Origin of the sequence: Neisseria sp. DTU_2020_1000833_1_SI_GRL_NUU_006, assembly GCA_032388755.1 — a bacterium.
In the GTDB taxonomy this organism is placed as follows: domain Bacteria; phylum Pseudomonadota; class Gammaproteobacteria; order Burkholderiales; family Neisseriaceae; genus Neisseria; species Neisseria sicca_C.
In genome coordinates, this window is record CP135593.1 from 344,570 (window position 1) to 401,326 (window position 56,757).

53 protein-coding genes, 1 tRNA gene and 1 pseudogene (2 of these 55 only partly in view) are annotated in these 56,757 nt (G+C 51.9%); 32 read left to right on the forward strand and 23 right to left on the reverse strand.

Translation table 11 applies throughout. The annotated features are described in order from the left end of the window. The 9 genes from RSJ68_01600 to RSJ68_01640 all read left to right on the forward strand — a co-directional run. Positions 1–291, forward strand: partial view of a topoisomerase DNA-binding C4 zinc finger domain-containing protein gene (locus RSJ68_01600; GenBank protein WNU97484.1) — the 3' portion only. 246 nt of this gene lie to the left of the window's left edge; only the last 291 of its 537 coding nucleotides appear in the window; its start codon lies beyond the left edge, outside the window; its stop codon occupies positions 289–291. A gap of 216 nt (positions 292–507) precedes the next feature. Further along, positions 508–780 (forward strand): ACT domain-containing protein, encoded by a 273-nt coding sequence (locus tag RSJ68_01605; protein ID WNU97485.1) that lies wholly within the window; start codon positions 508–510, stop codon positions 778–780. 14 nt (positions 781–794) lie between these two features. Then, positions 795–2,150, forward strand: a complete 1,356-nt coding sequence (locus RSJ68_01610; GenBank protein ID WNU97486.1) for a PFL family protein — start codon at positions 795–797, stop codon at positions 2,148–2,150. A gap of 151 nt (positions 2,151–2,301) precedes the next feature. Continuing rightward, entirely contained in the window at positions 2,302–2,721 is a 420-nt protein-coding gene (locus RSJ68_01615; GenBank protein ID WNU97487.1) for an OsmC family protein, read from the forward strand. 361 nt (positions 2,722–3,082) lie between these two features. Further along, positions 3,083–3,799 carry a GntR family transcriptional regulator gene (locus tag RSJ68_01620; protein ID WNU97488.1) on the forward strand — a complete coding sequence of 239 codons (717 nt, stop codon included), beginning with the start codon at positions 3,083–3,085 and terminating at the stop codon, positions 3,797–3,799. Between the two features lie 147 nt (positions 3,800–3,946). Continuing rightward, complete coding sequence (gene trmA, locus RSJ68_01625) at positions 3,947–5,029, forward strand: tRNA (uridine(54)-C5)-methyltransferase TrmA (protein ID WNU97489.1); 1,083 nt, start codon at positions 3,947–3,949, stop codon at positions 5,027–5,029. A gap of 117 nt (positions 5,030–5,146) precedes the next feature. Beyond that, positions 5,147–5,917, forward strand: a complete 771-nt coding sequence (locus tag RSJ68_01630) for a sulfite exporter TauE/SafE family protein (GenBank protein ID WNU97490.1) — start codon at positions 5,147–5,149, stop codon at positions 5,915–5,917. 104 nt (positions 5,918–6,021) lie between these two features. Further along, positions 6,022–7,122, forward strand: a complete 1,101-nt coding sequence (gene aroC, locus RSJ68_01635; protein WNU97491.1) for a chorismate synthase — start codon at positions 6,022–6,024, stop codon at positions 7,120–7,122. A gap of 229 nt (positions 7,123–7,351) precedes the next feature. Continuing rightward, entirely contained in the window at positions 7,352–7,816 is a 465-nt protein-coding gene (locus RSJ68_01640) for a ProQ/FINO family protein (protein ID WNU97492.1), read from the forward strand. A gap of 610 nt (positions 7,817–8,426) precedes the next feature. Here the strand turns inward: RSJ68_01640 and RSJ68_01645 are convergent. The 4 genes from RSJ68_01645 to RSJ68_01660 form a co-directional block, all read right to left on the reverse strand. Further along, a complete protein-coding gene (locus tag RSJ68_01645) occupies positions 8,427–11,090 on the reverse strand; it encodes a calcium-binding protein (protein ID WNU97493.1) in 2,664 nt (887 codons plus the stop codon). 623 nt (positions 11,091–11,713) lie between these two features. Beyond that, positions 11,714–12,208 (reverse strand): nitrous oxide reductase accessory protein NosL, encoded by a 495-nt coding sequence (locus RSJ68_01650; protein WNU97494.1) that lies wholly within the window; start codon positions 12,206–12,208, stop codon positions 11,714–11,716. Continuing rightward, the gene (locus RSJ68_01655; GenBank protein WNU97495.1) at positions 12,205–13,035 is read right to left on the reverse strand and encodes an ABC transporter permease; all 831 of its coding nucleotides are present in this window, start codon (positions 13,033–13,035) and stop codon (positions 12,205–12,207) included. The genes RSJ68_01650 and RSJ68_01655 overlap by 4 nt, the downstream gene beginning before the upstream one ends. Next, entirely contained in the window at positions 13,032–13,928 is an 897-nt protein-coding gene (locus RSJ68_01660) for an ABC transporter ATP-binding protein (GenBank protein WNU97496.1), read from the reverse strand. The genes RSJ68_01655 and RSJ68_01660 overlap by 4 nt, the downstream gene beginning before the upstream one ends. Positions 13,929–13,994: 66 nt before the next feature. On the opposite strand from RSJ68_01660, the gene RSJ68_01665 reads away from it, so the two are divergent. Then, positions 13,995–14,207, forward strand: coding sequence for a hypothetical protein (locus tag RSJ68_01665; protein WNU97497.1), 213 nt, complete (start codon positions 13,995–13,997; stop codon positions 14,205–14,207). Here RSJ68_01665 and RSJ68_01670 read toward each other — a convergent pair. From RSJ68_01670 to trpA, 5 genes are all read right to left on the reverse strand, one after another. Further along, complete coding sequence (locus RSJ68_01670; protein WNU97498.1) at positions 14,204–15,559, reverse strand: nitrous oxide reductase family maturation protein NosD; 1,356 nt, start codon at positions 15,557–15,559, stop codon at positions 14,204–14,206. The genes RSJ68_01665 and RSJ68_01670 overlap by 4 nt on opposite strands. Before the next feature lie 209 nt (positions 15,560–15,768). After that, the gene (nosZ, locus tag RSJ68_01675) at positions 15,769–17,739 is read right to left on the reverse strand and encodes a TAT-dependent nitrous-oxide reductase (protein ID WNU97499.1); all 1,971 of its coding nucleotides are present in this window, start codon (positions 17,737–17,739) and stop codon (positions 15,769–15,771) included. Positions 17,740–17,892: 153 nt separating this feature from the next. After that, positions 17,893–20,184 (reverse strand): 4Fe-4S binding protein, encoded by a 2,292-nt coding sequence (locus tag RSJ68_01680; GenBank protein WNU98328.1) that lies wholly within the window; start codon positions 20,182–20,184, stop codon positions 17,893–17,895. Positions 20,185–20,563: 379 nt separating this feature from the next. Beyond that, a complete protein-coding gene (accD, locus tag RSJ68_01685) occupies positions 20,564–21,439 on the reverse strand; it encodes an acetyl-CoA carboxylase, carboxyltransferase subunit beta (protein WNU97500.1) in 876 nt (291 codons plus the stop codon). Positions 21,440–21,498: 59 nt separating this feature from the next. After that, a complete protein-coding gene (gene trpA, locus RSJ68_01690; protein WNU97501.1) occupies positions 21,499–22,284 on the reverse strand; it encodes a tryptophan synthase subunit alpha in 786 nt (261 codons plus the stop codon). A 345-nt stretch (positions 22,285–22,629) separates the two neighbouring features. Here trpA and RSJ68_01695 point away from each other — a divergent pair, with 345 nt between their 5' ends. From RSJ68_01695 to rpoH, 3 genes are all read left to right on the forward strand, one after another. Beyond that, positions 22,630–23,496, forward strand: coding sequence for a DUF808 domain-containing protein (locus RSJ68_01695; protein WNU97502.1), 867 nt, complete (start codon positions 22,630–22,632; stop codon positions 23,494–23,496). Between the two features lie 81 nt (positions 23,497–23,577). After that, positions 23,578–25,119 carry an apolipoprotein N-acyltransferase gene (lnt, locus tag RSJ68_01700; protein WNU97503.1) on the forward strand — a complete coding sequence of 514 codons (1,542 nt, stop codon included), beginning with the start codon at positions 23,578–23,580 and terminating at the stop codon, positions 25,117–25,119. 273 nt (positions 25,120–25,392) lie between these two features. Further along, positions 25,393–26,256 carry an RNA polymerase sigma factor RpoH gene (rpoH, locus tag RSJ68_01705; protein WNU97504.1) on the forward strand — a complete coding sequence of 288 codons (864 nt, stop codon included), beginning with the start codon at positions 25,393–25,395 and terminating at the stop codon, positions 26,254–26,256. Positions 26,257–26,381: 125 nt separating this feature from the next. Here rpoH and RSJ68_01710 read toward each other — a convergent pair whose 3' ends face one another. Next, entirely contained in the window at positions 26,382–26,828 is a 447-nt protein-coding gene (locus RSJ68_01710) for a GatB/YqeY domain-containing protein (protein ID WNU97505.1), read from the reverse strand. 215 nt (positions 26,829–27,043) lie between these two features. Then, a complete protein-coding gene (gene rpsU / locus RSJ68_01715; GenBank protein WNU97506.1) occupies positions 27,044–27,256 on the reverse strand; it encodes a 30S ribosomal protein S21 in 213 nt (70 codons plus the stop codon). A 361-nt stretch (positions 27,257–27,617) separates the two neighbouring features. On the opposite strand from rpsU, the gene grxD reads away from it, so the two are divergent. From grxD to RSJ68_01730, 3 genes are all read left to right on the forward strand, one after another. Beyond that, positions 27,618–27,929, forward strand: coding sequence for a Grx4 family monothiol glutaredoxin (gene grxD, locus RSJ68_01720; protein WNU97507.1), 312 nt, complete (start codon positions 27,618–27,620; stop codon positions 27,927–27,929). A 126-nt stretch (positions 27,930–28,055) separates the two neighbouring features. Next, entirely contained in the window at positions 28,056–28,682 is a 627-nt protein-coding gene (gene upp, locus RSJ68_01725; protein WNU97508.1) for a uracil phosphoribosyltransferase, read from the forward strand. Between the two features lie 254 nt (positions 28,683–28,936). Next, positions 28,937–29,254 carry a DUF2322 family protein gene (locus RSJ68_01730; GenBank protein WNU97509.1) on the forward strand — a complete coding sequence of 106 codons (318 nt, stop codon included), beginning with the start codon at positions 28,937–28,939 and terminating at the stop codon, positions 29,252–29,254. A gap of 70 nt (positions 29,255–29,324) precedes the next feature. On the opposite strand, the gene RSJ68_01735 is transcribed toward RSJ68_01730, so the two are convergent. From RSJ68_01735 to RSJ68_01745, 3 genes are read right to left on the reverse strand one after another with little or no spacing between them, the layout of a single operon-like run. After that, on the reverse strand, positions 29,325–30,647 hold the full coding sequence (locus RSJ68_01735) for an MFS transporter (GenBank protein WNU97510.1): 1,323 nt from the start codon (positions 30,645–30,647) through the stop codon (positions 29,325–29,327). Beyond that, entirely contained in the window at positions 30,644–30,841 is a 198-nt protein-coding gene (gene ccoS, locus RSJ68_01740) for a cbb3-type cytochrome oxidase assembly protein CcoS (GenBank protein ID WNU97511.1), read from the reverse strand. The genes RSJ68_01735 and ccoS overlap by 4 nt, the downstream gene beginning before the upstream one ends. After that, positions 30,841–31,146 (reverse strand): hypothetical protein, encoded by a 306-nt coding sequence (locus RSJ68_01745; protein WNU97512.1) that lies wholly within the window; start codon positions 31,144–31,146, stop codon positions 30,841–30,843. The genes ccoS and RSJ68_01745 overlap by 1 nt, the downstream gene beginning before the upstream one ends. A 514-nt stretch (positions 31,147–31,660) precedes the next feature. On the opposite strand from RSJ68_01745, the gene RSJ68_01750 reads away from it, so the two are divergent. The 9 genes and pseudogenes from RSJ68_01750 to RSJ68_01790 all read left to right on the forward strand — a co-directional run bounded on the left by RSJ68_01750 (position 31,661) and on the right by RSJ68_01790 (position 41,351). Next, positions 31,661–32,857, forward strand: coding sequence for an acetate kinase (locus RSJ68_01750; protein ID WNU97513.1), 1,197 nt, complete (start codon positions 31,661–31,663; stop codon positions 32,855–32,857). A 245-nt stretch (positions 32,858–33,102) separates the two neighbouring features. Then, positions 33,103–34,764 (forward strand): DNA repair protein RecN, encoded by a 1,662-nt coding sequence (gene recN / locus RSJ68_01755; protein WNU97514.1) that lies wholly within the window; start codon positions 33,103–33,105, stop codon positions 34,762–34,764. Positions 34,765–34,914: 150 nt separating this feature from the next. Beyond that, the gene (gshB, locus tag RSJ68_01760) at positions 34,915–35,871 is read left to right on the forward strand and encodes a glutathione synthase (GenBank protein ID WNU97515.1); all 957 of its coding nucleotides are present in this window, start codon (positions 34,915–34,917) and stop codon (positions 35,869–35,871) included. Between the two features lie 58 nt (positions 35,872–35,929). Further along, positions 35,930–36,124: pseudogene (locus tag RSJ68_01765) on the forward strand (hypothetical protein). Positions 36,125–36,151: 27 nt separating this feature from the next. Further along, a complete protein-coding gene (locus tag RSJ68_01770) occupies positions 36,152–36,544 on the forward strand; it encodes a diacylglycerol kinase (protein ID WNU97516.1) in 393 nt (130 codons plus the stop codon). Between the two features lie 193 nt (positions 36,545–36,737). Then, on the forward strand, positions 36,738–37,217 hold the full coding sequence (locus RSJ68_01775) for a copper chaperone PCu(A)C (GenBank protein WNU97517.1): 480 nt from the start codon (positions 36,738–36,740) through the stop codon (positions 37,215–37,217). 201 nt (positions 37,218–37,418) lie between these two features. Further along, the gene (mnmA, locus tag RSJ68_01780) at positions 37,419–38,522 is read left to right on the forward strand and encodes a tRNA 2-thiouridine(34) synthase MnmA (GenBank protein ID WNU97518.1); all 1,104 of its coding nucleotides are present in this window, start codon (positions 37,419–37,421) and stop codon (positions 38,520–38,522) included. A 105-nt stretch (positions 38,523–38,627) separates the two neighbouring features. Beyond that, the gene (locus tag RSJ68_01785) at positions 38,628–40,301 is read left to right on the forward strand and encodes an AMP-binding protein (GenBank protein WNU97519.1); all 1,674 of its coding nucleotides are present in this window, start codon (positions 38,628–38,630) and stop codon (positions 40,299–40,301) included. A gap of 69 nt (positions 40,302–40,370) precedes the next feature. Beyond that, positions 40,371–41,351 (forward strand): PhoH family protein, encoded by a 981-nt coding sequence (locus tag RSJ68_01790; protein WNU97520.1) that lies wholly within the window; start codon positions 40,371–40,373, stop codon positions 41,349–41,351. 94 nt (positions 41,352–41,445) lie between these two features. Here the strand turns inward: RSJ68_01790 and RSJ68_01795 are convergent, their stop codons facing one another. The 3 genes from RSJ68_01795 to gmk all read right to left on the reverse strand — a co-directional run bounded on the left by RSJ68_01795 (position 41,446) and on the right by gmk (position 44,594). After that, a complete protein-coding gene (locus tag RSJ68_01795) occupies positions 41,446–43,602 on the reverse strand; it encodes a bifunctional (p)ppGpp synthetase/guanosine-3',5'-bis(diphosphate) 3'-pyrophosphohydrolase (protein ID WNU97521.1) in 2,157 nt (718 codons plus the stop codon). Between the two features lie 108 nt (positions 43,603–43,710). Next, positions 43,711–43,917, reverse strand: a complete 207-nt coding sequence (gene rpoZ / locus RSJ68_01800; protein WNU97522.1) for a DNA-directed RNA polymerase subunit omega — start codon at positions 43,915–43,917, stop codon at positions 43,711–43,713. Between the two features lie 59 nt (positions 43,918–43,976). Further along, positions 43,977–44,594 carry a guanylate kinase gene (gmk, locus tag RSJ68_01805; protein ID WNU98329.1) on the reverse strand — a complete coding sequence of 206 codons (618 nt, stop codon included), beginning with the start codon at positions 44,592–44,594 and terminating at the stop codon, positions 43,977–43,979. Between the two features lie 152 nt (positions 44,595–44,746). Here gmk and RSJ68_01810 point away from each other — a divergent pair, with 152 nt between their 5' ends. After that, positions 44,747–45,307 (forward strand): adenine phosphoribosyltransferase, encoded by a 561-nt coding sequence (locus tag RSJ68_01810; protein ID WNU98330.1) that lies wholly within the window; start codon positions 44,747–44,749, stop codon positions 45,305–45,307. A gap of 170 nt (positions 45,308–45,477) precedes the next feature. Beyond that, positions 45,478–47,325 (forward strand): lytic transglycosylase domain-containing protein, encoded by a 1,848-nt coding sequence (locus RSJ68_01815; protein WNU97523.1) that lies wholly within the window; start codon positions 45,478–45,480, stop codon positions 47,323–47,325. Positions 47,326–47,582: 257 nt separating this feature from the next. Here the strand turns inward: RSJ68_01815 and RSJ68_01820 are convergent. After that, a tRNA-Ser gene (locus tag RSJ68_01820) sits at positions 47,583–47,675 on the reverse strand. 165 nt (positions 47,676–47,840) lie between these two features. Here RSJ68_01820 and RSJ68_01825 point away from each other — a divergent pair. After that, positions 47,841–48,401: a pseudouridine synthase gene (locus tag RSJ68_01825; protein ID WNU97524.1), complete on the forward strand. Its 561-nt coding sequence runs from the start codon at positions 47,841–47,843 to the stop codon at positions 48,399–48,401. A 94-nt stretch (positions 48,402–48,495) separates the two neighbouring features. Here the strand turns inward: RSJ68_01825 and RSJ68_01830 are convergent, their stop codons facing one another. From RSJ68_01830 to dapA, 3 genes are all read right to left on the reverse strand, one after another. Beyond that, complete coding sequence (locus RSJ68_01830) at positions 48,496–49,302, reverse strand: DUF4198 domain-containing protein (protein WNU97525.1); 807 nt, start codon at positions 49,300–49,302, stop codon at positions 48,496–48,498. Positions 49,303–49,596: 294 nt separating this feature from the next. Then, positions 49,597–50,724 (reverse strand): outer membrane protein assembly factor BamC, encoded by a 1,128-nt coding sequence (gene bamC / locus RSJ68_01835; GenBank protein WNU97526.1) that lies wholly within the window; start codon positions 50,722–50,724, stop codon positions 49,597–49,599. A gap of 72 nt (positions 50,725–50,796) precedes the next feature. After that, complete coding sequence (dapA, locus tag RSJ68_01840; GenBank protein WNU97527.1) at positions 50,797–51,678, reverse strand: 4-hydroxy-tetrahydrodipicolinate synthase; 882 nt, start codon at positions 51,676–51,678, stop codon at positions 50,797–50,799. 346 nt (positions 51,679–52,024) lie between these two features. Here dapA and RSJ68_01845 point away from each other — a divergent pair, with 346 nt between their 5' ends. From RSJ68_01845 to rlmB, 3 genes are all read left to right on the forward strand, one after another. After that, positions 52,025–52,735 carry an AzlC family ABC transporter permease gene (locus RSJ68_01845; GenBank protein ID WNU97528.1) on the forward strand — a complete coding sequence of 237 codons (711 nt, stop codon included), beginning with the start codon at positions 52,025–52,027 and terminating at the stop codon, positions 52,733–52,735. After that, positions 52,732–53,040, forward strand: a complete 309-nt coding sequence (locus tag RSJ68_01850; GenBank protein ID WNU97529.1) for an AzlD family protein — start codon at positions 52,732–52,734, stop codon at positions 53,038–53,040. The genes RSJ68_01845 and RSJ68_01850 overlap by 4 nt, the downstream gene beginning before the upstream one ends. A 128-nt stretch (positions 53,041–53,168) precedes the next feature. Then, positions 53,169–53,918 (forward strand): 23S rRNA (guanosine(2251)-2'-O)-methyltransferase RlmB, encoded by a 750-nt coding sequence (gene rlmB, locus RSJ68_01855; GenBank protein WNU97530.1) that lies wholly within the window; start codon positions 53,169–53,171, stop codon positions 53,916–53,918. A gap of 88 nt (positions 53,919–54,006) precedes the next feature. On the opposite strand, the gene RSJ68_01860 is transcribed toward rlmB, so the two are convergent. Further along, positions 54,007–54,960, reverse strand: a complete 954-nt coding sequence (locus tag RSJ68_01860) for an L-lactate dehydrogenase (protein WNU97531.1) — start codon at positions 54,958–54,960, stop codon at positions 54,007–54,009. A 339-nt stretch (positions 54,961–55,299) separates the two neighbouring features. Between RSJ68_01860 and RSJ68_01865 the strand changes: the two genes are divergently transcribed. After that, the gene (locus tag RSJ68_01865) at positions 55,300–56,094 is read left to right on the forward strand and encodes a factor H-binding protein (protein WNU97532.1); all 795 of its coding nucleotides are present in this window, start codon (positions 55,300–55,302) and stop codon (positions 56,092–56,094) included. A 217-nt stretch (positions 56,095–56,311) separates the two neighbouring features. On the opposite strand, the gene RSJ68_01870 is transcribed toward RSJ68_01865, so the two are convergent. After that, positions 56,312–56,757, reverse strand: partial view of a DUF1853 family protein gene (locus RSJ68_01870; protein WNU97533.1) — the 3' portion only. Its footprint extends 406 nt past the window's final position; the window shows 446 of its 852 coding nt (coding positions 407–852); its start codon lies off the right edge, out of view; the stop codon is at positions 56,312–56,314.

The following is a 56,757-nucleotide window of genomic DNA, read 5'->3' on the forward strand; positions in this document are numbered from 1 at the left end:
GAAAATATAAATACCAATTATAGTGATAAAAATGGTGTTGATGTTACTCTTACTAAGTACAATCAAGATAAAATTATAGAAACAAAATTACAAGACAAAAAAATAGCCAAAGGTAAAGCTAAAGATACTTCAAAGAAATGCCCAAAATGTAGGGCTAAATTAGTTTTACGCGTAGCTAAAAAAGGGAAAAATCCTGGTAATAAATTTTGGGGATGTTCTCGTTATCCTAGGTGTAGAGGAACCCGAAAATATGTGGAAGAAAGCACCTCAAATAGTGATAATCGGAATTAACTATGTCTTTAGACAATTACTCAAAAAGGCTGTTTGAAAACCATGTTGGCGAAACTTGCTATGTCCGTTTTCAGATGGCCTTTTTTCCTTAAATTTATTACTGTCGGCTGGATGCTTTCAATCAAAATTGTCAACAATCCAAGCGAACTTATTTTAAAGCAGTGCTATAATTTCCCAAATCAATTTTTCAGACGACCCCTACAAGGACCCTGACCTATGAATAATTCAGTCATTACCGTCATCGGCAAAGACCGTGTCGGTATCGTGTACGACGTTTCCCGCATTCTCGCAGAAAACCAAATCAACATCCTCAATATCAGCCAGCAGCTGATGGACGATTTCTTCACCATGATTATCTTGGTGGATACCTCGAAATGCCCCAAATCGAGGCAGGAAATGCTGGATTTGTTTGCGGAAGAGAGCAAAAAACTCGCGCTCGACATCCGCATGCAAAACGAAGAAATCTTCCAAGCTATGCACCGCATTTGAGTCGGAGGAATGTGATGAGTATCCAATCCGGCGAAATTTTAGAAACCGTCAAAATGGTTGCCGACCAGCATTTCGACGTCCGCACCATTACCATAGGCATTGATTTGCACGACTGTATCAGCACCGACATTGATGTATTGAACCAAAACATTTACAACAAAATCACCACCGTCGGTAAAGATTTGGTCGCTACGGCGAAACACCTGTCTGCCAAATACGGCGTGCCGATTGTGAATCAGCGTATTTCCGTCACGCCGATTGCCCAAATCGCGGCGGCGACCAAAGCCGATTCTTACGTCAGCGTGGCGCAGACTTTGGACAAGGCAGCCAAAGCCATCGGCGTGTCTTTTATCGGCGGCTTTTCCGCGCTGGTGCAAAAAGGCATGTCTCCTTCAGACGAGGTGTTAATCCGCTCCATTCCCGAAGCGATGAAGACCACTGACATCGTGTGCAGCTCCATCAATATCGGCAGCACGCGCGCGGGTATCAATATGGATGCGGTCAGACTGGCGGGCGAAACCATCAAGCGTACGGCTGAAATCACACCCGAAGGTTTCGGCTGCGCCAAAATCGTCGTGTTCTGCAACGCGGTGGAAGACAATCCGTTTATGGCGGGCGCGTTTCACGGTTCGGGCGAAGCGGACGCCGTTATCAACGTCGGCGTATCGGGGCCGGGCGTGGTCAAAGCCGCGCTGGAAAATTCGAATGCGGTCAGCCTGACCGAAGTCGCCGAAGTCGTGAAGAAAACCGCCTTCAAAATCACCCGCGTGGGCGAGCTCATCGGCCGTGAAGCCTCGAAAATTTTGGGCATTCCGTTCGGTATTCTCGATTTGTCGCTGGCGCCGACCCCTGCCGTTGGCGACTCGGTGGCGCGCATCCTTGAAGAAATGGGCTTGAGCGTCTGCGGTACGCACGGAACGACGGCTGCTTTGGCATTGCTGAACGATGCCGTGAAAAAAGGCGGCATGATGGCTTCCAGCGCGGTCGGGGGGTTGAGCGGCGCGTTCATCCCTGTTTCCGAAGACGAAGGCATGATTGCCGCCGCCGAAGCAGGCGTGCTGACGCTGGACAAACTCGAAGCGATGACCGCCGTCTGCTCGGTCGGTCTGGACATGATTGCCGTTCCCGGCGACACGCCCGCACACACGATTTCCGGCATCATCGCCGACGAAGCCGCCATCGGCATGATCAACAGCAAAACCACCGCCGTGCGCATCATTCCGGTAACGGGCAAAACCGTCGGCGACAGCGTCGAGTTCGGCGGTCTGCTGGGCTACGCACCTGTGATGCCGGTTAAAGAAGGTTCGTGCGAAGTGTTTGTTAACCGAGGCGGCAGGATTCCTGCGCCGGTGCAGTCGATGAAGAACTGATTGCTTGACCATGAAAAAGGTCGTCTGAAAACTCGCCATGCTTGTTTTCAGACGACCTTTTCCAACTCCGCGCCTGTATTTATCCGTAGAAATTGTTTACAATATGAAAATGCGCCTGTTTATCAGGCATTTTCGCGACAGAAAGGCAATCATGCAAGTTACATCAAAATGGATAGACGGAATGTGCTTTGTCGGCACGACCGAAAACGGACACAGCGTCGTCATGGAAGGCGCGGCGGCGGAAGGGCAGGCGAAACGCGGTCCCAGCCCGATGGAAATGCTGCTTTTGGGCGTGGCGGGCTGCTCCAGCATCGATGTCGTGATGATTGCCGAGAAACAGCGTCAAAAGGTAGTGGACTGCCAAGCGACGGTTACTGCGAAGCGCGCCGACGATACCCCGCGCGTGTTCACCGAAATCCACATCCATTTTAAAGTCATCGGACACAATCTGACCGAATCCGCCATCGAGCGCGCCGTGCAGATGTCCGCCGAGAAATATTGTTCCGCCTCGATTATGCTGGGCAAGGCGGCGAAAATCACCCACAGTTTTGAAACCGTCGAAGCAGAGTAATTTTTCAGACGACCTCCCGTATCTTTCAGGGGTCGTCTGAAAAGCGTTTAGAGGCGGAATACTGTTAAAGCGTGAATAAAGACCGCCCGACAAAAAAGCAGATATATTCACGCTACACCATGAATATATCTGCTTGCTTATTGTGGATTCTCTCTCTATCAGCCTTTATAACTTGGCCTTTCGACATATTGTGCAAGCTTAGTTAGGGATTGTCAACAATTTTTAATTATATCTTAATCAGGTTTCGTGACATATTGAAATGGAATCAAGTATAAAGCGATACGGGGCGGCTCAACGCCATCGCAAATTTCCAGTCATTTCAAACAATATGCCACGCCAGACCATGAGGAGAGCTGAAATAATGAATACCGATAACGAAACCCTCCATGCGCCCACCCCTTCTTCCATGATGCCGGCAGGCAGGCACGATTCGGAGCTGTTCCGCGTTTACGCCCTGATTTTGGACGGCATCACCGACCATGTTTTGCTGCCCGGCAAAAAATTGACCGAATCCGAGCTTTGCCGCCAGATGGTCTGCTCGCGCAATACCGTGCGCGGCGCGCTGTCCCTGTTGGCACACGACAAAATCGTCGATTTGCAACCTAATCGCGGCGCGTTCGTCCATGTTCCCGATTTGAAGGAAATGCAGGACGTGTTCAACGCGCGTATCGAAATGGAAAGCATGATTTTGAACCTTCTGTCCGATATGCCCGATTTGGAAACCCGCCTCCAGCCGCTTTACACCATGATCGAACGTGAAGAACAGGCATCCGACAGCGGCGACCGCGTGGGTTGGAACCGCCTGTCCAACGCCTTCCACGTCGAACTGGCGCGTCTGATCGACAACCACGTCTTGTTCGACATCATGAATACCCTGTGCGCCCGTTCTTCGCTCATCGTCGCCGTTTTCGATGCGCAGCGTCATGAAAAACGCGCCATCAACCCCCACACCCATTCCGAACACCGCGAAATCCTCGACCTGCTGGTCAACGGCAAACGCAACCGCGTCGTCAAAGTCATGCGCAAACACTTAAGCGCGTGCGTAGAGCGTTTGGAACGCAAATACGAAGGCGAGTAATCAAATGCCGATAAAAGGTCGTCTGAAAACAAGCGTAGTAAGTTTTCAGACGACCTTTGTCAGCATTTTCGGTGTTGTCAAGCAGCTTTACGCCAACCTGCCGACTAAACCGACATTCCGACATCTTTTCCATGAGACATTTCTCCAATGACCGCTTATACGCAACAGCTCGACCAAAAAATCCAATACTTGCAACAGCTTTTCCAAGGTTTGGATTTTCCTGAAATTCAAGTTTTCGAATCCCCCGAACAGCATTACCGGATGCGCGCCGAATTCCGTATTTGGCACGAAGGCGGCGAAATGTTTTACGCCATGTTCGAGCGCGGGCAGAAAGCAAGCGGCGCAAGCCTGATACGTTGCGATCAATTTCCCGCCGCCTCCGAATCCATCAACGCCTTGATGCCCAAGCTCATCGAAGCCGCCGCGCAAAATCCCGAACTCAAAAACCGCTGGTACGCCGTAGAATTTTTGTCTGCGCTGAGCGGCGAAATGCTCGTTACCATGATTTACCACAAAAAACTGGGCGAAGCGTGGCAGCGTGCCGCCGAAACCTTGGCGCGTGAATTGAGCATCCATATCATCGGTCGGAGTAGGGGGCAGAAAATCGTTTTGACTCAAGACTATATAATCGAAGAGCTGAACGTAAACGGCAAGACCTTCCGCTACCGCCAAGTCGAAGGCAGTTTCACGCAGCCCAACGCCCGCGTGTGCGAAAAAATGCTCGGCTGGGCATGCGATGTCGCGCAAAACCTCGGCGGCGACCTGCTCGAACTCTACTGCGGCAACGGTAATTTCACCCTGCCGCTCTCGCAGCATTTCCGTCAGGTGTTAGCGACCGAAGTGTCCAAAACTTCCGTTTATGCCGCACAGTGGAATATCGAAGCCAACCAAAGGGACAACATCAAAATCGCCCGCCTCTCTGCGGAAGAATTTACCGAAGCCTATACCCAAAGCCGCGAATTCCGCCGCCTACAAGAACAGGGTATCTCGTTGAAAGATTATGATTTTTCCACGATTTTTGTCGATCCGCCCCGAGCCGGCGTCGATGATGAAACGCTGAAGCTGGTTTCCCAGTTTGACAACATTATCTATATTTCCTGCAATCCTGAAACCCTACGCGCGAACCTTGATATACTTTGCCAAACCCATACTGTCGAACGCGCCGCGTTGTTTGATCAGTTCCCGTTTACGCACCATATCGAAAGCGGCGTTTATTTGAAGAAGAAATAAAGAAGCGGGGTTGAAAAAGGTCGTCTGAACATTTTAAAAACATGGATTATCATGTGCAGAACTGTTTTCAGACGACCTTTTCCCTGATAACAAATTTCCAATAAAGCCTAAATCATCATGCCCGTAGATTCTTTTTTCTACCTCTTACTGCTCACCGGATTTTGCGCCGGACTGATGAACGCGGCGGTTGGCGGCGGCGGATTGTTGCAAATACCGGGGCTGTTCAACCTGCTGCCCGCTTCCACGCCCGTGGCTTCGGTCATCGGCACCGACAAATTCGCTGCCTTATGCGGCACGCTGACTGCAACGGGGCAATACCTGCGCAAAATCCCCCTGCCGTGGAAAATGCTGCTGCCCGTCGCCGTGCTGGCGTTTGCCGCTTCCTATCTGGGCGCGAATGCCGTGGCGTATCTGCCCGTGCACTACATGAAACCGGCGATGTTGGTCATCATGGTGGCCATGTGCCTTTATACTTTTTTGAAAAAAGACTTGGGGCAGGCGGTGCGCACCAAAAAATTGACGCGCCGCGAAACCTTATGGGGCTTACTCTTCGGCGCGCTCATCGGTTTTTACGACGGCATCTTCGGGCCCGGCTCAGGCAGCCTGCTGGCCTTCGTATTCGTCCGTTTTTACGGTTATGATTTCCTGACGGCGAACGCATCCGCCAAAGTCATCAATTCCACCACCTACCTTGCCGCGCTGGCGGTTTTCATCCCGCAAGGGCATGTCGTTTGGGCGTGGGCGATTCCGCTTGCGCTGGCGAATTTGTGCGGCGGCGTGGTCGGTGCAAAATTGGCGATACGCGGCGGAACCAAGTTTCTGCGTTACGGATTTATGGTGTTGCTGTGTCTGACCATAGGAAAATTCGCTTGGGATTTGATTCGATAACAGAAGGTACGCAGCAGGCAGGATTCGCCCGCCGAAAGCGTTTCAGACGACCTTTGTATGCTAAAATCCGTCATCTTTCAGCATATGACCGATAGAGGGAAAACATGGCAGGCAACACTTTCGGACAACTCTTCACCGTTACCACCTTCGGCGAAAGCCACGGCGCAGGTTTGGGCTGCATCATCGACGGCTGCCCGCCCGGACTGGCATTGACCGAATCAGACATCCAAGCCGACCTCGACCGGCGCAAACCCGGCACCAGCCGCCACGTTACCCAACGCCGCGAAGCCGACCAAGTCGAAATCCTCTCCGGCGTCTTCGAAGGCAAAACCACCGGCACCCCCATCGCCCTCTTAATCCGCAATACCGACCAACGCAGCAAAGACTACGGCAACATCGCCACCAGCTTCCGTCCCGGCCACGCCGACTATACCTACTGGCACAAATACGGCACGCGCGACTACCGCGGCGGCGGCAGAAGCTCCGCCCGCGAAACCGCCGCCCGCGTTGCCGCCGGAGCCGTTGCCAAAAAATGGCTGAAAGAAAAATTCGGCACGGAAATCACCGCCTACGTCACCCAAGTCGGCGAAAAAGAAATTCAGTTTGAAGGTTACGAACACATTTCCCAAAATCCCTTCTTCGCCGCCAACCAAAGCCAAATCGCCGAGCTGGAAAACTATATGGACAGCGTGCGCAAATCCTTGGATTCCGTCGGCGCGAAACTGCATATCGAAGCGGCTAACATCCCCGTCGGCTTGGGCGAACCCGTTTTCGACCGCCTCGATGCCGAAATCGCCTACGCCATGATGGGCATCAACGCTGTCAAAGGCGTGGAAATCGGCGCAGGCTTCGGCAGCGTCGTCCAGCGCGGCAGCGAACACGGCGACGAACTCAACCCGCAAGGCTTCCTGTCTAACCACGCCGGCGGCATCCTCGGCGGCATCAGCACCGGACAAGACATCCACGTCAACATCGCCATCAAACCCACCAGTTCCATCGCCACCCCGCGCCGCAGCATCGACATCAACGGCAACTCAGTTGAACTCGCCACCCACGGCAGACACGATCCCTGCGTCGGACTGCGCGCCGCCCCCATCGCCGAAGCCATGCTCGCGCTCGTGCTTATCGACCACGCCCTGCGCCATCGCGCGCAAAACGCCGACGTAGTTGTTGATACGCCCGACATTACCAAGCAGCATAGATAAAATTGAAAGAGGTCGTCTGAAAACAAACATGGCGGATTGTGCCGAACGTTTTCAGACGACCTTTTCGCAACGCTATGGCGACAGGTGTGTCGGCGCCGTCCGTAAAATAAACATTTACAATCGAACATTCGCAAAAAAACTTAGCCAAAACACAGGCTTTATACTAAAATACCGCCATTACCGTGCCGTAGCGAAACGCACGGCTTTATTTTAGAGGAATACAAACGACATGACACAAGAAACTGCTTTGGGCGCAGCTTTGAAATCCGCCGTTCAAACCATGAGCAAGAAAAAACAGACCGACATGATTGCCGACCACATCTACGGCAAATACGACGTCTTCAAACGATTCAAACCGCTGGCCGTCGGTATCGACCAAGACCTTGTTGCCGCATTGCCCCAATACGATCCCGCACTGATCGCCCGCGTCCTCGCCAACCATTGCCGCCGTCCCCGCTACCTCAAAGCCTTGGCGCGCGGTGGAAAACGTTTTGATTTGAACAACCGCTTCAAAGGCGAAGTCAGCGCGGAAGAACAAGCCATCGCCCAACAGCATCCGTTTGTCCAACAGGCTTTGGCAGAACAAGCCGAGCGTCAAACTGCAAAACAGGCAGCGCAAACTGATGCAGTAGAAGCCGAACAAGTCGGCGCAGCAGTCGAAACTGAAGAAGTGGCACAAAACAACGCCGAATAATATCGAATGATTTTAAAAGGTCGTCTGAAAACGGATTTTCTGTTTCAGACGACCTTTTTTATCAGTATTTCAAATCAACGGAGGAGGGAAAAGAGGAAACACGCTTTGCAACCATTATTTTTGCTTTGACAGGGGAGGGTAAACGGTGGGTGTTTGTTGATTTTTTATTGGGGATGATACGTTTTCTAAAGATGGATTTTTGTGTGCGTGAGAATGGAGATAGTAGAGGAATATCTTGTTTTATTTGAGTTTATTTTAAAACTCGGAAAATCAAGATAAAAAAATGCGCATACCGTTTGGGATATGCGCCAAGTCTACAAAGGAGAAATAGAGGAGAAAAATCAAGCTGCATCAAGCAACTCAACGGGCGTAATTCTGACACAATAAAGAAGTCTTGTCAATGGTTTTTATGAAAATTCCTAAATTTTTGCTTTATATGCAGCATATTGAATCAGTAGCGCAAAACAGCGACGTTTGGCGTTGGGAATTATCATCAAGACAAAACAAAAGAATTAAATATATGTGTCGCTGATGGAGCGCAATATATAAGGTCGTCTGAAAACCTTTCTCACCGATAATGAGAGAAATTTTCAGACGACCTTCCAAACGGTTAAATCAAGCCGTGGTTGACGGTACTATCCATACCTAAGGCATTCAGGAATTGGGTAGCGGTATAGCTTTCGCCACCTTCAAATTTAAAGGTGTCAACCGTATCATGACCGGATGGGGAATGAACCATATCCTTGATAGTCAATTCGTCATTTGAACCTTTCAGCTTCACAACCCAGTCTTTGCCTGTTGTCAATTCGACATCTTTAATCGTTAAATTTCCTGAGAAGAGAACGGTAGTATCTGCTTCTGCACGGATATTGTGCAAGGTATCGTGTCCGCTTTCCTTTCCAAACATAATGGTATTTTTAACCGAGTGTCCGGAGTCGAAAATGGCATCATTACGCGTACCACCGTCAATTACATTGTATCTTCCCAAGGTGATAATATCTTCTCCTTTGCCACCGTAGAAGGTAACTTTACCGATAACATCTGAAAAGTCCGCAGTATCGTTATCAGCCGATCCGTAAACAACGCGGTTGTATCCCCTCTGATCAACACCGTACCAGTCAATCTTATCGGTAAGGTCGTGGACAAGGTTACCGGCTTTGTCAAAGTGAGGCGCATTCAGACCAAAATGCTCAATGACTTCGCCAACGGTATAGGTTTTGGAATCAAACTGGAATTCGCTGATTGCGCCGTAAATACCGGACTGGTTTTTGATAGTTAGGACATCGTTTGTTCCTTTGATTGAAATGTTCCAAGTATCGCCGTTCAGACGGGGAATAATAATGAATTCGGAATCGGAAGGGATATGATCGATATCAGATTTGTCATAGCTTTGGGTCATCGAAATTTCTAAATCATCCAAAGTCAGGCCACCGGTAAATCTAACGGTATTGGCATTTTGCATTCCGTTTGGGTTGAATTCGGGATCAAGATTGAAATTGTAGTCAAAGATGGTGTCGTGTCCGTATCCTTTACCAAAGACGTAAGTATCTCGGTGTTGTCCGCCTTCAAGATGGTCATTGCCGGCACCGCCGTCCAGATAATCGTCACTAACGTCGGCATATAATTTATCATTGCCGTCGCCGCCGTAGAGTTCGTCATCGCGTTCGTTACCAAAATAGCTTGTTCCGCTATCGCGCAAGATGTCATCTCCGCCTAGTCCGTACAGACGGTCGCGTCCGTCGATTCCGCTGTCGATGGTATCGTTTTGCTCGGTACCGGTAAGGACATCGTCTCTTGCTGTTCCGGTAATGATCGAACCTTGTTTGTTTGAATTGGCAACAGCTTTGAGTAGGGATTCGTGGGTATAGGTTTCTCCGAGCAATTCAAAACGTCCGACGGAAACTTTGCCGTCTGCGCTGATTTGGTCTCGAATCAATACAGAACTGTTTGCTGATGTAATCAACCAGTCTTTCCCGCCTTGTGCGTTGTCATTGACGCTGATTTTGAGGTCTTTGATACGCAGGTCGTCTGAAAAACGCAAGGTATTGTTTCCTTGATCGTCGATAATCGTATCATCGTCGCCGAAAATATAGGTATCGTTACCTGCGCCGCCTTTCAGGGTATCTTTTCCTTTGCCGCCGATTAAAGTGTCGTTGCCTGCGTCGCCATTGATGTTGTCGTTACCCTCGCCGCCATCCAGATAATCATCTCCGTCGCCGCCATTCAGGTTGTCATTTCCACCCATGCCGTAAACGGTATCGTTGCCGCGCCCGCTGTTGAGGCGGTTGTGTCCGGCATTGCCGGTCAAGATATTGTCGCTGTTGTTGCCTGCGCCGAAGATATTGGCATTGCCGGTCAAGGTAACGTTTTCAACATTGGTTGCCGCTGTGTAGGAAACGCTGCTGATGACGGTATCGGTACCTGCACCTTTCCCTTCGATAATGACATCTTTGACATTATCGACATAATAAGTATCGTCTCCCCATCCTCCGCTCATCGTATCGGCACCGGCTTTGCCGTCAATAATGTCATTGCCATCACTACCATTTAAAACGTCGTCTGAATCGGTTCCATTAATAGTCAGGTTTTGTGATTTCGCTGTTTCAATGTTGGCTTTTGTCGCACGAATAAATTCGGCTATATTCAAAGCACCGCTGTCAAAAACAAATTGATGGATGGTAGGGACGCTGCTTCCGACGTTATATTGGTTGCTGACGGTCAGTACGGAATCTGTGCTCTTAATGGAGATTTTCCAATCTTGCCCACCGTCATTGTTGGCAACAGCCGTTATTGTCAAATCTTCGGCACGCAAGCCTCCGGTAAAGCGGATGCGGTTGTTCCCCTCTGTATCGATAATGGTATCCCTGCCGCCTGCCGCATTGAAGATGTAGGTATCGTTACCCGCACCACCGTTAAGCACATCGTCACCGGCTTCGCCGTTTAATATATCGTCGCCATCTTCACCGAACAGTAAGTCGTTGCCTTCGCCACCGTTGATGGTGTCATCTCCATCTCCGCCGTAAACGGTATCATTGCCGCGTCCACTGTTGAGACGGTTACGTCCGCTATTGCCGATAAGGATGTTATCGGCGTTGTTCCCTGCCCCGAAGATATTGGCATCACCTTCTAGAATCAGATTTTTTTCTCCGGCAGCAAGCGTACGGCTGGTGTTGCTGCGAATGTAGGTTAAATGGTTTGCGTTTGCAGTATCTGTCGAAGTTGATTCGCTGCGGCTTTGGTTTTCTGATGAAAGGTGAGTGACTCGGGTATTCATAATGGTGTTTTCCGTATAAGTAAAGATTAATCAGAAGGTTATGCTGTTAGGTGGCAGTTTCTTCGTAGGTGCTCGTTTCTGAATGTAATGAAATAATAATTTAGCATGGCATTTCAAGGTAATGTTTAATTAAGATACGAACGGATATAGATATGGCATGGGCGGTTTGACTCAAATTTTTATTTAAAGTTCTGATTTTTCGAAAATTAAATATCGCATTTTCATTTTTTTCAAATAATATAATGAGTTAATTGCTTTTTTGTGATGGTATTGGAATTTTGGGCATGGAAAATGCTTTTTTCGGATGCACACGGTCTAATTTGATCTGAAATTGCTGCGATACGCTAATTGCTTTTTGCTTAATTCAAACGACTGCAATGGATTGATGCAAATTTTTCAATTGTACACTTGTCATAGGGAAAAATTATATCAAATAGAATGTATTAAATATCATTTTTCAAATGCTTTACGGATCAGTCTGTCGAACAATTTTAGTTTCAGATGAAATCCTCTCTAAACAGAATTGCAACCATTTTTTCGCTACATACATTTCCCATATACTTAAAGGTCGTCTGAAAACCTGATGGATAAGGTTTTCAGACGACCTTTTTGATGAGAAGGGATTATTTGAAGATGTAGGAATCGGGCATTTCGTCGAAGCTGACGACGCGGCCGCCTTTTTCTTTGGCAAATTTCTCTGCTTGGGCTTTGTCGGCGAAGGGGAGGGCGTCTTCCGCACCCATGCCGCCGATGAAGCCGCTTTCGATGACGTAGTAGGCTTTTTTGCCGTCTATCCATGCGGTGTCGGCATTGGGTTTGCTCCAGTCTTTGACTTTGCCCATGTCGGTAACGTAGATGACGTGGATGCCTTTAGGCTCTTCGGGCAGCTTGGTGTAGCCGAACATCTGCTTGATGGTCGAGAACCAGACGGGGCGGTCGGGTTTGCCGTTGAGGTAGATTTGGGCTTTGGGGCCGTTGTGTTCGGTCAGGTTCATGCTGCAATAGTGCCCCACGGCGCGGTCGCTGATTTGCTGAGGCTCAGGCGGCGGGGTGTCATCCTCTTTAGTGCAGGCACTCAGGAGCAGGGCGGCGAGGAGCGCAGGTAAAATCTTTTTCATATTTGTCGCTTTCCAAAAATTCTTGCTGCCAAGATAAGGGGAATAATAACCCATAATATCTGCGCGGTCAGCAATACGGGCATGGTCAGGCTGATTTGTTCGCTCAAACCTGCCATACCTGCGTACATGGCGGTGTTCTCGTAACCGGTCAGGTTGAGCAGGCGGTAGATGTCGGTGGGGTTGAAAAGGAGGACGGTTTCGACGACGGGTGCGGTAATTGTTTGCTGGGTATCGGCGACGAGGATGCCTAAAAGCGCCATGTCGAAGATGACGACGAAAAACAGCCAAACGCCGATGGCGATACCGGCGGCGGTGCCGCGTTCTTTCACTTTCGCGCTGATGAGGTAGCCCATGGACAGGAATGCGGCGCCTAAAATCACACTGGCGGCAATCAGCAGGGCAAAGGGTTTCCACGCGGCGATGTCGAAGCTGCCGTTGGCGAGTTGGAGCGTGATGCCCGCGATTCCGTAGCCTGCGGTGGTGGCAAGGGCGAGGATGATGAGGTGTCCGATGAATTTTCCGGCAAGGATTTGGTTGCGGGAAACGGGGTAGCTCAACAGCAGCGCCATGGTGCCGCGTTCGATTTCGCCGATGAGGGAATCGTAGGAGAGGAGCATGGCGATGAGCGGGATCAGGAAGATGGACAGGCTGGAGAGGCTGACGACGGTTACAGTCAGCGGATCGACTTTAACCGAGCCTGTGGGCGAGCTGCCGAGGAAGCCCAATGAGAGGGCGAGGGCGGCGAGCAGGACGGAGGCGGCGAGTACCCAGCGGTTGCGCAGGCTGTCGCGGACTTCTTTTCCGGTGATAATCCAAACGGGGTTCATACGTCCTCCCTTTTTAAGAATTGTGCGTACATGTCGTCGAGTGTGGGTGTGTGGATGTCGAGGTAGGCGAGGTCGGACAGGTTGCCCAGTTCGCTGAGTAATGCCATGCGTTCTTCAGCCTGACATTGCGCCTGATAGCTGAGGTCGTCTGAAAGCGGCTGCCAGCGTCCGCTTAACGGACGCGGGGTTTTGAGGCGGATGTTGACGGTGAGGGGGAGTCCGCTTTGGACGTGCAGCTCGTCCATGCTGCCGTCGGCGACTTTGACACCGTTTTTCATGACGACGATGCGGTCGGCGTGGCCGTCGAGTTCGGCGAGGGCGTGGGTGCTAAGGAGGACGGTGGCGCCGCGTCCGTTGAGTTCGCGCACGACTTCGTAAAACATTTGGCGCGAGGCGGGGTCGAGGCCTGTGGTGGGTTCGTCAAACAGCAATACTTTGGGTTCGCCCAGCAGGGCTTGGGCGAGGGCGAGGCGTTGGCGCATGCCTTTGGAGTAGGTGCCGACGCGGCGGCGGGCGGCTTGGGAAATGCCGACGCGCTCGAGGAGTTCGTGGTTTTTGGTGAGCGGCTGTTTTTTGAGTTTGGCGTAGAAATTGAGGGTTTCGATGCCGCTGAGGGAAGGGTGCAGGGCGACGGTTTCGGGCAGGTAGCCGATTTGGCTGCGCAACTGTGCGCCGGCTTTGCTGCCTGTGCGCTCACCCAGCAGCATGACCTCGCCTTCGGTCGGGGTAATCAGCCCGAGTATCAATTTGATGAGCGTGGACTTGCCTGCGCCGTTGTGTCCGGCAAGGCCGACACTTTCGCCCGCCTTCAAGACTAAATCGACTTGGTTGACGGCTTTTTGTGCGCCGAAGCGTTTGGTTACGTTTCTCAATTCGACATGGTGTGCGCTCATGAGTGCTTCCTTGTGTGGATGGGTTTCAGACGACGTTGAGGGTCGTCTGAAAAGGGCGTTCTTTGTATGGGGTCGTCTGAAAAAGGGAGAAGGGTTTCAGACGACGTTTGTTATGGGGCGGTGTTTTCGACTGTTGCCTGCGTTGCGGGTTTCACGGTCTTTACGGCGGATGCCCGTTGGTACGGCAATGAGGGGCAAAACCTTGCTGCGGCGGGGTTTCAAGGTCGTCTGAAAACTTTTCAGACGACCTTGCGGGGCGTGTTTGCCGGTTCCGCTTAGTTCAATGAGCCGTTTTCGGCATCGCTCCATTCGGACTGATGGGTTTTGGCTTCTTGCAACAGTTGTTCTTTCATGGCTTCGTATTTGGTGGTGGTTTTGTTGCTGCCTGCCTTCATCAGCGGTTTGCTGTCGATCACGCCGCCGGGGAGGATGGCGGGGAATTGCGATTGCGCCCATTTGACGATGCTGATGGCGGGGCTGTTCATCAGGAGGCGGGAAACGGGCGCGCGCCAGATGATTTGGTCGATGATGCCGTTGGGGCGGTACGCGCTGTCGCCGAAGCCGTCGCCGTCGAGGTCGAACGCGCTGTTGTCGCTCCAGTAGTTGCCGCGTCCTCCTTCGCCCCAGTCAAGAAAACGTGTGCTGACGTATTTGACTTGGCTTTCGTTGTTGATGAAGGCGTTGTCGGAAAGGGTGGTGCCTTCGATGGCGGCGGTGAAGTGGATGCCGATTTGGCAGTTTTCAAAATGGTTGGCGACGATTTTGTTGTAGTTGGCGTTGTAGGCGAAAACGCATTTGCCGGCTTTGTTGATGATGTTGTCGTGGATGTCGGAATAGTTGACGTAGTTGAGCATGATGCCTTGGTCGCGGCTGCCGACGGCGATGTTGCCGTATACGTTGAGGCGGTCGGAAAACATCAAAACGTAGCCCATGTTATTGCCGACGGAAATGTTGCCGCTGACTTCGCTGTCGTTGGTGTACATGTAGTGGACGGCGAAACGCAGGTTGCTGAAGCGGTTGTTTTTATAGGTGTTGTTTTTGCTGGTGTTGGAGAAAATGCCGTCGCGGCCTTTGGAAATGTCGTTGCTGACGACTTGCGCGCCGGGGGCGTTCCAGACGGTTACGCCGTTGCCGCGTTCGTTGACGCGCAGGGTGGAGTCGCCGACGATTTTGTTCTCGCGCACCATGGATTCGGCAGAGCCGTGGATATACACGCCGACGGAGTTGTCGAGGATGTTGTTGTATTCGATTAAGGCGCGGGGGGCGGTTTCTTCGAGGTAGATGCCGGCATCCATGGCGGGCAGGCTCATACCGGAACGGGTGACGGTGAGGTTGCGCAGGGTAACGTCGGGGGCGATGACGGCAATGGTGCGGCCGGTGCGGTCGCCTTCGATTTTGGCGGAGCGGTCGGCAGGGCCTTCGATGGTGATGGGTTTGTCGATAAGCAGTTTAGTTTTGTAAGTACCGGAGGCGAGCTTGAGCGTATCGCCTGCCCGCGCGCGCGCGATGACTTCGGGGAGGTTGTCGGTAGGGGAAACGTCGATGGTGGCTGCAAAGGTCGTCTGAATCATGCCGCCGAACATAAATGCCAGGACAGCGCGTCGCCATGTTTTGAATTGGGGTGTGTGCATGGAGTTCCTCTGATTCGTGCGGTGTGCGTCGGCACGGTGATGCCTGCCTGTTAGGGCCGTGTTTTTGTTTTATAGCGGAACAGTCTGTTGCGTCCAAACGGTTCTGCTATAAAAGGTCGTCTGAAAACGAGGGCAGCGGGTTTCGCTAAGACCTGAAAGTTTTTTCAGACGACCTTTCCGTTAAGTCGGTGATAAACCGTCAAACCCGATTATCGGGGTTTAACGATCATTTGACCGGACATTTCCATGTGCAGGGCGTGGCAGAACCATTGGCAGTAGTACCAGTGTACGCCCGGACGGACGGCTTTGAAGGTTACCGATTGGGTAGCTTGCGGGCCGATTTCCATGGCGATGCCGTAGCCTTCCAAAGTGAAGCCGTGGGTCAAGTCTTCGATGGTTTCGACGTTGGTCACATATACGGTTACTTCGTCGCCTTGGTTGACTTCGAATTGCGGGATGCTGTACGCAGGCGCAACGGCAGTCATGTATACGCGGACTTTGTTGCCCTCGCGGATGACTTTGGCGGCTTTTTCCAGCTCGACACCGTCTTTTTTCGCTTGTTCCACAGCGTCTTGCCAGAACCATGGGTCTTTGCGGTCCCAGGTTTTTTTCGGGTTGACTTTGGAAGCGGCAACCAGACACAGGTCATGCGGTTCGGCAAAGGTCGGGTTGTCGTGTACCAGGCGCATTTCGTCGCCGGAGATGTCGATCAACTGGTCGCATTCCGGTTTCAGCGGGCCGGCGTTGAGGAAGCGGTCTTTGGAGAATTTGTTCAAAGACACCAGCCATTTGCCGTCGGCTTCCTTGGTTTCGCCCATGGTCGTATGGTTGTGGCCGGGTTGGTAGTGGACGTCGAGTTTCTGTTTGATCGGATCCACTTTTTCGCCTTTGTAGGCTTTGATGGCGTCGTCGATGTTCCATTTGACCATTTGGCTGTCGATAAACAGCGTGGTGTAGGCGTTGCCGCGGCCGTCAAACGCGGTGTGTAAAGGACCGAGACCCAGTTGGGGTTCGGCGACAACCACGTCGCGCTCTTTGATTTTGCCGGCGAACAAATCGTCCAGTTTGCTGACGTCCAATACGGTAACAGTCGGAGACAGTTTGCCGTTGAGCATGATGTATTTGCCGTCAGGGGAAGCGTTACAGCCGTGCGGAGAGTTCGGCACGGGGATGTAGCGGGTGTAAGGGGAATTGGCTTCTGCGCGGCCGTCCAGCATTTTCACGCCGTTGACTTCTTTGAAGTCGCCTTTTTTGATGCCTTCTTCGATGGCGGCAAGATTGAAGACTACGCACCAGTCTTGCTCGTTGGAAGAGGCACCTTGTACGGTCAGGGCGCGTTCGGAGTTGTAGCAGGTGGAGAAGGAGTATTTGCCTTGGTAGTCGGCATCGCCGTTGTCCAAGTTGCCGTCCACCAATACTTGCCATGAGATGTCCATGGTTTCGCCGTCAATGGCGGTATAAACGGCATTCCAAGTTTTGGCGTCGTTCCAAGTACCCACACCGCTTACCGGTACGATGTGTTCGCCGTTGGCAAAGACATAGCCGGTTTTCGGATAACGTTGCGGACGCAGACCGTGTACACCGGAAACGTTAGGGATTTCGGTGATTTTGTCGGTTTTCATGAAGTCCAGGCGGACGCGGCAAACGCGGTTGTTTGCTTTGTCGTTGGCATACGCGTATCGGCCGTCGTAAGTCTGGTCGGTAAACGACAAGTGAGGGTGGTGCAAGTCGCCGTTAGGGTAGCAGCGCAGGCCGCTGTCTTTCAGGAACTGGTTGGTTTCCGGCGTATTTTTTTCATTCAAAATACGCAGGCTCTCGTTGGTACGGCCCCAACCGGTCGCGCTGTCCATGTTGAACACGGGGATACGCATCAGTTCGCGCATGGAAGGTACGCCGATCAAGCGCATTTCGCCCGATTGGCCGCCGGAGAGGAAGCCGTAGTATTGGTCAAGTTCGCCCGGGCCGACTTCGGAAGTCTGTTTACCCGGTTCGGCAGAGGCATGAGACTCGGTTTTGGCGGCAGGTGCAGCACCTGAAGCGGCGGCTTTATCGCCCCCCTCTTTGGAACAGCCCGCCAATCCCAACAGACCGGCGCCGGCAATACCTGCGCCGGAAGCGGCGGCAGTACCTAAGAATGAACGACGGCTTAAACCGTTTTGTTCTAATTTTTCGTCTGACATACAACACTCCTTGGATAAAATTCGGCAGCCGGCGTTTTCAGACGACCTGCCGATCAAAAAAACGAATTTATGTTTATAAGTATGGTTACGGGTGGCGCGGCATTTTTTCAGGGTTCTTTAGGGGTTTAGATTATTTGCCGGCCGTGGGGCGGTTTATTTTTTCACAAACTGCACAATCTGCTCGGTAGGCTGTTGTTTTGCAGATGCGGTTTCGGGTTCGGCTTTCGCCGCCGCCTGTTTTTGTTTTTTCTTGTTGGTTGCCACAACTTGCGGGCAACGTGTGTCATGGTGATACATGACTTGGCAGTGCAGGCACTGGATACATTCGTTCGGATGGATGTCGCCTTCCGGTGCAATCGCCTGAACGGGGCATTCGTGCGTACAGATTTGGCAAGGGTTGCCACACATTTTGTAGCGGCGCAGCCAGTCGAATACGCGGAAGCGGCCGGGTAGGGCGATGCCCGCGCCCAATGGGCACAGATAGCGGCAGAAGAAGCGTTCGATGAACAGGCCGGCAACCAAAAGGGTAACGGCAAACGCGACAAACCACCATTCGCGGACGAATTTCAAAATAATCGCCGTTTTAAAAGGTTCTACTTCGGCAAATTTTTCAGCAGTGCCCAAATCATACAGCGAAATCGCCAATAGGCCGAAGAAAATCACATATTTAATCGCGGTCAGGCGTGTGTGCAGCAGGTGCGGCACGGTAATCTGTTTCACGCCCAATTTTTTGGCGATACGGTTGGTCAGCTCTTGCAGCGAACCGAAGGGGCAGAGCCAGCCGCAGAATGTACCGCGGTTCCACAACAGCATGGTTGCGGCGGTAAACAGCCACAGGATGAACACAATCGGATCCATCAGGAAGAAGTCCCAACGGAATTCGGTCAGGATGGCGGAGAACAGTGTCAGTGTATTGACGACCGACAGTTGCGCCTGAGCGTACCAACCGATATAGAACAGGGTAAATGTCAGGAATACCAGGCGGAAGCGGTCGTACCATTTCTCATAGCGGACAATCCAGTCTTGGAACAGGAAGACCAAAAGCAGGATGGTCAAGGCGATGCCGACTACGGCGATTTGTCCTTGTTTCGCTTTCCACACCTGTTTCCAGAGTTGGTTGGATGCGCCGTCGTTTGAAGAGGCTTCAGAGGCTTCTTCGGCTATGCCTTTTGTGTCTGAGGCTTGTTCGGCGGCAGGAGCGGCTGCCGGTTCGACTGGCGCACTGATTTCGACAGGCGGTGCTTTCGGGTCATCGACATAGTAACCTTGAGGCAGCTCGTAATCCAAATCGGCGGTTACGAATGCTTTGTCGTTTACGCTCAATACGCGTTGAACCATCAACTGCAAACGCCAAGGTTCGGCAGCATCGAATTCCACACCTTCGGGAATCGTAAACCAAGATACTTCTTTAAAGTGGGGCGCGCCTTCGGCTGCCAAATCAACCAAGCGTTCGTGTTGCGCGTCAGTAAAGCGGAAGCTGTTTTCGCCTTGAATCATCTCGATACGGTCGAAAATACCGCCGCGGACATAGCCCGAACCTTTCCAAGAATAACGGCCTTCACCGGCAACCAAGACAGCTTGTTGACCCGGTTGCAGACGGTTTTGCAGGTTTTTCCAACCTTCCTCGCCCAACAGGCTTTTGCCGATGGAAGGCTGGCTGACTACGGCTGTGTACAAATCGATAAAGGTATCGTCGCCTGCGCCTTGTTCGGCGTGTTCGGCAACACCTGCTTTGCCGCCTTTTTCAAACAGCTTGTTGATTTCGTCAACAGTAATGTGCAGATGGCCGATGGCTTTTTGTTCCAGCAGCGCATTCCAAGATTGGATGTCCTGTTTGTCAGGATTGACAGCGCGGCGAGGTCGGGTTTGTACCGCAGGGGCAGCAGCCTGTTGCGTATCCGCAGCATTGGCGGAGGTCGTCTGAACGGCTTTGTCAGTGCCCAAACCATATTTGCCGGCAACAACTTTGAACGAACGCTGGATACTGTCGTTAATCACCATCAGCGTAACGGTCGCGCCGCTGATGATGTCCCCGGGGGCAACACCCGGAGTAGGTGGATTTTTAATAAAATTCAAACCGATATACTTATTGATGAATTTATCCACACGCGATTGCGGGATACCAATAAGCATAATCGGCTCATGGTGATCGACCAGCTTCGCACCGGCGATCGTTCCGTCGTTGGCCAAAGCCATCATCGTATCAATCGGTTTGCTCGAATAGCCGCGTGTATTGACCACGTCCGTCGTGATATACACCAAACCCAACTGCTCGTCGCCCTTATAAACACGGGCAACCATAGGCTTGCCTTCAGGCTTGCCATAACGGTCTGCACCCGGAAAAATTTCCGAAGGCTGGACTTTTGACAAAAAGTCAGGCAAACGCTCGGCGTAAGCGGGCAGTGTCGAAAACAATAGGACAAATACGGCAAACATCGCCAGCATCGTATTGAAGATGCCTGATGTGTGTTTCGTTTTTAGGCAGGACATGGCTGTTCCCGATTATTCGATACTCTAAACATTAACATTATATGAATCTAAACAAGCGATAGATTGACTTATATCAAGTTTACAAATCTTAAAACCTGGTTTTGGTGGAAGTAATACTTTATGAGTATATCGATATGGGTCTGATTTAATTGCAAATGGAAATAGAAAACAAAGTGATTATATGCTTTTGCCTGCTTCTAGATGTCTTGGTTTGGATTGATTATTAGTTGAAATAAACATATGTATTGAATGAGGGCTATCTAAATAAAAAGGTCGTCTGAAAACCGAAAAATCAGTTTTCAGACGACCTTTATTTAGCTCAAACCTTCCCGGTTTAAGCGGCATTGACTTTGTCTTCGCGGCGCAGCAGGGTAATCAGGTCGCTGATGCGCTGTTTCATGCTGCGGCGGTCGACGATTTGGTCGATAGCGCCTTTCTCCAGCAGGAATTCTGCGCGTTGGAAGCCTTCGGGCAATGTTTCGCGGACGGTTTGTTCGATGACGCGCGGGCCGGCAAAGCCGATAAGGGCGTTGGGTTCGGCAAGTACGACATCGCCGAGGAAGGCGAAACTGGCGGATACGCCGCCCATGGTCGGGTCGGTCAGGACGGAGATAAACGGCAGGTGTTTTTCAGTCAGAAGATGCAATGCCGCGCTGGTTTTGGTCATCTGCATCAATGAGTTGACACCTTCCTGCATACGCGCACCACCTGATGCGGCAACACAGATGAAAGAGCAGTTGTCGGCTACGGCGCGGCGCACGCCTTGAACGAAGCGTTCGCCGACGACGGAGCCCATAGAGCCGCCGATAAAGCGGAATTCGAAGGCAGCAATCACGACGGGCAGGCCGTTCATAAAGCCTTTCATCACGACCAACGCATCATCTTCGCCGGTGGCTTTGCGCGCTGCGGCCAAGCGTTCGGGATATTTTTTGCTGTCTTTGAATTTCAGCGGGTCGGTCGGTTTGATATTGGCGGCGATTTCTTCGCGGCCTTCCTCGTCCAAAAGCAAATTGAGGCGTTCGCGCGCGGAAAGCGGGTTGTGGTGGTTACATTTCGGGCAAACTTGGTCGTTTTGCTGAAGTTCGGTCGAGTAGATGGTTGCCGAGCAGGAAGGGCATTTGTGCCACAGGCCTTCGGGAACGTTGGACGAGCCTTCGCTTTTACTGCGGTTTTTGATTTTGGGCGGTAGGATTTTGTCTAACCAACTCATGGATGACTCCTTGGAATTCGGGATTCAGACGACCTTTGCGTGTGTTTTCGGAAAAGGCCTTAACGGATTGCGTCTTTTAATTCTTTTACCAACGCGCCGACGGCTTCTGCTTCGCGGCCTGCGTTATTTTCAATTTCTTTGACGATGCGGCTGCCGACGATGACGGCATCGGCAACGGCACCGATTTTGCGCGCGCTTTCGGCGTTGCTGATACCGAAGCCGACACCGATCGGGATGTCGATATACTTGCGCAAAAGCTCTATTTTACGCGAAACTTCTTCGGTATCCAAACTTGCCGCGCCAGTAACGCCTTTGAGCGAAACATAATAGACAAAGCCGCCTGCAACGCGGGCGATGGTTTGGATACGCTCTTCGGTCGTGGTCGGGGCAATCAGGAAGATGCAGTCGAGACCGCGCGCTTTGAGTTCGTCGTGCAGCGGGGTGATGGTTTCGACAGGGGAATCAACGGTCAGCACGCCGTCCACGCCCGCTTCGGCAGCCGCTTGGGCAAATGCCTGATAACCCATTTTATGAATCGGGTTCAGATAACCCATCAGGACGACGGGCGTGTTGCCGTTTGTTTCACGGAAGCGGCGTACGATGTTCAATACGTCGTTGAGGGAAACTTTGTTTGCCAACGCACGCTCGGCGGCGCGCTGGATGGTCGGACCGTCCGCCATCGGGTCGGAAAAGGGAACGCCCAATTCCAGGATGTCGGCGCCGTTTTCAACCAAACTGTGCATCAGCGCAAGCGTGGTATCGAGATCGGGATTGCCTACGGTAATATAGGGAATCAGGGCTTTTGCGCCGTCAAGCGCGGCAAAGGTTTGCTGGATTCTGCTCATCTTGATTTCTCGTTTCCGTAACGGCTGTTTCCAGCCGGTTTTCATCGACAATAAGTTGGCAAGTATAGCATTGACTGTCTGTTTCGGGCGAAACTGCATGACATTTCCTGATGATTTTCTGCATGGAAAGGTCGTCTGAAAAAGGGCAGGGCGGTTGTTTTACTGTTATGGAAGCCGTGATGATTTGAATTGTTGTCCATATCGCGCAGTCGCCTTCGAAAATGCTTCAACTTTCCCGCCAAATTCCGTTAATTTCCATTAAAGGTCGTCTGAAAGCCTTCGGTGTCATACTTTCTCGGTTATAATAGCCGGTTTCTTCAATCTGACCCTTTTCGGAAATATATCATGGCATTTGCCTCGCTTTTCACCCTTTTGGACGATATTACCGCTGTCTTGGACGACGTTGCCCTGATGACCAAAATGGCCGCGAAGAAAACGGCGGGCGTGGTCGGCGATGATTTGGCGCTCAATGCGAATCAGGTTACCGGCGTGTCGGCAGAACGCGAGCTGCCAATTATTTGGGCGGTGGCGAAAGGTTCTTTGGTGAACAAGCTGATTTTGGTGCCACTGGCTTTGCTGCTGTCTGCCTTTTTGCCGAAGCTGATTACGCCTTTATTGATGATAGGCGGGATTTATTTGTGTTTCGAGGGCGTGGAAAAGCTGCTGCATAAGTTTTTACACCGCCACGAAGCGCATGAAGACGAGGAGGCAGACGCCGAAACGCTGGACGAAAAAACCAAGATTAAAGGCGCGATTCGTACGGATTTCATCCTGTCTGCCGAGATCATTATTATTGCTTTGGGCGTGGTTGAAAAATACGATCTGATGACCCGTTCGCTGGTGATGACGGCAATCGGCATCGGTATGACCGCTTTTGTGTACGGTTTGGTCGGCGTTATCGTCAAACTCGACGACTTCGGTATGCTGCTGATGCGTCAAAAAAGCACGGGCATCCAAACGGTCGGACGGGGCTTGATTGCCTTTATGCCTTGGTTCATGCGCGGTTTGAGCGTGGTGGGTACGCTTGCCATGTTCCTTGTCGGCGGCGGTTTGATTATCCACAACTTGGGCTTTTTGCATGATTTCTTACACGCGCAACATTGGGACAGCGGCTTGATGGAGCATGTCGCCAACCTTGCCGTCGGGCTGATTGCCGGTGCCGTCGCCTGCGCCGTTGCGCTGCCATTGATGAAGCTGTTTCAAAAACACTAAACAATCGATACGTCGTCTGAAAATGGTTTAACTTTGTTGAAGCTGTATTTTCAGACGACCTCTTATTTTCTTTTCTCTGCAATGAACATTTTCCGCAAACTCGAACAATATTGGCAGCATCCTGTGCTGTACTGGCCGCTGGTGATCCTGATTGCCGCCGCCACGCCGTTGACTTTCGCTCCTTATTACCATTTTTGGCTGATGCCTTTGCTGTTTGGCGCATTGATCCGACTGATTGAACTGCGTCCGCGCTTTGCTGTTTCCACTGCCTATCTGTTTGGGCTGATTGCTTATACGGCGCAGTTTTATTGGATACATACCGCGCTGCACGATGTTTCCGGCCTGCCTAATTTATACGCGGTTCCGCTGACTTTCCTGCTGCCTGCGTTTCTCGCGCTATATCCCGCCGCCTGTTTTTGGTTGTGGAAGAAATTTCATCTGCCACGCTGGGTTAAGGTCGGTATCGTTTTGCCGATTTTGTGGACGCTGGCGGAATTTGCCCGCGAACGCCTGTTGACCGGCTTCGGCTGGGGGGCGATCGGCTATTCCCAAATCGTCAAAGAAAGCCCGCTTGCCGGCTTTGCGCCTTTGGGCGGTATTCATCTGGTAACGCTGGCGACGGCATTTGTCAGCGCATGGCTGGTGTTGCTGATTGACAATACGGGTCGTCTGAAACAGCGCCTGCTGCCGATGTGCATGATTGTTATGTTGTGTACCGTCGGCTATGTCGCCCAGCAAACCGACTTTACCAAACCCGACGGCAGCACCAGTACCGTCGCGCTCGTGCAGGGCAATATCGAGCAGAGTCTGAAATGGAATGAAGAACAAGTCGTCCCCACTATTCAGAAATACTACGGTCAAATCAGCAAAACATCTGCCGACATCGTTATCCTGCCGGAAACCGCTCTGCCTGTGATGCGTCAGGATTTGCCGGAAAATATCCTGACCCAGTTTGCCGAGCAGGCGCGCACTAACGGCAGCGCGTTGGCCGTCGGTATCGGTCAATATACAGCCGACGGCAGCGGATACGAAAACGCTGTAATCAATTTGAGCGACTACGATGATATTTCAGACGACCTCCCGTATTACGCCAAGAATCATCTGGTTCCCTTTGGCGAATATAAACCGCTGCCTTTTTTGACCGAACCGTTGTACAAAATGATGAATATGCCGCTTGCCGATTTCCGTCGCGGCGGAGCGGGGCAGGCACCCTTGACGATGAAAGATCAAAAAGTCGCCTTCAACATCTGCTATGAAGACGGCTTTGGTGACGAACTTATTGCTACCGCCAAAAACGCTACGCTGCTTGCCAACGTCAGCAATATGGCGTGGTACGGCGATTCCAACGCCATGTACCAACAGCTCCAGCAATCCCAAGCCCGCGCGATGGAGCTTGGACGCTATATGGTTCGTGCCACCAATACCGGTGCAACCGCCATTATTTCTCCCAAAGGAAGCATCATCGCCGAGAGCGAACCCAATACCGATGCCGTCTTGGAAGGTCATATCAAAGGCTATGTCGGCGAAACTCCTTATATGAAGGCAGGCGGTTCGCTGTGGCTGATCGGAGTGTTGTCAATCATTGCCATCGCACTGTTTTTAATCAGGAAAAAATTAGATTGAGTTTGAAAAAGCGGTCTTTTTATAAGGCCGTTTTTCTTGAAATTTATTATTTACATACAAGAATGTTTGTAATATACTGAACTTATTCCCAGTAAACCAGTCAAATTTTCAAAATCAATCGAGTTTTGTAAAAGATAAAAATTCACCTATCAAACAGTCTTTTACAGAAAAAGGCATTTGACAGCATACGATAGGGCAACAGGCAGTGATATACTGCACGGCAAACAACAAGTAAACAACAGTTTCTGCATCATATAAAGGAAAGCACCTCTTATGAACAACGCCTTTGCATTACCCGTCATCCACAGTGGCAACGGCAGCCTTGAGCAATACATTCACACTGTTAACAGCATTCCCATGTTGACGCCCGAAGAAGAAAGCCAACTCGCGGAGCGTCAGCAAAAAGGCGACCTTAACGCCGCCAAACAACTCATTCTTTCCCATTTGCGCGTCGTCGTATCCATCGCACGAGGCTACGACGGCTATGGCCTGAACCAAGCCGACCTTATCCAAGAAGGCAACATCGGACTGATGAAAGCGGTCAAACGCTACGAGCCCAGCCGTGGCGCGCGCCTGTTTTCATTCGCCGTACACTGGATTAAGGCCGAAATCCACGAATTTATCCTGCGCAACTGGCGACTGGTACGCGTAGCGACCACCAAACCGCAACGCAAACTGTTCTTCAATCTGCGCAGTATGCGTAAAAACCTGAATGCCTTGTCTCCGAAAGAAGCGCAAGATATCGCCGACGATTTGGGCGTTAAATTGTCCGAAGTCATGGAAATGGAACAACGCATGACCGGACACGACATCGCCATCATGGCGGACAACAACGATGACGAAGACAGCTTCGCCCCCATCGACTGGCTTGCCGACCACGATGCCGAACCCAGCCGCCAACTGTCCAAACAAGCCCATTACGCCCTGCAAACCGAAGGTCTGCAAAACGCATTGGCGCAACTGGACGACCGCAGCCGCCGTATCGTAGAAAGCCGCTGGCTGCAAGACGATGGCGGATTGACCCTGCACGAGCTGGCAGCCGAATACGGCGTGTCTGCCGAGCGCATTCGTCAAATCGAAGCCAAAGCCATGCAAAAACTGCGCGGTTTCCTCGCGGAAGAAGCGGAAGCGGTTTAAAAAAACAGTTCAGTAGAAGGAAAAAGGTCGTCTGAAACCCGAAATCTCGGTTTCAGACGACCTTTTGTTTTGTTAATACAATTGGGTATGTGCTATTTAGTCTAATAGGTGGTATTTAATTTTAATTACGAACTTAATTCCTCTTTGAGAATTTTGGTGACCTTACCCATATCGGCTTTGCCTTCAATCTGGGTTTCCAGAACGCTCATGGCTGTGTTTAAATCAGTCAAATCGGAAGCCCCTGTCATGGCGACTACGGTTTCCACGGCAGTACGGATTTCTTCTTCTGACATCATTTGCGGCAGATAACGGTGCAGGATTTCGATTTCGGCATTTTCTTTATCTGCCAAGTCCTTACGGCCTGATTCGGCATTGATGTTGGCACTGTCTTTGCGCTGTTTGACCATTTGGGTGATGATGGCAATTACTTTTTCGTCATCAGCTTCTGTACGCTCGTCCACTTCGAATCGATTGATGGCGTCATCGACCAGGCGGATAGTGCTTAAAGCCGTTTCATCTTTGGCAAGCATCGCGGTTTTCATATCTTCTGCTAACTGTACTTTTAGGCTCATAGGATTACTTTCAGAAAAATTGGATATTTTGTTGCAAGCATTGCTAATATGTAGTGCTGATTAATAGTAAAAAGTTTTTCATGACACCTTTAAACCCTTTTATTTTGTTAAACTTATTTTATAGGTCTTCAAGAGACATTTAAAACAAAACACACCGCAGGAAAATCCTCACAGTGTGTTGCGACGGCATAATAGTTTCAGAACTGCAATAGACGTTAATACATTTTGGGAGGCAGTTTTTGGCTGCGCAGGCGTTTTTGCAGGCGTTTTACGGCTGCGGCTTTTTTGCGTTTGCGCTCGGTAGTCGGTTTTTCGTAAGCTTCACGGGCGCGCAGCTCGGTCAACAGACCGGTTTTTTCTACGGCACGTTTGAAACGGCGCATGGCTACTTCGAAGGGTTCGTTCTCTTTAACGCGGATTGCAGGCATTTTATTTCCTTTAAATTGAATTCTGGTTTCAAACCGCCAAAAGGGATAAGGATAAAAGGGGCGGTTTGTAAAAAAGTGGTTGTTTGTATCTCGGGTGTCTTGCGACCGGCGGGATACGCGCCGTGATGTAAACATCACCTCCTAACAAGTCGGCTTGGTGCCAAATATGCCGTCGATGCGGCTGCAAATGAATTGCGGGATTATCTTTGATTAGACAGTTTCTGTCAAGCTGGGGGATTGTCTAAAAAACAGTGTCAGAGTTTCGGAAGCCTTCTTTAAACATCCGACACCAATCGCATTAATTTGCGTATAATGGCGCAACTCCCGATTAACCGACTATGTCAGTAAGGAATACCACACCATGACCTCTATTCATGACCAAATTAAAGAAGTTGTTACCACTCACCGTGTTGTTTTGTTTATGAAAGGCACGAAGCAGTTCCCGCAATGCGGTTTCTCATCCCGTGCCGTTCAAATTCTTAATGCCGCAGGTTGCACCGATTATGTAACCGTTAATGTTTTGGAAAACGATGCCGTCCGCCAAGGTATTAAGGAATACAGTGATTGGCCGACCATCCCCCAACTCTACGTCAACGGGGAATTTGTCGGCGGTTCCGATATTTTGATGGAAATGTTTGAAGCCGGCGAATTGCAAGATTTGCTGAAAGCCTGATGAAATATAGCAAAAGGTCGTCTGAAAAATTTTTCAGACGACCTTTTGCCGTGTTCTGCCTGCTTTTCCGAATATTCAAAAAAAAGTATAATCACACCCATTCAAAAACAATCCGAAGCCTGCCAAATGAACGTAACCGTTATCAATCACCCCCTTGTCCGCCACAAACTCACGCTCATGCGCGAGGCCGATTGCAGCACTTACAAATTCCGCACCCTCACTACCGAGCTGGCGCGCCTGATGGCTTACGAAGCCAGCCGTGATTTTGAAATCGAAAAATACATTATCGACGGCTGGTGCGGTCAAATCGAAGGTGACCGCATCAAGGGCAAAACCTTGACCGTCGTGCCGATTTTGCGTGCCGGTTTGGGTATGCTTGACGGCGTGCTCGACCTGATTCCGACCGCCAAAATCAGCGTGGTCGGATTGCAGCGCGACGAAGAAACGCTCAAACCCGTTTCCTATTTTGAAAAATTCGTGGACAGCATGGACGAACGCCCCGCGTTGATTATCGACCCCATGCTCGCTACCGGCGGCTCTATGGTGGCTACCATCGACTTGTTGAAGGCGAAAGGCTGCAAAAATATCAAAGCGTTGGTACTCGTCGCCGCGCCCGAAGGCGTCAAAGCCGTCAATGAAGCGCATCCCGACGTCACCATCTACACCGCCGCCCTCGACAGCCATCTGAACGAAAACGGCTACATCATCCCCGGCTTGGGCGATGCGGGCGATAAGATTTTCGGCACGCGCTGATTCGTGATTTGAGGTCGTCTGAAACTGAATGTATGGGTTTCAGACGACCTTTTTTATAGTGGATTAACTTTAAATCAGGACAAGGCGACGAAGCCGCAGACAGTACAGATAGTACGGAACCGATTCACTTGGTGCTTCAGCACCTTAGAGAATCGTTCTCTTTGAGCTAAGGCGAGGCAACGCCGTACTGGTTTAAAGTTAATCCACTATACAAGGTATTTTTCGTTGAAAATCCCATGTTAGAAAGGACAACCATGAGCTTCCAAGACAACCTCGCCGCCATGCCCGACATCGGTCATTTGAGCGGACTCGACATCCTCGACGCACAAGGCAAAGCCGTCCATTACATCCCCAACGCGCCCGGCAAGCAAGGCTCGCTGAAACTCTACAACGCTTTGGCATTGAATTTCGGCGGCAAACTCGATGCCGCCGCCGCTGCACAGGGTTTGGATTGGTTTGCCGAACACGTTGCCGATGCGCAAGCCAATCCGGGCAAGCATCCCAATATCGATTTGCTGTTGCAAGTGAAAAACGGAAACTGCAGCTTGGTTTTAAAGCCGGTTGAGGCATAAGCACTAGATAAGTAAAAGGTCGTCTGAAAATGGGATTCCCGTTTTCAGACGACCTTTTTTAAGCTTAGGCTTACCGTTTGCCGATATTGTGAAATATCTTGCCCATATCGTTTAAGAAACGGGGTTCGCGCTGGATCAGGTAAACAATCAAGGGGATATTGCCGATGGCGACGATCAGGTAAAGCAGGGAAATGCTGTCGAACAGCATCAAGAGTACCGCGCTTAAAATGGCAGCCGATACCATGAACACGCCATTGATAATGTTGTTGGCGGCGACGGCGTGGGCGCGGAAAGATTCGCTGCTGGCGGTTTGCAGCCAAGTGTAGAGCGGGACGGAGAAGAAGCCGCCGAAGAAGCCGATCAGCGTCATGACGAGCATGACGGGATACGCCATGCCTTGCGACAGGAACCAGGTGATGCCGTTGAGTTCGGTAAAGCGTTGTCCTTGGGTCAGCCATACCAAAATCAAGCCGAATACGGTCAAACCGGTCGTGCCGACGGTTACCAAGCCCAAGAGCAGGCGTTCGTGGCTGAGTTTGGCGCACAACACCGAGCCGGCGGCGATGCCGATGGAGAATAGGGCGAGCATGAGGTTGAAGACGTTGTCGTTGCCGCCCAAATGGATTTGCGTGAAGGTCGGCAGTTGGGTGGTGTAAACCGAGCCGATAAACCAAAACCATGAAATGCCGATGATGGATGTGAAGACGGAATCATATTGCGCGGTTTCGCGCAGGAGCGCGTGCGTACCTTTGACGATGTTCCATTCGATTTTCGTGTTGGGGGCTTTGGCGGGGACGTTAGGCATGAAGAAGCTGGTCAGCGTGCCGCCGATGGCGACGAGCAATACTAAGATGCCGACGAGGGAGGGCGGCAAGCCTGCGACGGACGTGCCTAAAATCTGACCGAACAAAATGGCGATGAACGTTCCCGATTCGATCAGGCTGTTGCCCATAATCAGCTCTTTGTCGTTGAGGTAATCGGGCAGGATGGCGTATTTCAGCGGGCCGAACAACGTCGATTGAGCGCCCATGCAGAACAGGCAGACCAAGAGCAGCGGGGCGGACTGGATATAAAAGCCGAACGCCGCCACCGCCATGATGACGATTTCCAATACTTTGATCCATCGCGCCAAGACGGCTTTGTCGAATTTGGTGCTCAGCTGTCCCGACAGCGCGGAAAACAGGAAATACGGCAGGATAAACAGCAATGCGCCCAAGTTCAGCATTTGGCTGGCGGGCAGGAAGTTGTTTTTGCCCAAACCGTAGAAGCTGATCATCACAAACAGCGCGGTTTTGAACATATTGTCGTTGAACGCGCCCAGAAACTGTGTGCCGAATAATGGGGCGAAACGGCGGCTGGTCGGGAAATTCAGATTGTCTTTTTTGAGGCTCATTTTTCGGATTCTTGTTCTTCTTTTTCTATTTCGTTTTCAAGCAGCTTGTCGGTGGAATCGTCGTCCATCAGAATGCGGTGTGCCGGACCTTCGAGGTCGTCAAACTGTCCGTTTTTGCCCGACCACCAGAAAAAATAGCCGATGGCAAACGCCAAAATAATGCTGATGGGCACTAAGATAAACATACTTTCCATCACATCGCTCCGGTCAAATCGGTTAAGACAAAAGTCTGTCCCGATACGGTCAGATATTCGTTGCGCAGCGAGCCGACGGGGGCGTCGTCAAAAAACAGTTCGATACGGTCTTTTACGACACGCCAATATTGCGGAATCTCGGTTTGCCCGAAAGGCGCCAAAACCTCCGCCACCGCGCCTTCTTCACTTTGCAGCTTGACGGCGAAACGCCCGCTCTGCGGCTGAGTTTCGGATTCATCATCCGGCAGCATGATGAAAAAGCCCACATGGGCGCCTTGTTGCGTATGGATACTGAAATAGTGCATATCAAAGAATCTTAAAAGGCTGCCGCTGTTTTCAGACGACATAGTGAATACAAAAACTTTCTAAATGTAACAGTTTGACACGCCCCTGCAAAGGGCTTTACGCCCCCGCGTTCGACAGATCGTCTGAAAACAAACCGTTTCCCTTTAAACATCAGTATCTTCCTTTATCGCTTTCCGCCTGCTCCAAGTCAAACATTAAGCCAAGCAGCCGCCCCCGTTTTTTGCTAGAATAGCGCGGTTTACATTCATCAACCGATTTCAGACGACCCCGTCCAACCGGTGGCGGCAGAAACCACACGGAAAGCAATATTCATAAAGTTGCCCCATTCCGAATGTAGCGGTCATTTTTCTTTCATAGATTTTACGCCACCAACCCTGCCGCGCAGACGCCCGGCTCGAACCTCAAGCGCATCCACTATGCCTGCGGGAGATGTTTGGCGGTATATCCACGACAAAGAACAGATTGCCGATACTGCCCGCACAGGTCGTCTGAAACCTTCAGGAGCCACAACAAATGACCCAAAAACTCATCTTAGTTTTGAACTGCGGCAGCTCATCCCTCAAAGGCGCCGTACTGGATAACGACAGCGGCGAAGTCCTGCTCAGCTGCCTTGCCGAAAAACTCAACCTGCCCGACGCTTACATCACGTTCAAAGTAAACGGCGAAAAACACAAAGTCGACCTGTCTGCCAAGCCCGACCACACCGGCGCAGTTGAAGCCCTGATGGAAGAACTCAAAGCCCACGGCCTCGACAGCCGCATCGGCGCCATCGGCCACCGCGTCGTCAGCGGCGGCGAACTGTACAGCGAATCCATCCTCGTTGACGACGAAGTCATCGCCGGCATCGAAAAATGTATCCCGCTCGCCCCGCTGCACAACCCCGCGCACCTCTTGGGCCTGCGTGCCGCACAAAGCATTTTCAAAGACCTGCCCAACGTCGTCGTTTTCGACACCGCCTTCCACCAAACCATGCCGGAACACGCCTACACATACGCGATTCCGCATGAACTGTATGAAAAATACGGCTTGCGCCGCTACGGCGCACACGGTACCAGCTACCGCTACGTTTCTGATGAAACCGCCCGTTTCCTCGGCAAAGATAAAAAAGACCTGCGCATGGTGATTGCACACTTGGGTAACGGCGCGTCCATTACCGCCGTCGCCAACGGAGAATCACGCGATACCAGCATGGGACTGACCCCGCTGGAAGGCCTCGTGATGGGTACGCGCAGCGGCGACATCGATCCCGCAGTCTTCGGCTTCCTCGCTGAAAACGCCAACATGACCATCACCCAAATCACCGACATGCTGAACAAAAAATCCGGCCTGCTCGGCTTGTCCGGCCTGTCCAACGACTGCCGTACCATCGAAGAAGAATCCGGCAAAGGCCATCCCGGCGCGAAACTCGCCCTGGACGTCTTCATCTACCGCCTCGCTAAATACATCGGTAGCATGGCTGTGGCAGCCGGCGGTCTGGACGTGCTCGTCTTCACCGGCGGTATCGGCGAAAACTCCGACATCATCCGCGAGCGCGTACTCGGCTACTTGGGCTTCCTCGGTCTGAAAGCCGACCACGAAGCCAACCTGAAAGCCCGCTTCGGTAACGCCGGCGTGATTACGACTGCCGACAGCGCAGCCGTCGCCGTTGTTATCCCGACCAACGAAGAATTGATGATTGCACACGATACCGCCCGTCTGAGCGGCCTGTAATACAGCGAGTCATCCGATAAAAAACCTGCCGTTTTTGGCAGGTTTTTTTGTTGCCGACTGTTTTCAGACGATCTATTTAGAAGGTGTTGTAAATAAAATAATAAAAATCAAATGTATAAAATTTCAATAAGAAAAATTTGAATAAATATAGAAAATCTTATTCAAGCTATAAAAAATCTTAGTTATAATCAGCATATCTAAAGTTATGCCGCCGATGTGCGGTCGATTTACTAAGGAATACTACCATGCTGTTGGCACTTTCCCTGCGCGATTTTGTCATTGTTGAAAACCTCAATCTGGATTTCCAAAGCGGTTTTACCGTCTTGACCGGAGAAACGGGCGCGGGCAAATCGATTACGCTGGACGCAATAGGGCTTTTGTTGGGCGATAAGGCCGATTACAGCCAAGTCCGCAGTGGCGCGAAGGAAGCGCAATTGTCGGCATTGTTTGACATCAGCCTTTTGCCCGATCTCAAAGCCCAATTGCAGGAGCAGGGTTTTTTAGACGAAGACGCGGAAGAACTCAGCATCCGCCGCATCATCGACGCCAAAGGAAAAAGCCGCAGCTTTATCAATAATCAGGCAGCCACGTTGGCGCAGCTTAAAGCCGTCGGCGGGCAGCTTATCGACATCCACGGGCAAAACGCCCACCATTCCCTCAATCAAGAATCTGCCCAGCGCGAATTGTTGGACGCATTTGCGGGCAGCAAAGCACAGGCGGAAACCGTCAGACAGCTTTATCAAAACTGGGTCAATGCTAAAAAAGCCCTCCAAGAGGCGCAGGAACACGCCGAGACCATCATTATCGAGCGTGAGCGTTTGGAATGGCAGTTCAACGAATTGAACCAGTTGGACGTCAAACAAGGCGAATGGGAAGCCCTCAGCCAAAGCCACGACAGCCTTGCCCATTCTGCCGAGCTGTTGCAGGCTGCCGAAGAAGTCGGCGACTACATCGATGGCGACAACGGCATCCAACGTCAAATTTATCAATGCCAAAAGCTGTTGACCAATCTGCAAAACATTGAGCCGCGCTTTGCCGAAAGCCTGAATATGCTGGCGAGCATTGAAGCCGAATTGGGCGAAATCAGTGCCAATATGCGCGACGTCGCAGGCCGCAGCGACATCGATCCCAACGAATTGGCGGCGCAGGAGCAGCGCATGGGCGAGCTGATGGGGATGGCGCGGAAATACCGCATCGAGCCTGAAGCCCTGCCGCAAAAGCTGGCTGAAATCGACGAACGCTTGCAAAGCCTGCAAGCTGCTGCCGATTTGGAAGCGTTGACGCAAACCGTTGCCCGCAACCTTGCCGAATATCAGGAAGCCGCCCATGTTCTTTCCGCCATGCGCCATCAGGCGGCGGGCAGGTTGGGCGAGGAAACGACCGGACATATGCAGCATCTCGCCATGAAAGGCGCGCGTTTCGACATCGTCCTGCTGCCGTCTTCCCCCACTGCGCACGGTTTGGAGCAGGTACAGTTTCAAGTTGCCGCCAACAAAGGCAATCCGTCCCGTCCGTTGAACAAAGTCGCGTCCGGCGGCGAACTTGCCCGCATCAGCCTTGCCTTGCAGGTGGTTACCAGCCAATACACGCAAGTCCCTACGCTGATTTTTGACGAAGTCGATACCGGTATCGGCGGCGGCGTGGCAGAAATGGTCGGCAAAGCTCTGCGTGCTTTAGGTAAAAAACATCAGGTGCTCGCCGTGACCCACCTGCCGCAAGTCGCTTCCTGCGGTGAAAACCATTGGCAGGTGCGCAAACACAGCGAAGGCGAACAAACTGTCAGCGAAATCAGCGTGTTGGACCATCAGCAGCGTATCGAAGAAATCGCCCGTATGCTTGGCGGCGAAATCATTACCGACACGACCCGCAGCCACGCGGCAGAGTTAATCAGCCTTGCCGCCGCTTAAACGCAGAATCGAAGAGGTCGTCTGAAAAGGAAGTTTGTGTAACCATTTACAAACCGCTTTTCAGACGACCTCTTTGCCAAACTGCCCGCGCCCTTTCAGACGACCTCAATACAAGGTATGATTACGTCGTTTGTTTATAAGGAAGTTCCCATGAAAGTCCTGTTTATTGCCGATCCGATGGCAAGTTTCAAAACCTACAAAGACACCACCTACGCCATGATGCGCGAGATGGCAAAACGCGGCTGGCAGCTTTTCCATACCTTGAGCGGCGAGTTGTCCGTACAGCAAGGATTGGTGACGGCTCAGGCTGCGCCGTTTGAGTTTCTCGGTGCAAAAAGCGACGATGACCATGAATGGTTTAAAGCGGCAGACAAAGTTCAGACGACCTTGAAAGACTTCGATGCCGTCATTATGCGCACCGACCCACCGTTCGATATGCAATACCTCTACGCCACCCAATTCCTGACGCTGGCGGAACAGCAGGGCGCGAAGGTCTTTAACAGCGGGCAGGCGATGCGCGACTTCAATGAAAAACTGGCGATTTTGAATTTCAGCCAGTTCACCGCGCCTACGCTGGTTACGACCCGTTCCGCCGATGTCCGCGCATTTTTGAAAGAACACGGCGACATCATCATCAAACCGTTGGACGGCATGGGCGGCATGGGTATTTTCCGCCTGACCGAAAAAGACCCAAACATCGGCAGCATCCTCGAAACCCTGATGCAGCTTGATTCCCGCACCATCATGGCACAACGCTACATTCCCGAAATCGTCCACGGCGACAAACGCATCCTGATTATCGGCGGCGAAGTCGTCCCCTATGCTTTGGCGCGTATTCCGCAAAACGGCGAAACACGCGGCAATCTGGCGGCAGGCGGGCGCGGCGTGGCGCAGGAATTGAGCGAACGCGACCGAGAAATCGCCGAAACCCTCGCCCCCGAACTCAAACGCCGCGGTATCTTGCTGGCAGGTTTGGACGTCATCGGCAGCAACCTGACCGAAGTCAACGTGACCAGCCCGACCGGTTTCCAAGAAATCATGAAACAAAAAAACTTCGATGTCGCCGCGATGTTTGCCGACGCTGTCGAAGCTTGGTCCAAACAATAATACCGAAAGGTCGTCTGAAACCCGAATCCGTTTTAGTAAAACCCGCTTTGCTCGTTTTAGCGAAACTCGCTGCGCTCGTTTTCAGACGCCCCCTTTTTATAGTGGATTAACTAAATTAGGACAAGGCGGCGAAGCCGCAGACAGTACAGATAGTACGGAACCGATTCACTTGGTGCTTCAGCACCTTAGAGAATCGTTCTCTTTGGGCTAAGGCGAGGCAACGCCGTACTGGTTTAAAGCTAATCCACTATACAAATATAAATATTGATACAAACAACTTATGAAACCATCTTCTTACGCTGCCGATAAAAAAGGCAAAAGCGGCATCAAACGCATCATCAACGCATTCGGCTATTCCAAAGACGGGCTTGCCGCCGCCTACCGCTATGAAAGCGCGTTCCGCCAAGTATTGTGGCTGAACCTGATTTTGATTGTCTTGACCTTCATCCTCAATTTCGACTCCGCGACCAAAATGCTGCTGATTATTGCGTCGTTTGTTTCGCTGATTACCGAATTGTTCAATACCGCCGTCGAAGCCGCCGTTGACCACACTTCCACCGAAAAACACGAATTGGCAAAACGCGCCAAAGATGCCGGCTCCGCCGCGCAATTGCTCGCTTTGACGATGCTGGGTATCGTGTGGGCGATCGCATTGTGGCACGGGTATGTTTAAATTTACTTTGAGATGATTTATACTTACTAAGTATTAATTCTCATGAATTAATTTGAATCATTTTGTTTAATCTGAGTCAAAGCATTCAGACGACCATTGCATGTAGGATGAGAACAGTATTACCGACATGCAATGTCGCGCGGAAAGCTTTTGCCGCAACAAAACCACCCATTTCATCATAAAGGAGCAATACATGAAAAAATTATTGGCAACCCTGATCGCAGCAGGTTTGGTATCCACCGCTTCCGCAGCCGGTGTTCACGTTGAAGACGGTTGGGCGCGTGCCACCGTCGAAGGCATGAAAATGGGCGGCGCGTTCATGAAGATCCACAACGATGAAGCCAAACAAGACTTCTTGGTCGGCGGCAGCAGCCCGGTAGCCGACCGCGTTGAAGTGCATACCCATGTCAACGACAACGGCGTGATGCGCATGCGCGAAGTCAAAGGTGGTGTTCCGCTGGAGGCAAAAGGCGTAACCGAGCTGAAACCGGGCAGCTACCACGTTATGTTCATGGGTCTGAAAAAACCGCTGAAAGAAGGCGAAAAAGTACCGGTTACCCTGAAATTCAAAAATGCCAAACCTCAAACCGTACAACTGGAAGTGAAAACTGCGCCGCAATCCGGTATGGATCACAGCCATGGTCATGACCACGGTGGCGCGCATCAACACTAATCGTTCATCGTTTGAACTCAAAAGGTCGTCTGAACATTTTCAGACGACCTTTTTGTTATTTGGGTTGGGCAAATTCAATCATTACTTGCAATATGAAATTCATCAGAACGCCATTCATCTTTTAGGGCCTTCCTTATCCCTTCATCAAAATGTGCTAAAATCCGCCTTTAAAAACCGCTGTTTCCTACCCATATCCCCTTCATGGACATTACTCAACAACCTTCAAACATCATCGTCGGGCTCTCCGGCGGTGTCGATTCCTCCGTAACCGCCGCCTTGCTCAAACAGCAGGGTTATCAAGTGCGCGGTGTGTTTATGCAAAACTGGGAGGACGACGACAATGACGAATATTGCAGCATCAAGCAAGACTCTTTCGATGCCATTGCCGTCGCCGACATCATCGGCATAGACATCGACATCGTCAATTTTGCCGCCCAATACAAAGACAACGTATTCGCCTATTTCCTCAAAGAATACAGCGCGGGGCGCACGCCGAATCCGGATGTGTTGTGTAACGCCGAAATCAAATTCAAATGCTTTTTGGACTATGCCATAGAGCAGGGCGCGGATACCATTGCCACCGGGCATTATGCGCGTAAAGAAGTCCGCAACGGCACTCATTACCTGCTCAAAGGTTTGGATCAAAACAAAGACCAAAGCTATTTCCTCTACCGCCTCAAGCCTTTCCAACTCGAACGCGCGATTTTCCCGTTGGGCGATTTGGAAAAACCTGAAGTCCGCCGCCTTGCCGCCGAATTTAATTTGCCGACCGCCGCCAAAAAAGACAGTACCGGCATCTGCTTCATCGGCGAACGTCCGTTCCGCGAGTTCCTGCAAAAATACCTGCCGACCAACAACGGCAAAATGGTCACGCCCGAAGGCAAAAACGTCGGCGAACACGTCGGGCTGATGTTCTACACGCTCGGACAGCGCAAAGGATTGGGCATCGGCGGCGCGGGCGAGCCGTGGTTTGTCGCCGCGAAGGATTTGACGAAAAACGAACTCATCGTCGTACAAGGTCATGACCATCCGCTGCTCTATACCCGCAGCCTCATCATGAACGATTTGAGTTTCACCCTGCCCGCACGTCCGAAAGAAGGGCGCTACACCTGCAAAACCCGCTACCGCATGGCGGATGCGCCCTGCGAATTGCGTTATCTCGATGATGACACGGTCGAGCTGGTGTTCGACGAACCACAATGGGCGGTAACGCCCGGTCAATCTGCCGTGCTGTACGACGGCGACGTCTGCTTGGGCGGCGGCATTATCATGTCCACAGATAAGCCCGTCATTATTACCGCTTGAATAAAAAAGATAAAAGGTCGTCTGAAAACTATTACAGCGGGTTTGCTCCCGTCTTTTCAGACGACCTCAAGACAACCATAAAACCAACGAAACAAGACTATTTATATGGAAAAACTCTGGCTCAACAGCTACGAACAAGGCGTCAATGCCGAAATCGACATCACGCAATACAGCTCTATCAGCGACGTATTCCGTCAAAGCGTTGAAAAATTCGCGCATCAACCCGCGTTTCAAAACATGGGCAAAACGCTCACTTACGCCGAGGTCGGCAAGCTGGCGGAAAATTTTGCTTCCTATCTGCAAAACGTCCTGAAGCTGCCGCGCGGCGAGCGCGTGGCGATTATGCTGCCCAACCTGCTGCAATACCCGATTGCACTTTTTGGCATCCTGCAAGCGGGGCTGGTGGCGGTAAACACCAATCCGCTCTACACCCCGCGCGAGCTGGAGCATCAGTTGAAAGACAGCGGCGCGACCACCATCATCGTTCTGGAAAATTTTGCCAACACGCTGGAGCTGGTGCTGCCACGCACGCAAATCAAACACGTCATCGTCGCTTCTGTCGGAGAAATGTTCGGTTTCTTCAAAGGCACGCTGATGAATTTCGTGCTGCGCAAAATCAAAAAAATGGTGCCCGAATACCGTATTTCCGGTGCTATCCCTTTTCAGACGACCCTGAAAGAAGGTGCGGCACATACCTTCCGCCCCGTTACCCTGACCCGCGAAGATACCGCGCTGTTGCAATACACGGGCGGCACGACCGGTGTGGCAAAAGGTGCCGTCCTCAGCCACGGCAACATCTGCGCCAATATGCTTCAGGCGAAAGAATGGATTAAAAACCAACTGCGCGAAGGCAAAGAAACCGTCATCGCCGCGCTGCCGCTTTACCACATCTTCGCCCTGACGGTGAACCTGATGATTTTCACCAACGCCGGTTCCAAAATCATCCTGATTACCAACCCGCGCGACATGAAAGGCTTTATCGGCGAACTCAAAAAAGAGCGCATCAGCGTCTTCATCGGCGTGAACACCCTGTTTAACGGCATGGTCAACCAACCTGATTTCGCCACCGTCGATTTCTCCAACCTGCGCCTGACTTTGGGCGGCGGCATGGCGACTCAAAAAGCCGTCGCCGAAAAATGGAAAAAAATCACCGGTACGCCCATTGTCGAAGCCTACGGTCTGACCGAAGCCAGCCCCGGCGTGTGCTGCAACCCGCTCAATATCGAAACGTATAGCGGCGGCATCGGACTGCCCGTTCCCTCCACCGAAGTCGAATTGCGAGATGCGAACGGCAAAGAAGTCGGCATCGGACAGCCGGGCGAACTTTGGGTGCGCGGCCCGCAAGTGATGAAAGGCTACTGGAACCGTCCCGAAGAAACCGCTAAAACCATAGACGCGCGCGGCTTTTTGGAAACCGGCGACATCGCCGTCATGGACGAAAAAGGCTGGCTGAAACTGGTTGACCGCAAAAAAGACATTATCGTCGTTTCCGGTTTCAACGTTTACCCGAACGAAATCGAAGAAGTCGTGTCGCACAACGATAAAGTCATGGAAGTCGCCTGTATCGGCGTGCCCAACGAAAAAACAGGCGAAGCCCTCAAAGTCTTCGTCGTCAAAAAAGACCCGAGCCTCACCAAAGAAGAACTCATCGCATTCTGCCGCTCCGAGCTGACTGCTTATAAAGTGCCGAAAGACATCGAGTTCCGCGACGAATTGCCCAAGTCCAACGTTGGCAAAATCCTGCGCCGCGAGCTTCGCGAACAAGCGCAAAACAAATAACACCGAAAGGTCGTCTGAAAAGCATCCCGTACCTTTCAGACGACCTTTCATCGCCATGGAAAAAAGCATATGACCCATACCGTCCATCTTCAATTTGAAGACATCGACAACACCGTCCTCCAACGCCTCTGCGGCGCGCTCGACGGCAACCTCGAAGCCTTGGGCAAAGCCCTCGACATCCAAATCAGCCGCCGCTTCGAACATTTCACCTTCATGGGCGAACTCGCCCACGCCGGCCGCCGCGCCTTGCTCGCGCTTGCCGAAGCCGCCGAACAAGGCGATTTGGACGACAACGCCATCCGCCTTGCCGCCGTCGAAGCCAAAACCGCCGACGAAAAACACAAAGAAAAACACCACGACCAACAATATTATTTCCGCACCAAACGCGGCAGCATAGGCGGACGCACCCCGCGCCAAAACGGCTACATCCGCGCGCTGTTGAACCACGACGTCGTCTTCGGGTTGGGTCCCGCGGGTACGGGCAAAACCTATCTCGCCGTCGCCGCAGCCGTCGATGCCATGGAAAAACACCAAATTGAACGCATCGTCCTCGTCCGCCCCGCCGTCGAAGCAGGCGAAAAACTCGGCTTCCTGCCCGGCGATTTGGCGCAAAAAGTCGACCCCTACCTGCGTCCGCTCTACGACGCGCTCTACGAGCTGATGGGCTTCGACCGCGTGACCAAACTCATGGAAAAAGGCCTGATCGAAATCGCCCCGCTCGCCTACATGCGCGGCCGCACGCTCAACGGCGCGTATGTGATTTTGGACGAAGCGCAAAACACCACGCCCGAACAAATGAAAATGTTCCTGACCCGTATCGGCTTCGGCGCGAAAGCCGTCATTACCGGCGACATCAGCCAAATCGACCTTCCGCGCAACATCAAATCCGGCCTGAAAGACGCCCGCGAAAAACTGCGCGACGTAGAAGGGCTGTATTTCCACACCTTCACTAGCGAAGACGTCGTCCGCCATCCGCTGGTACAGAAAATTGTGGAAGCGTATGAAGCGGCAGAAGAGCAGGCTGAAAGAAGCAGCACCGCCGAACGGTAAATAATAAGGTTCAAAAAGGTCGTCTGAAAACCGGAATGATGGTTTTCAGACGACCTTTTTCAGAGCAGATTAAATTTCAATCGATACCGTTCAGCTAGCTTCGTACCACTTTACGTATTTGGGGGATAGTGTGCAGGTTGTGAATAATTTGGTTGATTTGATTCAAGTCCCTTACTTTGATAATAAAATTGAATTCGACAAAGCCTTCCGTACCTGCAAGCGCTTTATTGGGCGTTTCGACAGACTCGATGTCCGCGCCGGAATTGGAGATGGCTTGCGCCATAAGGGCGAGCAGGCCGTGGGCGTCTTCGGATTGTATAGTAAGCCCGCTGCGATACGTATGGCTGCCCATGCCTTCCCAGTTCGCATCAAGCTGCTGCTCGGGGTCGGATTTGAGCAGGGTCGGACAGGTATCGCGGTGGATAATCATGCCTTTGTCTTTGACCAAAAGGGCGCGGACGGAATCGCCCGGGACGGGGTGGCAGCACTTGGCAAAATGGATGCTTCCCGTTTCTTGGTCGTTGACTTTGATGGGGCTGAGTTTGACTTCGCTGCCGAAGTGCTGCCCTGCCAGTTCGGCGATGTGCATGGCGACGTACACGGGCAGGGTATGCCCCATGCCGACGTTGTAGAGGACTTCTTCAAACGAGGTTTGTTTGTCGTTGAGGTCGGCGAGGTATTTTTCTTTGAGGTCGTCTGAAAGCAATACGTCTTTGGGCAACAGGCTGGACAGGGCTTTTTGCAGCAGGTTTTCTCCGAGGATGATGGCGTCGTGGCGGTTGAGGTTTTTGATGTATTGACGGATGGCGCTGCGCGCACGGCTGGAAACGGTGAAATTCAGCCATGCCGGATTGGGCTTGGCGTGTTCGGAAGTAATGATTTCGACGGAATCGCCGGTTTTGAGCTTGGTACGCAGGGGCATCATGGTGTTGTTGATGCGGGCGGCAACGGTTTTGTGTCCGATATCGGTGTGGACGGCGTAGGCGAAGTCTATGGGTGTCGAACCCTTAGGCAGGGTGAGGATTTTGCCTTTGGGTGTCAGGATATAGACTTCGTTGGGGAACAGGTCGACTTTGACGTGTTCGAGGAATTCGATGGCGTTCGCGCTGCTGGCTTGCAAATCGAGGATGTTTTTAAGCCATTGGTTGGTATGGAGGACGGCTTGATCGACGGTGTTTTCGCCGGATTTGTATATCCAGTGGCCTGCGATGCCGCCTTCGGCTACGGCATCCATTTCGCGCGTGCGGATTTGGACTTCAATGGGTAAGCCGTAAGGGCCGACCAGGGTCGTGTGCAGGCTTTGGTAGCCGTTGCTTTTCGGGATGGCGATATAGTCTTTGAAGCGTCCGGGTTTGGGCTGATAGAGATTGTGCAGCGCGCCGAGGGCGGCGTAACACGCGGGAATGCTGTTGACGATGACGCGGAAGCCGTAAATGTCCATGACTTCGGCAAAGCGCAATTTTTTTGCCAACATTTTTTGATGGATGCTGTACAGGTTTTTTTCCCTGCCTTTGATTTTGGCTTCGATGTTCGCGCCGACCAAACGCTGGCTGAAGGCGCGCAAAACTTTGCCGACGACGTCGCGGCGGTTTTTGCGGCTGTTGTCCATCGCTTTTTTAAGGGTTTCGTAGCGGTTCGGGTGGAGGTTTTGAAACGATAAGTCCTGAAGCTCTTGGTAGGCGTTGTTCAAGCCGATGCGGTTGGCGATTTGGGCGTAGATTTCGAGGGTTTCTTTGGCGATGCGGCGGCGTTTGTCGGGACGCATGGAGCCGAGTGTGCGCATATTGTGCAGGCGGTCGGCGAGTTTGACGACGATCACGCGCACGTCTTTGGTCATGGCGAGAATAAGCTTGCGGAAGCTTTCCGCCTGATGCTCGGCATGATCTTCAAATTTGAGTTTTTCGAGTTTGGAAAGCCCGTCCACCATCTCGGAGATGGTTTCGCCGAATTCTGCCGCCATTTCGATTTTGGATACGCCCGTGTCTTCGAGTACGTCGTGCATCACGCCCGCGCACAAGCCTTGTATGTCCATGTGCCACAACGCAAGTTGCGTGGCGACGGCAAGGGGGTGGGTAATGTAGGGTTCGCCGCTTTTACGGGTTTGTCCGTCATGGGCGTGAAAGGCGTAGGCGACGGCTTTTTCAAGCTCGGCCTGTTCGGATGGGCTGAGATAGGAGGCGGTGCGAAACAAAAGTTCGCGGGCTTCGGCAGTCAGCGCGTCATAGGGGGCAGTGGGCTGGGGGGCGGGCATTTCAGACGGCCTTCGGTGTGTGTTTTGTTTTGAGCCGTCAGACTGTATCGGTCGGGTGTCGCGCCGATACAATCCGCGCGGCGGTTGGGCAGATTTTGCCTGCCGGTATTATTTGTTACGGGTCAGCAGCTCGGTACCGATTTGACCGGCGGCGATTTCGCGCAGGGCGGTAACGGTCGGTTTGTTGTTGCGGATGTCGTCAACCATAGGGGCGTTGCCGTTTTCAAGCTGGCGTGCGCGGCGGGCGGCGACGAGGGTCAGGTCGAAATGATTGGGGATTTTGCCTGTGCAGTCTTCAGTGGTGATACGGGCCATTTGTTTGCTTTCTTTCTATTAATTTGTGATGGAATGTAAATGCGTATTTTCGCTGTTTTTCAGGAATTTTCCAACAGGTTTGAGATAAATCCTTGCTGGGAAGATTTTTTCAGACGACCTGCTTTGATGATGTGAAGCAAATCGGCTTCCGCCCTGTCTAAATCATCGTTGACGACGATATAGTCAAATAGGACGGATTGTTCGATTTCGTGACGCGCTTTGGAGAGGCGGGTTTGGATAACTTCCTCGCTGTCGGTGCCGCGCCCGTTAAGGCGTTCGGCAAGGACTTCGAACGAAGGCGGCAGGATGAAGATACTGCTGGCTTCGGGCAGCGATTTGCGCACCTGCGCCGCGCCTTGCACGTCAATTTCCAAAATCACATCGTAACCCTCTTCGCTAAGGGAATTGACCCCCGCTATGCTGGTTCCGTAATAATTGCCGAAAACGTTTGCGTGTTCGAGAAAGGCTTTTTGTTTGATTAAAGATTCAAATTCCTCTTTGGGAACAAAATGATAATGTACGCCGTGCTGCTCGCCTTCGCGCGGCTGGCGGGTGGTGTGCGATACAGAGACGCGCAAATCGGCGTTGTTTTTCAAAAGACGGGAAACCAGCGTGGTCTTGCCCGTGCCGGAAGCGGCGGAAATGATGAAAATATTGCCTTTTTTATGGGGTTTCATGATGTCGGTACCGATGGGATTATCTGTTGATTGTAGCATACGGGGCGTGTAATTTCATGTTCAGACGACCTTTCAGCCCCGATGGATTTGGCAACCGGCAGTCTGACGGCTACAATATCGTGTTAAAAACTTTTCATTTGGGAACACGCAAAATGTTGGTTCATCCTGAGGCGATGGGCGTCGCCGCATTGGCGGACAAAATCCGCAAAATCGAAAACTGGCCGCAAAAAGGCATTTTATTTCACGACATTACACCGGTACTTCAAAGCGCGGAATATTTCCGCCTTTTGGTGGACTTGCTGGTTTACCGCTATATGGGTCAGAAAATCGATGTCGTGGCTGGCTTGGACGCACGCGGCTTCATCATCGGCGCGGCGTTGGCGTATCAGTTGAACGTCGGCTTCGTCCCCATCCGCAAAAAGGGCAAGCTGCCTTTTGATACGATTTCGCAAAGCTACGCGCTGGAATACGGCGAAGCGACAGTCGAAATCCACAAAGACGCGGTCAAACCCGGCGCGCGCGCGCTGCTGGTCGATGACTTGGTCGCAACCGGCGGCACCATGCTCGCAGGCGTAGAACTAATCCGAAAACTCGGCGGCGAAGTCGTTGAAGCGGCGGCGATTTTGGAATTTACGGACTTGATCGGCGGCAGCAAAATCCGCGAAAACGGCGTTCCCCTGTTTACCCTGCTGCAAAACGAAGGCTGCATGTAAACTTTGCCCATGCCTCAAAGGTCGTCTGAAACAGCCATTCCGCTTTTCAGACGACCTTTTTGTTGTCCCTGATTACGCGGTTAATGTAAATATCGGTTTCAGATTCGGATAATGCCGCCAAATCGTTTAGAATACGGTTCTAATTGATTCTAATAAAGATACGGCAAGTAATGAACGCACAACGCATATTTTCCCTCTCGCTCAGCCTGATTGCCGCCGCGATTTTGTCGGCGTGTGCCTCCGAAAACGACGCGACTTCATCCAAAGAGCCTGGCTCTTCCCTGACCGAACCCGCTTCCATCCCCGCCCGCCGCGCCGAAGGCGAATCCAAAGTATTGTCCGATTACGGTCAATATCAAGGCGCGCTGGACGCTGCCAAACGCGGCGACGATATGTGGGTGCAACAATTCTTGGCGCAAGCGGGCGACAGCGCGATGGCTGAAAACGTCCGCAACGAATGGCTCAAAAGCCTCGGCGTGCGCGGACAATGGGATGTGTTCCGCCAAGAAAACAAAAAGCTGAATGCGGCGGGCCGGGTGCAGGAAGTGCAATGTTATGCCGAACTGGGCAGCGGCAGCTACAACATGGCGGCAGAGCTTGTGCGCGTTACCAACAAGCTGCCTGCGGGTTGTACCCGTTTGATCGAAAGCGCGGCATCGGCAGGTCGTCTGAACAGCAACGACGCATGGCGCCGCGTGCGCGGATTGTTGAGCAATAGCCAAACCAGCGACGCACGCAGCTTGGCAGCTGCCTTGGGCAGCCCGTTTGAGGGCGGCTCACAAGGTTCGCGCGAATACAGCCTGTTGAACGTTATCGGCAAAGACGCGCGAAAATCCTCCTCCGCAGCCTCTACCCTGTCCGGCATGGAATCCGGCTTAAGCCGCGAGCAAAGCAGCTTCGCATGGGGCGTATTGGGACTCTACCAAGCGCAAAATCAAAACATGCAGACTGCGTTGAGCTACTACAACCGCGTTTCCGACCGCAAACAACTGATCGACGAGCAATTCGAATGGTACGCCCGCGCCGCCCTACGCCTGCAACGCTGGAACGAATTGTCCGGCATCATCCAACAAATGCCCGACAACCTGCAAAAAGACCCGACTTGGCAATACTGGCTGGGTCGCAGCTACGCCGCACAAGGCAACCAAAGCCGTGCTAAAGAAATGTACGAAAAAGCCGCTGCAAGCGGACGCAATTTCTACGCCGTCTTAGCAGGCGAAGAACTCGGCCGCCGCGTCAATACCAAAAACAACGTTTCCGACGCCGATAAAAAAGACGTCCGCCGCATGGCAGACGACGGCGCCATCAAACGCGCGCTGGTTCTGTTTAAAAACAGCCAAAGCAGCAACGATGCCAAAATGCGCCGTCAGGCGCAGGCAGAATGGCGTTTCGCCACCCGCGACTTTAACGAGGACAACCTCCTGACTGCCGCGCAAGTCGCCTTTGAAAACCAGTTCTACGACATGGCGATCAACAGCGCCGACCGGACCGAGCGCAAACTCAACTACAACCTGCGCTACCTCTCTCCGTTTAAAGAGACCACCGTCCGCTACGCCTCGCAAGCAGGCATCGACCCCGCTTGGGTTTACGGTCTGATCCGCCAAGAAAGCCGCTTCGTCATGGGCGCGCAATCCAGCGTCGGCGCGCAAGGCCTGATGCAGGTTATGCCCGCCACCGCCCGAGAAATCGCTGGCAAAATCGGCATGAGCAGCAGCGAACTCTACACCATGGACGGCAACATCCGCATGGGCACATGGTACATGGCAGATGCCAAACGCCGCCTGCAAAACAACGAAGTGATGGCAACCGCAGGCTACAACGCCGGCCCCGGCCGCGCCCGCAACTGGCAGGCTTCTACGCCTCTGGAAGGCGCGATTTACGCCGAAACCATCCCCTTCACTGAAACCCGCGACTACGTCAAAAAAGTCATGACCAACGCGACCTACTACGCATCCCTGTTCAACGAACCGCAAACTTCGTTGAAACAGCGTATGGGAACCGTTCCGGGCCGTTATTGATTGACGCGGCTGTATCCGATCGGATTGTTTGACAGATACGGAAGCCAAACTTGAAAAAGGTCGTCTGAAAATGTATTTTCAGACGACTTTTTATATAAACCGGGTCTGACAAGGAGTTTATTGCAGGGATATTCGGTTAGGATGAGCTACTTGCTATCTGTTGTTCTTAGCCCCGATTGCACGGGGTGATATGACTGCTTTTTGTTTCATGGGGAAATAAAGAAAACCCGTCGGATAATCGACGGGTTTTCGTATGGTGGCGGAGTAAGAGGGATTCGAACCCTCGATGCAGGTTGACCCCACATGCTTCCTTAGCAGGGAAGTGCCTTCAGCCTCTCAGCCATTACTCCTAAGGAAGTGCGTAATATACTGGTTTGGCTCAGGCGTGTCAAGCCGGGCTTCAGGGTATTTTTTAACCGTATGAAATCATTTGTATAAAATATAAAGAAGCGTGAAATTGTAGCCCGTATGCGGCGGCTGGTACAATTCATGCTTGGTTTCAGGATGTGATGAAAATGAATGATTTAATCGTATTGAACAAGCCTTATGGCGTGATTTGCCAGTTTTCGGCGCATGAAAAGTATGGGTGTTTGAAAGATTATTTGGCGCTGCCGGACTTTTATCCGGCGGGACGTTTGGATACGGACAGCGAGGGTTTGCTGCTGTTGACGAACGACGGGCGTTTGCAGGCGCGGATTGCAGATCCTAAGTTTAAGCTGGAGAAAACTTATTGGGCGCAGGTGGAAGGTTCGCCCGACGAAGCGAAGCTGGATATGCTGCGGCGCGGGGTGGATTTGGGGGATTTTGTCACGCGTCCGGCAAAGGTTCGCGTGTTGGAAGCGGGCGAAGCGGATGTTTTATGGCCGCGCGTGCCGCCTATCCGCGTGCGTAAATCCGTGCCTGATTTTTGGGTGGAAATTCGGATTTCGGAAGGAAAAAACCGGCAAGTCAGGCGGATGACGGCTAAGGCGGGTTTTCCGTGCCTGCGTTTGGTCAGGGTGGCGATAGGTCGTCTGAATCTATTCGATTTGGGCTTGGCGCTTGGGCAATGGATGTTTGCGCCGCATAAGCCTTGATGGATGGCTGTTTATTAAATTAATTGGCTGATAAAGAGAAAGGTCGTCTGAAACCCCTGCAATACGGTTTTCAGACGACCTTTGTTATTGGATATTAATGATGCGTATGACCGATTTGGAAGGTCAGGGTGGTGTAGTTCGCCTGTTTTTGGCACACGCTTTGATCGGGGAAATCGGCTTTGTGTTCTACGCTGGCTTTCCAAAAGCCTTGACGCAGGGGGATGATGCTGACTTCGCCTTTGTCGTCCGTAGTATCGGAGAAGGCTTGGGCTTCGGTTTTGTGGGTTTTGCTGCGGTCGCTGGTGTCGAAACCGTCAAATGTGGCGGTAACGGTGGCGTTCGGCAGCGGCTCGCCGTTGAAAAGGACGCGGACTTTGAAGCGTTCGCCGACGTGGACGTTGGCAGGATTATCCAGCGGAACGATTTCCAGATGTTGTCCGACTTGCTTGGTGATGACGGCAGTGTCTGCGCTTTCGTGTCCGACGTTGACGATGTTTTTACCGAACATTCGGGTTTGTTCGCAATAGCTGGCGTCAGGCATTTCTTTGATGCTCGCCTGTTTCCAGCCTGCGCTGTTTTTAGACCAGAAGGTCGGCTGGTATTCGGCGGTAACGAGGTAGCTGCCATCTTTAACCGGCTGTTTGCTGCGGTACTGGTAGTTGTACGTCCCTTTTTGAATCAGATTTTCTTTGCCTTTTTCGGTAATCAGCTGCATGGGCTTGCTGAAAATGTGCAGGCGGTCTTTGGCGATGGGTTCGAGTTCGGGGAACTCGCCGTAGCCCAATTCGGCTTGCAGGTATTCGCCGCCGTGCGTATGGGCGGTTTCGACCCAGACGCGGTGTGCTTGGGCGGTTGTGCTGAACAGGAGTGCGGATGCGATGAACAATGCGGTTTTTTTCATGGGTTCTCCAAATGTATCGGGTAGAAATTTGATTGGTTATAATATAACAATTTTATTTATAACAAAACGGGTTCATGAAAAAAAAGGTCGTCTGAAAACAGGATTTCTGTTTTCAGACGACCTTTCGCTTAGCCGATGTTTAAGCGTTAACCGGCTTTAGAAGTAATATGGTGTACTCATTTTTAAATTGAATCAATAAATTGACAGATCTATTTTTGAAATAACTTTATTTTGCTTGTCGCTTTTGATAAGCACAAAAACCTCCTGCGTACAGGAGGTTTTTTGAGAAGCGGATTAGCGCAGTTCTGTATGCAGGCGGCTGAGGAGTGTAGAGGCATCGCTGCCGTTGTATGCGCTGCCGTCTTTGTTGAGAAGGCGGATTCGCGAACCGCCGTTAACAGGCTCGACGAATACGATGATCTCGGGGTAGGCTGCCGGTTTCTCGGCTTTTTTGCCTTTACCGAACATGCGGCCGAAGAAGCCCGGTTTTTTCGTGGAAACAGCTTCGCTCTCGTTAGGTGCCTGTTGAACCAAGAAGGCGTGGCGTTCGATGTTTTGACCCAAGACATTCAAGCCGATGCGGTCGAGGGCGAGCGCGGTGCGGCGCCAGTTGCGGCCGTAGTCGCCGGAGACGAGCAGGGTGTTGCCTTCGATTCGCGCCAATTCGTTGCCGCTGCGTTTGGCGACGCTTTGGGACAGCGCATTTTCGGCTTGTTGCTGATCGACGCCCAAGTATTGCATGAAGCGTGCGAGAAAGGCAGCTTCAAGATTTGGATCGTTGGCGGCAGGCTGCCAAGTGGTTGTATCTTTGTTTTTGTCTGCGTAAACTTCTTTCATGCCTTTGTGGGCGAAAAAGACGTCGGTTGTGCCGTTTCTGCCTTGTTCGATGCGGATGATGAATTTATCGCGCTCGCTGGTGGAATAGATGCCGCCCAAGCCGACTTTGTCCAAGAGGCGGCGCAGACCGTCTTGCGGGATTTTGGCGCGGTTTTCAGCCCATTCGGTTTCCATTTGGCCGATGCCGGGTTCTTCGGATTTGATGTCGAAACCGTTTTCTTGCCAGAATGCTTTCAGTAAAGGCCAAATCTCGGCTGGGGATTTGCCTTGAACTTCAACCCAGCGTTGGTTGCCATCGCGCTCCAAACGGACGCCTTTGACGGATTTGAGTACTTCGGAGTTGGCGGCCTGTTGCGTTGCCGATGTGCGGCGGCTCAGGTCGCTGGCACGGACGGCGCCGCTGCCGGCGGGTACTTGATAGAGGTTGCCTTGATCGGGGTTGTTCAAATCAGGCGGTACTTCTAATTTGACGATTTTGCGTGTCTGGGTTTGGTAGTCCAGCTTAGGCAGGTCTTTTTTGTTGCCCGAACAGGCAGTCATGCTGATCAGGGCGATTGCTACGACGACAGGTTTCATATAGGTCATATTGGTTTCCTGTGGGATGTGATGGGTTAACGGCAGGTCGTCTGAAAACGGTTTTCAGACGACCTTTGCGGTTTATGCGGTGAGTTGTCCGGATTCTTGCAATGCGGCGCGGACTTTTGCCTGTCCGGCTTCGGTCAGGGGGACGAGCGGCAGGCGGACATAAGGTTCACATTTGCCCAACGCTGATACGCCCCATTTGGGCGCGGCAGGGCTTGGTTCGCAGAACATAGTGTTATAAATCGGAATCAGGCGGTCATTTAATTGACGGGCGGTCGCAATATCGCCTGCAAGGGCGGCGCGGCACATATCGGCGAAGAGTTTGGGGGCGACATTGGCGGCAACGGTCACAACGCCTTTCCCGCCGCAGAGCATGAAGGGCAGGCCGGTAGGGTCGTCGCCGGAAAGGACGGTGAAGCCTTCGGGCGCGTGTTTGATTAATTCGAGATTGCTGCCGATGTTGCCGCTGGCTTCTTTGACGCCGACGATGTTCGGGATTTTGGCAAGGCGCAGGATGGTGTCGTTGGTCATGCTGACGACGGTGCGGCCGGGTACGTTGTAGATAATCATCGGAATCGAGGTGGCTTCGGCGATGGTTTTGAAATGTTGGTAAATGCCTTCTTGGGAGGGTTTGTTGTAATAGGGGACGACGGAGAGGGTGTAGTCTGCACCGGCTTTTTCGGCGGCGCGGGAGAGCGCGATGGCTTCGAGGGTGTTGTTGGCGCCGGTGCCGGCGATAACGGGAACACGCTTGTTGACGTGTTTGACCGTTTCTTCGATTACGCTTAAATGTTCTTCGACGGAGAGGGTGGCGGTTTCGCCTGTCGTGCCGACGGCGACGATGCCGTCGGTACCGTTTTCGATATGCCAGTCGATCAAATCGCGGAGTTGTTCGTAATGGATGCTGCCGTCTTGATTCATGGGGGTAATCAGGGCAACCAAACTGCCTTGTAACATAAGGAAACCTTTTATTTGTAGGGCGGAAGAGGGTTTGCTTCTAAAGGGAAGGAAATGCTTGGAATTGTAGCTTACTTTGTTGTTTGTGTGAAACATCTTGACCAGGCGGTCACCGTGCGAAGCTGAACGTAATGTTTATCTTAATGAATAATGATGTTTTTAATCAAAAATTTAGCATATTTTCATAGTGAAATGCCTGTCAAGGATTAAAAAGTGTTAAAGTCTTGCGGTGATGATTTTTGCTTTATCGAAGCCCGTTTCAGACGACCTTTTTAAGTTTGTCCGACTGTGTATAATACCTTCCCTCATTTTTCATCTTCACACTCTATTTAAATTTCTCAACAAAATGACACACCCAAATTCCCCGCAATCCGAATTTTTACGCGGCATCAAAGAATGTTCGCCCATGCTTATCGGGCTTTTGCCGTGGGCGCTGATACTCGGCGTACAAGGCGGGCAGAAAGGGATGAGCTGGCTGGAAATGCTGCTGATGACGGGCATGAACTTTGCCGGCGGCTCGGAATTTGCAGCGGTTAACCTTTGGACAAACCCGCTACCGATACTGATCATCGCCACCGTTACCTTCATGATTAATTCGCGCCATATTCTGATGGGGGCGGCAATCGCGCCTTATATGCGGGATATGCCGTTGAGAAAAGCCATGCCCGCGCTGTTTTTTATGTGCGACGAAAGTTGGGCGATGGCGTTTGCGGAAGTTCAAAAACGCAAGGCAATGGGGCTGCCGGCATTCAATATGCCGTTTTATGCGGGCGTGTGTTTCATCCTCTACACCACTTGGATCGGCTTTGCGGCGTTTGGCGCGGCGGTTGGTCCGATGTTCGGCGATGTTGCGGCATGGGGCTTCGGCATGGCTTTTCCCGCCGTGTTTTTGGTGCTGCTGCGCGGTATGTGGAAAAGCTTTAAGGCGGCACGCCCTTGGTTTGTCAGTCTGATTGTGGCGTGCGGGACTTATTTGTCGGTGGACGGGCATTGGTATGTGCCGCTGGGTGCGATTTCCGGCCTGCTGGCCGCCTATCTTTGGGGAGAGAAGGAATGAAGGATTTGCTCTCTTGGCAGTCGTTCCTGCTGTTTGCCGGCATGCTGGCGGTAACGTACTCCACCCGCCTTATTGGTTTTTTCGCCTTGCGCAACCGTACCTTAAGCCGCCGCGCGCAAATCGTGATGGAGGCCGCGCCGGGTTGCGTGTTGATTTCCGTTATCGCGCCTTATTTCGTGTCCGACAAACCGCACGAGCTGATTGCCATTGCGCTGACCGTGCTTGCCGCAAGCAGGTTTTCCATGTTGGTTACCGTGTTGATCGGTGTGGGCAGCACCGGGCTGTTGGGGTATTTGATGCGCTAGGCAGTTGAGTTTGAGTGAAACCGGTTATCTGTTTTCAGAGTGCGCAGCCTCCTGACGGGACGACCTTTCCCTTTCAGACGACCTTATCTTGTTATAATGTCGTCTGAAATTTTTTATAAAGCAAAATCATGGCAAACCAAAGACTCATCTACGGCTTCCACGCCGTCAACGCCCGCCTGTGGCAAAACCCGAAATCGATTACCGAACTCTATGTCCAAGAAGGCAAAAACGATGCCCGCACGCGTGACGTATTGGAGAAGGCGGCAAACGAAAACGTACGCGTACACTTCGCCGACGCCGACCGCCTCAACGCCATCAGCAAAGGTGCGCGGCATCAGGGCGTGGTCGGGTTTATCGACGCTTCCAAAAACCACGTCCACCTTGAAGACGTATTGGAAAACCTGAGCGAACCGCCGCTCTTGCTGATACTTGACGGCATCACCGACCCGCACAACCTCGGCGCGTGCCTGCGTACCGCCGACGCAATGGGCGTACACGCCGTCATCGCACCGAAAGACAAAAGTGCAGGACTGAACGCCACCGTCAGCAAAGTCGCCTGCGGCGCGGCGGAAACCGTCCCCTACATCACCGTAACTAACCTCGCCCGCACCCTGCGCGAGCTGAAAGAATACGGCATCTGGATCATCGGCACCGACATGGGCGGCGACGCCGACCTCTACCATTGCGACCTGCCCGACAGCGCGGCATGGGTGATGGGCAACGAAGGCGAAGGCATGCGCCGCCTGACACGCGAACATTGCGACATGCTGGTGTCGATACCCATGTTTGGCACGGTCGAAAGCATGAACGTCTCCGTCAGCGCGGGGATGGTGTTGAGCGAAACGCGCCGTCAACGGGTGTTGAAGGCAGAGAAATAGGGCTTAGGTTTGTGAATAACAAACGTCGTCAGAAAACCAAATTTCCAGTTTTCAGACGACGTTTTGTTTTACTTAGAGGCGATTCTGTTTACCCGACCATTTCATCGACTTTGCGTTGATAGCTTTTCAACAGCTCCGCCGAGCGGGCGAAGCGTTCGGCTTCGTCGTCGGAAAGTTGCAGGTCGATGATGCGGACCGCGCCTTGGCGGTTGACGACGGTCGGTACGCCGATATACACGCCGTTTTGTCCGAACTCGCCTTCAAGCAAGGTGGAAACAGGAAGCACGACGCCTTGATTGTGCAGGATGGCGTTGGAGATACGGCTCAAACCCATGCCGATGCCGTGGCTGGTCGAACCTTTGGCGGCGATGACTTCGTAGGCGGCATTGCGCACGGTGGTATAGATTTTGTCCATACGCGCCTGCCCGTCTTCTGATTGTTCCAACATCTTCTGAACCGACATACCGGCGATGTTGGCGGTACTCCAAAGCGCAATGATGCTGTCGCCGTGTTCGCCGATCATCATGGCATCGACGCTCCAAGGGGCGACATCGAATTCGTTGCCCAGACAAACGCGGAAACGGGCGGAGTCAAGGATAGTGCCCGAGCCGATAACGCGCTCTTTGGGCAGGCCTGAAAAGCGCAGGACGGCATAAGACAGTACGTCCACAGGATTGGAGGCGACCAAGAAAATGCCGTCAAAGCCCGAAGCCATGACTTTCGAAACGATGTCGCGGAAGATGCGCAGGTTTTTGTCGATTAAGTCCAAACGGGTTTCGCCGGGAGCCTGCGCCGCGCCGGCGCAAATACACACGATGTCCGCATCCGAACAATCATCGTAATCGCCGACGTAAATACGCGCAGGCGAGGCGGCATAAGGCATTCCGTGGCGGAAGTCGCGCGCTTCGCCTTCCGCGCGCGTGCGGTTGATGTCGATTAAAACCATGTCGTCGCACAAGGCTTGGTTGAGCATGGAATAGGCATAGCTGACCCCGACCGCGCCCAAGCCTACAACGACCACTTTATTACCAACTTTTTTCATGTTTGTTCCTGTTTGTTCGTGAATAGGAATTATTAATAACACTTGGACGGGGTGGCGTCAAATTTCAGACGACCTGTTTGCTTTGTAGCGGATTGTAATGGGAAAATAAACACATAAGGTATTTACCGGTCAGGGCGGGAGCAATGGCAAGAAAAGCAGAAAAGAGGATTGATATAATGCAGTATATTTATTTTGATTTAAGTCATGAATATCATCATAAAACCGTTATAGTATAACTTAAGGAGTGTATCCGAAGATTCGGACGGATTTTGTTTGCAGACATTGCCGCCGAAATACGGAGACACAATAGTCATGAATCACGATAATGAAAGGAAACGAATGAAAGCGAAATCTTTATTGGCGGTTTTGGCTGCCACCTGCATTTTGTCCGCTTGCAGCAGCGCAGGCAGCAGCTTGGCGGACGGGCTGACCAAACCGTTTGATCCTAATGCAAAAGATTGGAAGCAACTGACTGTTTTCGAATCTGTTCCCGATGGCGGCGTATTGGAGTTGACCGACAGGGGCGGTAAAACCCAAACCCTGAAAAAAGGCGGGGTTTTGGATACGGGTTATCTGAAAAACGACCGTGTTTCCGATTTTGACTATGTGAAAAAAATCAATGTAAACGGACAACTTATCGAATTGGAACGCGGTGATTTCTTGGTGTATAAACAAAGCCATTCTATCGTTGCCGCCACTTTGGCAAAGCAGAAAACCAATCCGTCAGATGGAGCGCGTTCCGAGGCATTCGATTTTCATGTTAACGAAATTCAGGGGCAGGACATTGCCTTCGGTAATCTGCCTAAATTGGGACAAATAAACTACAAAGGTATCGCGTTCAACGGCGACGACCGCAGCGGGCGTTTGTTTTATGCGGTTGATTTTGAGAAGAAACAAGGCAGCGGAAGCATCAGCGGAATGCATAGCGGCTATAACGTCGAATTGGCGAAAACCGACATCCAAGCCATGGGCAACGGCTCAGGCTTGAGCGGCAAAGCCATGAAGGACGGTGTGGAAAAAGGCAGTTACGAGCTGAAGCTTTTCGGCAGTAAAGCCGAAGAAATTGCCGGTAAGGCTAAAATCAACGACGGCAGTAAAACTCAGGAAATCGGTTTGGCCGGTAAGAAAGAGTAGGGCGGGACAATCCTCAGCCTGACGGATAAGGTCGTCTGAAACCTTTATTTTAGATAAAAGGTTTCAGACGACCTTTTTGTATCGGCAATTTGGAAAATATAGCTAAATGACTTTATTTTCGATACGCAACTTACCGGGAATGACGGAATTCCATGACATTCTGTATTTAAAGTTAAGCATGTTTGCTATATGGTTTGTAGGCGTGGATGCTTTGGATTCAAGCAACTTTCATGATGCGTTCGATTTCATGCCAAAAGCCGTCGGGGCGCAATTCGAGTTTGGCGATTAAGCCGCTTTCGATTTGGCGGACGTCTCGGTCGGACAGGGTTTGCGCCTCGGTGACACGGGCGGGGGCAAGGTATGCCATGCGGTCGATGAGGTGGTAGTGTGCGTCCTCTGTGGTCGGATATGCCGGCCAGTCTCGGATAAAGACGCCGCGCCAGCAGTATGGGTTTAACGGGGCTTCGGCGGAATCTGCGCCGACGGGGAAAAAGCCGATGCCGCGTATGATTGAGGCGGGTTGCGGCGCGTCGGGGAGACGGTTTTGCCGCAGGGTTTCGCTGCCTTCGGGGGATTGAAGCAGGGCGAGTTGGCGTGACAGTTTGTCGGCTTTGGCGGCGAGGGTGTCTTTGGAATTGAGTCCGCACATGTTTGCGGATTTGC

What these genes read in the sequence shown, in the direction of transcription:
- RSJ68_01605 (WNU97485.1), top strand. Translation starts at nt 508, where the DNA reads ATGAATAATTCAGTCATTACCGTCATCGGCAAAGACCGTGTCGGTATC.
- RSJ68_01610 (WNU97486.1), top strand. Translation starts at nt 795, where the DNA reads ATGAGTATCCAATCCGGCGAAATTTTAGAAACCGTCAAAATGGTTGCC.
- RSJ68_01615 (WNU97487.1), top strand. Translation starts at nt 2,302, where the DNA reads ATGCAAGTTACATCAAAATGGATAGACGGAATGTGCTTTGTCGGCACG.
- RSJ68_01620 (WNU97488.1), top strand. Translation starts at nt 3,083, where the DNA reads ATGAATACCGATAACGAAACCCTCCATGCGCCCACCCCTTCTTCCATG.
- trmA (WNU97489.1), top strand. Translation starts at nt 3,947, where the DNA reads ATGACCGCTTATACGCAACAGCTCGACCAAAAAATCCAATACTTGCAA.
- RSJ68_01630 (WNU97490.1), top strand. Translation starts at nt 5,147, where the DNA reads ATGCCCGTAGATTCTTTTTTCTACCTCTTACTGCTCACCGGATTTTGC.
- aroC (WNU97491.1), top strand. Translation starts at nt 6,022, where the DNA reads ATGGCAGGCAACACTTTCGGACAACTCTTCACCGTTACCACCTTCGGC.
- RSJ68_01640 (WNU97492.1), top strand. Translation starts at nt 7,352, where the DNA reads ATGACACAAGAAACTGCTTTGGGCGCAGCTTTGAAATCCGCCGTTCAA.
- RSJ68_01645 (WNU97493.1), bottom strand. Translation starts at nt 11,090, where the DNA reads ATGAATACCCGAGTCACTCACCTTTCATCAGAAAACCAAAGCCGCAGC.
- RSJ68_01650 (WNU97494.1), bottom strand. Translation starts at nt 12,208, where the DNA reads ATGAAAAAGATTTTACCTGCGCTCCTCGCCGCCCTGCTCCTGAGTGCC.
- RSJ68_01655 (WNU97495.1), bottom strand. Translation starts at nt 13,035, where the DNA reads ATGAACCCCGTTTGGATTATCACCGGAAAAGAAGTCCGCGACAGCCTG.
- RSJ68_01660 (WNU97496.1), bottom strand. Translation starts at nt 13,928, where the DNA reads ATGAGCGCACACCATGTCGAATTGAGAAACGTAACCAAACGCTTCGGC.
- RSJ68_01665 (WNU97497.1), top strand. Translation starts at nt 13,995, where the DNA reads ATGGGGTCGTCTGAAAAAGGGAGAAGGGTTTCAGACGACGTTTGTTAT.
- RSJ68_01670 (WNU97498.1), bottom strand. Translation starts at nt 15,559, where the DNA reads ATGCACACACCCCAATTCAAAACATGGCGACGCGCTGTCCTGGCATTT.
- nosZ (WNU97499.1), bottom strand. Translation starts at nt 17,739, where the DNA reads ATGTCAGACGAAAAATTAGAACAAAACGGTTTAAGCCGTCGTTCATTC.
- RSJ68_01680 (WNU98328.1), bottom strand. Translation starts at nt 20,184, where the DNA reads ATGCTGGCGATGTTTGCCGTATTTGTCCTATTGTTTTCGACACTGCCC.
- accD (WNU97500.1), bottom strand. Translation starts at nt 21,439, where the DNA reads ATGAGTTGGTTAGACAAAATCCTACCGCCCAAAATCAAAAACCGCAGT.
- trpA (WNU97501.1), bottom strand. Translation starts at nt 22,284, where the DNA reads ATGAGCAGAATCCAGCAAACCTTTGCCGCGCTTGACGGCGCAAAAGCC.
- RSJ68_01695 (WNU97502.1), top strand. Translation starts at nt 22,630, where the DNA reads ATGGCATTTGCCTCGCTTTTCACCCTTTTGGACGATATTACCGCTGTC.
- lnt (WNU97503.1), top strand. Translation starts at nt 23,578, where the DNA reads ATGAACATTTTCCGCAAACTCGAACAATATTGGCAGCATCCTGTGCTG.
- rpoH (WNU97504.1), top strand. Translation starts at nt 25,393, where the DNA reads ATGAACAACGCCTTTGCATTACCCGTCATCCACAGTGGCAACGGCAGC.
- RSJ68_01710 (WNU97505.1), bottom strand. Translation starts at nt 26,828, where the DNA reads ATGAGCCTAAAAGTACAGTTAGCAGAAGATATGAAAACCGCGATGCTT.
- rpsU (WNU97506.1), bottom strand. Translation starts at nt 27,256, where the DNA reads ATGCCTGCAATCCGCGTTAAAGAGAACGAACCCTTCGAAGTAGCCATG.
- grxD (WNU97507.1), top strand. Translation starts at nt 27,618, where the DNA reads ATGACCTCTATTCATGACCAAATTAAAGAAGTTGTTACCACTCACCGT.
- upp (WNU97508.1), top strand. Translation starts at nt 28,056, where the DNA reads ATGAACGTAACCGTTATCAATCACCCCCTTGTCCGCCACAAACTCACG.
- RSJ68_01730 (WNU97509.1), top strand. Translation starts at nt 28,937, where the DNA reads ATGAGCTTCCAAGACAACCTCGCCGCCATGCCCGACATCGGTCATTTG.
- RSJ68_01735 (WNU97510.1), bottom strand. Translation starts at nt 30,647, where the DNA reads ATGAGCCTCAAAAAAGACAATCTGAATTTCCCGACCAGCCGCCGTTTC.
- ccoS (WNU97511.1), bottom strand. Translation starts at nt 30,841, where the DNA reads ATGGAAAGTATGTTTATCTTAGTGCCCATCAGCATTATTTTGGCGTTT.
- RSJ68_01745 (WNU97512.1), bottom strand. Translation starts at nt 31,146, where the DNA reads ATGCACTATTTCAGTATCCATACGCAACAAGGCGCCCATGTGGGCTTT.
- RSJ68_01750 (WNU97513.1), top strand. Translation starts at nt 31,661, where the DNA reads ATGACCCAAAAACTCATCTTAGTTTTGAACTGCGGCAGCTCATCCCTC.
- recN (WNU97514.1), top strand. Translation starts at nt 33,103, where the DNA reads ATGCTGTTGGCACTTTCCCTGCGCGATTTTGTCATTGTTGAAAACCTC.
- gshB (WNU97515.1), top strand. Translation starts at nt 34,915, where the DNA reads ATGAAAGTCCTGTTTATTGCCGATCCGATGGCAAGTTTCAAAACCTAC.
- RSJ68_01770 (WNU97516.1), top strand. Translation starts at nt 36,152, where the DNA reads ATGAAACCATCTTCTTACGCTGCCGATAAAAAAGGCAAAAGCGGCATC.
- RSJ68_01775 (WNU97517.1), top strand. Translation starts at nt 36,738, where the DNA reads ATGAAAAAATTATTGGCAACCCTGATCGCAGCAGGTTTGGTATCCACC.
- mnmA (WNU97518.1), top strand. Translation starts at nt 37,419, where the DNA reads ATGGACATTACTCAACAACCTTCAAACATCATCGTCGGGCTCTCCGGC.
- RSJ68_01785 (WNU97519.1), top strand. Translation starts at nt 38,628, where the DNA reads ATGGAAAAACTCTGGCTCAACAGCTACGAACAAGGCGTCAATGCCGAA.
- RSJ68_01790 (WNU97520.1), top strand. Translation starts at nt 40,371, where the DNA reads ATGACCCATACCGTCCATCTTCAATTTGAAGACATCGACAACACCGTC.
- RSJ68_01795 (WNU97521.1), bottom strand. Translation starts at nt 43,602, where the DNA reads ATGCCCGCCCCCCAGCCCACTGCCCCCTATGACGCGCTGACTGCCGAA.
- rpoZ (WNU97522.1), bottom strand. Translation starts at nt 43,917, where the DNA reads ATGGCCCGTATCACCACTGAAGACTGCACAGGCAAAATCCCCAATCAT.
- gmk (WNU98329.1), bottom strand. Translation starts at nt 44,594, where the DNA reads ATGAAACCCCATAAAAAAGGCAATATTTTCATCATTTCCGCCGCTTCC.
- RSJ68_01810 (WNU98330.1), top strand. Translation starts at nt 44,747, where the DNA reads ATGTTGGTTCATCCTGAGGCGATGGGCGTCGCCGCATTGGCGGACAAA.
- RSJ68_01815 (WNU97523.1), top strand. Translation starts at nt 45,478, where the DNA reads ATGAACGCACAACGCATATTTTCCCTCTCGCTCAGCCTGATTGCCGCC.
- RSJ68_01825 (WNU97524.1), top strand. Translation starts at nt 47,841, where the DNA reads ATGAATGATTTAATCGTATTGAACAAGCCTTATGGCGTGATTTGCCAG.
- RSJ68_01830 (WNU97525.1), bottom strand. Translation starts at nt 49,302, where the DNA reads ATGAAAAAAACCGCATTGTTCATCGCATCCGCACTCCTGTTCAGCACA.
- bamC (WNU97526.1), bottom strand. Translation starts at nt 50,724, where the DNA reads ATGACCTATATGAAACCTGTCGTCGTAGCAATCGCCCTGATCAGCATG.
- dapA (WNU97527.1), bottom strand. Translation starts at nt 51,678, where the DNA reads ATGTTACAAGGCAGTTTGGTTGCCCTGATTACCCCCATGAATCAAGAC.
- RSJ68_01845 (WNU97528.1), top strand. Translation starts at nt 52,025, where the DNA reads ATGACACACCCAAATTCCCCGCAATCCGAATTTTTACGCGGCATCAAA.
- RSJ68_01850 (WNU97529.1), top strand. Translation starts at nt 52,732, where the DNA reads ATGAAGGATTTGCTCTCTTGGCAGTCGTTCCTGCTGTTTGCCGGCATG.
- rlmB (WNU97530.1), top strand. Translation starts at nt 53,169, where the DNA reads ATGGCAAACCAAAGACTCATCTACGGCTTCCACGCCGTCAACGCCCGC.
- RSJ68_01860 (WNU97531.1), bottom strand. Translation starts at nt 54,960, where the DNA reads ATGAAAAAAGTTGGTAATAAAGTGGTCGTTGTAGGCTTGGGCGCGGTC.
- RSJ68_01865 (WNU97532.1), top strand. Translation starts at nt 55,300, where the DNA reads ATGAAAGCGAAATCTTTATTGGCGGTTTTGGCTGCCACCTGCATTTTG.